Raw genomic sequence first — 54448 nt, 5'->3', positions numbered from 1 at the left:
GCCGCGCTCAGCCTCGCCGCGCTGCTTTACGTCATCTTCGCGACGGGCATGGGCCTTGTCATCTCCAGCTTCATCTCGAGTCAGATCGCCGCCATTTTCGCGACCTCGCTCCTGACGCTGCTGCCAGCCGTGCAATTCTCCGGTCTGGTCGACCCGGTGTCATCGCTCGAAGGCTTGGGCGCCTTTATCGGGAACGTCTATCCCGCCAGCTATTTCGTAACGGTCTCGCGCGGTGTCTTTTCCAAAGCGCTCGGTTTCGATGCGCTTGGGCCCGACCTTCTGGCCATGGCCCTTTCCGTGCCCGTGATTTTCGGCCTCGGCGTCGCGCTTCTGAAGAAACAGGCGAGGTAGGCAATGCGTGCGATGAACGTCCTGCATCTGGGAATCAAGGAGCTTCGTGGACTGGTCCGCGATCCGATGCTGATGGTCCTCATCGTCTACGCGTTCACACTGGCGATCTATACCGGCGCAAAGTCGATGCCGGAGAACCTGAACAAAGCGCCGATCTCCATCGTCGACGAGGATCGCTCGCCGCTGTCCCAGCAAATCACCGATGCGTTCTATCCCCCCTATTTCATGCCGCCCACGCTGATCACGCCGACGCAGATGGATGCGCGGATGGATGCGGGGACCGACACTTTCGCGCTCTCGATCCCGCCGGATTTCGAGGCGAACGTTCTGGCCGGACGTTCCCCCGCGCTGCAGCTCAATGTGGACGCGACGCGCATGAGTCAGGCCTTTACCGGCACGGGCTATGTCCAGCAGATCGTGACCTCCGAGGTGAATTCATTCCTTGCGCGGCATCGTGACGAGACGAGTTTGCCGGTCGGGCTCGATCTGCGCGCACGCTTCAATCCGGGGCTGAACCCGACCTGGTTCGGGGCGCTCTCGAACATCATCACGATGGTGACGATGCTTGGCATTGTCCTGACCGGAGCCGCGCTGATCCGGGAACGCGAACACGGCACCGTCGAGCATCTTCTGGTGATGCCGGTTTCGTCGCTCGAGATCATGCTCGCCAAAGTCTGGTCGATGGGGCTGGTTGTCGTCGTGGCCGCCGCCGCTTCGCTCTTGGTTGTCGTCGAGGGATTGCTGCAAGTGCCGGTCGCGGGGTCGCTTTCGTTATTTCTGCTGGGCACGGCGCTCGATCTCTTCGCGGTCACGTCCCTCGGGATCATGCTCGCGACGCTTGCGGGGTCGATGCCGCAATTCGGTTTGCTCCTCGTGATGGTCCTGCTCCCGCTGCAAGTCCTCTCCGGCACCGTGACGCCGCGCGAGAGCATGCCCTGGTTCATCCAGGATCTGATGCTTCTGGCCCCGAACACACATTTCGCCATGTTCGCGGAAGCCGTGCTGTTCCGGGGCGCCGGTCTGGCGATCGTCTGGCCGCAACTCGTCGCATTGGCGGTGCTTGGCTGCGGGTTGTTCATGATCGCTCACGCCCGGTTTCGCGCGTTCCTGAGGTAGCGCGGTGCCGCCGGTCCCGCGTGGCTCCGAAGATCGCGCCCGACGCCGGAGGCGTGGCGACGGTTTCGGAGAGCCCGGGATTTGAAGCGCACACGGCTGCCCAGAGGCCGGAATGCGAACGTTGTCAGGCCTCTTGGAAAGAGGCGGCCCGGAGGTGCTATTGAAAGTGACAATCGACGCTGCGCCGCGACCTCGCAATCGCAGTGATTGAACGGTCAAGGCCAAGCCGAGGGCTGTCGAATGAACGGTTCGACTAGACCGGGCAACCGCTGCGTGGTGGACGCTGAGTTTTTCGACCGACCGGGTGCTCTGACGAGAGAGAAGGTCAGAGCGAAGCCCCCCGCCGCTCCTCGTCTATCCCGCGTCGTGCTCGGGTCCGGGCTCTGGGACGTGGGGTAGCGTCACGATCGTGTGGTGGCCGTCGGCCTGCATCTCGAAACGGATCTCTGCGCCCGTCGGCATGAGAGCGTCGTTTGCGATTGCGAGGCCGAGGCCCGAACCTCTCGGGTCGACATTGTTGCCTTTGACGAATTTCTCGTGGGCGACGCGAGCGATTGACGGGGGCAGGCCCGGACCCGCATCGCGAATGTCGATCCGGATCCCCGATGCGGTTCTGCCGACACGCACGAGCACCTCCGAGCCGAGCGGACTCGCCTGAATGGCATTCTCGATCAGATTGCGCAGAGCAATGGTGATCAGGAAGGGATCGTCCCGTATCGCGGCGGGTCGCTCCCCTGTATCGAGGGCGAGGCCGATATTTCGGCGATCCGCGACATCCGCGAGATCGCCAAGCACCTGCGCGAGCGTCGTTTCCAGATCAATCGGAGCGACACGCCTCTCGCGGCTCTCGACCTGCGCGAGATCGAGCAGCTGGTGCACCATCCTGTCGGTGCGATCCACCGATGTCGAGATCGCCTGAAGGGCGTGATCGCGCACGGCGCTGTCCTCCGCGCGCCGCGCGATATGCGCCTGCGTCTTGAGACCCGCGAGCGGTGTCTTCATTTCATGCGCGGCAAAGGCGATGAAATCCCGCTCACGCGCGCGGGCTGCGGCGAGCCGGGCCAGAAGATCGTCGAGCGCGGCCGCAACGGGGCGGATCTCCTGCGGATGGGTCGTCGTCGCGGGCAAAGCGCTCAGATCATCGCTGCGCCGTGCCTCGAGTTCACGCGCGAGACGGGCGAGCGGCGACAGCCCCGTGCTGATGGCCAGCCAGATCAACCCCCACATCACCGGGAGGATCGCCAGCCCCGGCCACAGAAATCCCGAGATCACGTCATGCACGAGCCGGTCACGCACGGCGAGACTGTCTCCGACCGTGACCTGCCCGCCCAGCACGGGATCGACGATCGTATAGACGCGCAGCGCCTTGCCGTCCTGGGTGATATCGCGAAACCCGGTCGCATTCGCGGGCACGAGCTGCGCGCGCGGCGCCCCGTCCGAGCGCCCGACCAGCCCGTTCGTGAAGGACCAGATCTGGCAGAATTGCTGATGCTCGTAATCTGCGCTGTCGGGCAGGGAGATCCGCGCCGGGTCGTCGCGGTTGAGCGCGATCTGGTTTCTCGACACCAGCGACGAGACCATCCGCGCGGCCTCGACCAGCCGCGCGTCGAGCACCCGCGTCAGTTCGGCGCGCGTCGAATGTTCGATCCAGAGCACAGCCGAGAGCCAGACGGCCAGCGTGGCCCCGGTCAGGATCAGGAAGAGGCGGAGGCGGAGCGAGATGGCGAGCTCTCCTGAGGGCGCAGGCGGTAGCCGATACCGCGCAGGGTTTCGATGAAGTCGCGGCCGAGCTTGGCGCGCAGGTGGTGAATATGGACCTCGACGGCGTTGCTTTCGACCTCCTCGTCCCAGCCGTAAAGCCGGTCCTCGAGATCGGATTTCGCCAGCACCCGCCCCGGCCGTTCGGCCAGCGCCTGCAGCACGGCGAATTCGCGGCGCGAGAGTTTCAGCGGACGACCGTCGAAGCTGGCGAGACGCGCAGCGGGTTCCAGCTCCAGCCCGTCATGGACGATCCGGCCCGAGGCGCGCCCCTCCGCCCGGCGCGTCAGAGCCCTGAGCCGCGCGGCCAGTTCGTCGAGATCGAAGGGCTTGCCGAGGTAATCATCCGCCCCGGCATCAAGCCCCGCCACCCGGTCCCCGACCTGATCGCGCGCAGTCAGCAAAAGAACCGGCACCGCCGCCCGGCCCGCCCGCAATTCGCGCAGCAAATCGAGCCCCGATCCATCGGGCAGCATCAGATCGAGCACAAGGGCCGCGTAGTCGTTCGCAGCCAGCGCCGCGCGCGCATCCTCCAGACAGCCCACCACATCCGCGGTGAACCCGGCCATGCCGAGCCCGGCCCGAAGGCCGTCGGCCAGAATGCCGTCATCTTCGACAACGAGTATGCGCATCTTTTCTCCTTTTGCGCCCTTGGACCGCGCCAACCTTAAGGCTGACTTAAGATTCGCCGGGGATCCGGCCAACATGATCGCACGACCTTCCCTCCTCCCGCCATGCCGCGCCCTCTGGGGCCTCCTCCTCGCGCTCACCTTGCTGCCTGGCCTCGCCGCGGCGCAAGGGTTCGAGCTGCTCAAGCCCTCGGGCGCGGCGCCCCTCTCCCCCGAACAGGCCTTTCAGGTCGAAACGCACTGGCAAGGCGACGGGACGCTCGCGGTCTCGATCGACATCGCGAAAGGCTATTACCTTTATCGCGACCACCTGACCGTCAGTGCCGAGGACGGCGCGCCGCCGGTGATCGCGACCGAGCCCGGCGAGATGAAGGACGATCCGAATTTCGGCACCGTCGAGGTCTGGCACGACCGGACCGAGGCGACGGTCTCCGGCATCACCGGCGCCTTTACCCTGCATTGGCAGGGCTGCGAGGAGAAGGGCCTTTGCTACCCGCCGCAGAGCCGGGAGATCGCGCCGCCGCCCGGTGCCGAGAATCCCTCGGTCTCCGCCGCCTCTTCGCAAGGCTTTGGGGCGCCCGATTATGCGCAGGCGGCGAATGCGGCCCCCGCAGCGGTTGAGAACGCATCGGATCAGGGCTTGCGCCTCTCCTCCGATGACGGGCTTGTCGCGGGGATCGCGGCGAAGGGTGGCTGGGCCCTTGTGGTGGCAAGCTTCTTCGGGTTTGGCCTGCTACTGGCCTTCACCCCGTGCGTTCTCCCGATGGTGCCGATCGTCGCCGGGATGCTCGGCGCGCAGGGCAAGGGGCTGACGCCCGCCCGCGGTCTGGCGCTCACCGGAACCTATGTGCTTGCGATGGCGCTCGCCTTCGGACTGCTGGGCGTGGTCGCGGCATGGTCGGGGCAGAACCTGCAATTCCTGATGCAGGCGCCGGCGACGGTGATCGCCCTCGCGGCCCTGTTCGGCGTGCTGGCCCTGTCCTCCTTCGGGCTGTTCGAACTGCGGCTGCCTCAGGGACTGACCACGCGGATCGGGGCGCTGAAGGGCCCGCGCGGCACGCTGGCGGGGGCGGCCCTTCTGGGTTTCACCTCGACATTGATCGTCGGGCCCTGCGTGACCGCGCCGCTGGCGGGCGCTTTCCTCTATATCGCGCAGACGGGCGATGCGGGGCTTGGTGCAGCGGCGCTGTTTGCGCTGGGGCTTGGCCAAGGTGTGCCGCTTCTGGCTGTGGGTCTCTTCGGTTCCGCCATCCTGCCGCGCATGGGGGCGTGGATGACCGGGATCAACCGCGCCTTCGGCTTTGTCTTTCTCGCCGTGGCGATCTGGCTTCTGGGCCGGGTGATCGCGGGTCCGGTGGTGCTGGCGCTCTGGGCGCTGCTGCTGATCGGGGCGGGTGTGGCGCTTGGCGGGCGAGATCGGTTCGAGGCCGACAGCCCGGGCCTGCGCCGCCTTGGCGGGGCGCTTGGCCTCGCGGCGCTTCTGGCTGGCGCGCTTCTGGCGGTCGGGGCCGCGAGCGGGGCCTCCGATGCGCTGCGCCCCCTCGCCCGGCTGAGCATCGGCGCGTCGCCCGCCCCCGCCCAAGGCGCGATACTCACCGAAGCCGATTTTGCCCATGTCGAGACCCCCGAGGCGCTCCGCGCGGCCCTCGATGCCGCGAAAGGCGCGCCGGTGATGCTGATTACCACCGCCGAATGGTGCACCGAATGCGCCACCATCGCGCGCGAGGTCATCCCCGACCCGCAAGTTCAAGCCGCCCTGCGCCGCGTCACCCCGATCGCGGTGGATGTCACGAAAACCGGTACGCCGCAGCAGGCGCTGCTCAAATCGCTCGGTGTGATCGGGCCGCCGACGCTGATCTTCCTGACGCCCGATCACAAGGAGGCCCCCGGCACCCGGCTGGTCGGGGACGTAAGCCCTGCAACCCTCTCCGCATCGCTCGAGGAGATCGCGCAATGACGCTCGCCCGCTTCGCCCTGCCCGCCCTGATCGCAATGGCCGCCTGCGCGCCCCAGCCGCCGGCCGAGCCACCACCCGCTGCGACCGAGCCGCAACTCAGCCCGCGCGTGCAGGCGATCTACGGCGCGATGGAGGATGACGGGCGGGTCATCCCGGCGGTGAACCCGAAATTTCTCAGCGACGAGAAAGCCCGGCAGGAGGTCGATTACTGGACCGACGAGCCGCCCGGCACCATCGTCGTCGACCCTTGGGCGCGCAGGCTCTACCTCGTGCAGAAGAACGACCGTGCGCTGCGCTACACCGTCGCCGTAGGCGAGGACGGGCGCGGTTTCGCGGGCGAGGCGCATATCCCCTACCAACGCGACTGGCCGAAATGGACGCCGACGCAAAGCATGATCAAGGAGGATCCCGCGCTCTACGGGCCGGTGAAGGACGGGCTCGACGGCGGGCTCGACAATCCGCTGGGCGCGCGTGCGCTCTATCTGCATCAGGGCAACAAGGACACGCTCTATCGCATCCACGGAACGATGGACGATTCCAGCATCGGCAAGGCGACGTCGGCAGGCTGCATCCGGCTGTTCAACCAGGACATCATCGACCTCGCCGAGAGGGTGCGCTCGGGCACGCAAGTCGTGGTGCTGACCCGCGCGGAAAGCGGCAAGGGCACGGTGCCACCGGGCCAGCCGCTGCCGCCCATCGCCTACAACCCCGAGGATTTCCCCCAAACCGATCCCACAGGAGACCAGACATGATCGACCGCAGACATTTCCTTACACTCGCCGGTGCCAGCTCGGCGCTCTTCATCCTGCCCCGTGCGGGACAGGCGGCCGACATCTCGCCGCAGGCGGTGTTCAACGACCCCGACGCCCCGGCGCTCGGCAACCCGCAGGGCGATGTCACCCTTGTCGAATATTTCGACTACCAGTGCCCGTTCTGCAAATCGAACCATCCGGTCGTCGAGCAGGTGATGAAGGAAGACGGCGACCTGCGCGTGGTGATGAAGGATTGGCCGATCTTCGGCGCGCCCTCGGTCTATGCCTCGCAACTGGCGCTTGGCGCGCAGGGTCTGGGCAAATACGAGGTCGCGCTCGAGGCGCTTATGGCGACGAAGGGCAAGCTCACGAACGCGCAGATCGACAGCACGCTCGCCGCGGCGGGGGTCGATCCGAAAGAGGCCGAGGCGAGCTACAAGGCCGACCGCAAGGCGATCGACGGATTGCTCATCCGCAATTCCCAGCAAGCCATCGCGATCGGGCTGCAAGGCACGCCCGCCTATATCATCGGGCGCGACGTCTATCCCGGTGCCGTCGATGCCGACACGTTGCGCCGCGCGATCAAGGCGGCTCGCGAGAGCTGAGACGCGGATCGTCTGTTTTCGGCGACAGGCCGCCAGCCTAGGGCGTGACCGATGGATCGGGCAGCGAGCGAGGCTGAGTGACACACGAGATCAGGTCGGGGATGTTCTCCGGCCTGATCTTCGCCTCTTCTGCGCCGAAGTGCCTTCACCCCCGCGCGCCCTGCCCGCGTGCATAGACGTCGTCATAGCGGATGATGTCATCCTCGCCGAGATAGGCGCCGGTCTGCACCTCGATCAGCGTCAGCGGCACCTTGCCGGGGTTCTCCATGCGGTGAACGGCCCCGAGCGGGATATACACCGACTGGTTCTCGGTCACGAGTTTCACCTCGTCATCCACGGTGACCTGTGCCGTCCCCGCGACGACAATCCAGTGTTCGGCACGGTGGTGGTGGCTTTGCAGGCTCAGCGCGGCACCGGGGTGGACATGAATGCGTTTGACCTGGAAACGCTGGCCGACCACAAGGCTCTCATACCAGCCCCAGGGGCGGAAATCGCGGGGCAGGGTCTCGGCTTGCGCGGCGCCTTTGGCCTTCAGCTCGGCGACGGCTTTCTTGACATCCTGTGCGCGGGACTTGTGGGCCACCAGCACCGCATCGGGCATCGCGACCGCGATGATGTCTTCAAGACCGATACCCACGAGCTGCTGCGCCTCGCTGGTCGATTGCAGCAGCGACTCCTTGCAGTCGATGGCGGTGGCCGCGCCGGCGGTGACAATGCCGTTTTCATCGGGTTTCTGCTCGCGCCAGACCGCCTGCCAGTCGCCAAGGTCCGACCACGCCCCGCCATAGGGCACGACGGAGAGATTGTCGGCACGTTCCATCACCGCATAGTCGATCGAGATATCCTCGAGCCCCTTCCAGGGCGCGGGCGCAAGACGGGTGAAGCCCAGATCCCGCACCGCTCCGGCCACCGCGCCCCGAACCTGCGCAAGCGTGTCGGGCGCGTATCTGGCGAATGCCTTCAGGATCGTCGTGGTCGAGAACAGGAAGATCCCGGCATTCCACAGGTGCATCCCGTCTTGCAGCAGCGCCTCGGCCTTTGCCAGATCGGGCTTTTCGACGAAGGATTTGAGCGGCTGGGGCGTGGCGGAAAACTCCGCGTCGGGGGCTTCGCTCAGTTCGAGCCAGCCATAGCCGGTTTCGGGGCGATCGGGGCGGATACCGAAGGTGACGAGCTGGCCCGCCTCGGCCGCAGGTGCGGCGGCTTTGACGGCGGCGCGGAAGGCCCCGGCGTCGGAAATGACATGATCGGAGGGCGCGACCAGCATCAGCGCGCCGGGTTTGCGCGCCTCCAGCACCAGAGCGCCGGCACAGATCGCCGCGGCGGTATTCCGGGCGCAAGGCTCGATCAGGATATCGGCGGGCGCGATCTGGAGGGCAGCCAGCTGTTCGATCACCACGAAGCGGAAATCCGCGCCGGTGATCACCGAGGGTGCGGCGAAGCCATGGCCCGAGAGCCGCTTGGCCGAGGCCTGGAACAGGCTTTCCTCGCCCATCAGGCGCACGAATTGCTTGGGGTAGGACTTGCGCGAAAGCGGCCAAAGACGTGTGCCCGACCCTCCGCACAGAAGAACGGGGTGGATGGTGGCGTCAAGTGTATCCTGCGACATAGGTTTCACTCTTTCTAAGAATTTCAGGAAATACGGGCTCCGGTGGCCCTGCGCGACCACCGGAGCCCGTCGGTTCATCTTCGCAGCACGCTCCTCGCAATGAGGGCTGCGCTGACAAGCGCTGCGAGAAGCTGGCAGCCGAGCTTGATGCCGACATAGCCGGCAAGGCTCGGATCGGGGGTCATGGCCATCGTGGCCAGTTGCAGGGCGGCGATGCCCACGCACAGCCAGATCCCGCGGTGATCTCCCAGGGCGACGAGCGCCGTCGCGGTGAGGTAGCTGAAGGTGAAGGCAATGGCGGAGAGCGCGGCGAAAGGCAGATGCTGCGCGGCCTCGGCGTAACCCGAGCCGACCAGCAGCGAGATCATCCTCTCGGGGGCCAGGGTGCAGGCGCTCACCACGGCGATGCTCACGGCAGCGAAGAGCACGGCGACCGGGGCGAGCGCCGCCCCTAGCGCCTGTCCTTCACGCCGTGCACGTGTGAGGTCGGGCAGCAGCACGGCGGCAAGGGAGAGACAGGCGAAGAACTGGATGCGCTGGAACAGCGACAGCGCGGCGATGAACCCGCCCTCCTGCGTCGGGAGGGTCGAGCGGGCGATGAAGATGTCGCCGTCGAGAACGAAAACCTGCGCCAGTTGCAAAAGAGCGAAGGGCGCGGCGCCAAGTCCGATCGCGAAGACCAGGCCGGGCTCGGTGGGGCTGGCGCGGCGGCGCGGAACCTCGGCAAGCAGGACCATCCAGCCTGCGATGATCGAAAGCGTGATGGCGCCGATCACGCCGGGCAGTCCCAGGCCGACCTTCCAGGCGACAAGCGCGAAGACCAGGCGCACCGCCATTTCGAGATTGGCGGACAGGACAATCCGGCCGGTCTTGAGCCCGCCGAAGCTGACGCCGCGAAGCAGGCTCAGCGATGCGCCGAAGGGCATCGCGGCAAGCAGCAGGATGGGAGAGAGGCTGGCCGGGCCGAGCACCGCCCAAAGCGCGATCCCGATGGGCAGACAGAGCGCCGCGAGTATCGCAAGCAGGCCGGTGTCGAGCCGCGCCAGCGCCGCAAGAAGCGAGCTGCGCTCGGTCACCGGACGGGCCGAGACGAGGTGGCTCACCGCCATCTGCGCCGCGCCGAACAGCGACAGCGCCGAGAGTTTCAGCGTCAGCAGGAAGGCGAGGCTTCCGAACAGCTCGGGTCCCATCAGCCGACTGAAGATCATGTTGAAGCCGAGGTTGCCGACATTCACCAGCATCGAGGAGGCAAAGATCGCGACGGCGGGCGTGACGAGAAGGAGGCGAAGCGAGTCGCTATTTCGGACGAGGCTTATCATGGCGGATCAGTTGGCAGGGGCGCAGACGGTCGCGGTGACCGGAGCGGCGGTTGGTTTGGGAGAGAAGTTCAGACCGAGGCGGGCGCGGCCGAGCAGCTTGAGCATTTCCATGCCGCTGCGCAGGATCGCGTTGCCCGAGACCTTCGAGCCGGGCACCTCGTCCCATTCCACCAGCGGCTGCTCGAAGAAGGCGTGGCGGCTCTCGATCGCGGCGAAACGTTCCTTGAGGCGCAAGAACAGCTCCACGTCGAACAGCCAGCCCGCGTTGAAGGGCTCCGACAGCGCGAGGCAGAGCGAGGGCGTGTTGCGCAGCATCTTCGCGCCGCATTGCGAGTCGCCGATCGGCAGGCTCAGCACCTGGCGGGCGAGCGTGGCGCAGATCGCCGAGACGATCCGGCGCGAGAAACGGCGCTCGACCCGGCGGCCCAGCATCCGCAGGCGCGCGCCATAGACGACCTGCACGTCCTGATCGCGGTCGATCACGCGCAGGAAATCCGGGATCGCGTCGAGCGGGGTTGCGAGATCCGCGTCCCAGTAGCCGACATGGCTCACGCCGCGGCCGCAGGCATGCAGCAGGCCCTGGCGCACCGCCTCGGCCTTGCCCGAATTCCGGCTCAGGCGCAGCACGGTCACGCGCTGCGGATACTCGGCGCGCAGAGCCTCGAGGCGGGCCTCGGTGGCGTCGGTGCTGCCATCGTTGACGAAGACGAAATCGACGCCGTTATGGCGCGCGATGAACTGCGCGAAGGCATCGTGATTGAAGCGCTCGGCCTCGTTGTAGCAGGGCACGACGATCAGCGCGCGCGGGCGGGACATACGGAGGCGGCGGGGCTCGCCATGTCCGCCTGAGGCGATGGGATGCGAGAGAATGGCGTTCATGGCAGCACCTTTGGATTGCGTTTAACCATGTCTCGCAAAAGGCTGCGCAAGAGTCTCAGTCGCGCAAGAATAACGATTTATCTCAAAAGGATAGGTGACCTATCCGAGTATGGCGGGCGCGCCCGAAATGACGTGTGGCCCACCTTTTCAGGCAGGCCACACGACGACGATCCTGTTGGGGGAAAGGGGGTGTGGGGTAAGGTCAGCTGCTGACCTTCAGGATCGCCCGTCTCTGGTGTCGGTTCATGCGCAGCATGGCGGCGTGGAAGCGGGCCACGCGCGAGAGCGACATGCCCTGCGTGGCGGCGCGATTGCTGCGTGCGAGTTTCTGCGCCTCTTCGGGACGGCCAAGGATGTCGCGCATCGCGAAGGCCATTTCGACCGATTTGCCGGGGGCGTAATTCGCGCCCTTCAGGCCCTCGTGTTCGCACAGGTCCACGAAATCTCCGATCCGGGGGAAGACCGGGATGGTCTCGTAGGTGGCCGCCTGGTGCAGAACGCCCGAGCTTCCGGTGGTGGCCGAATAGTCGAAGACGCTCAGACGCGCCTGCGAGAAGAATTCCGGCACGTCCTCTTCGGCGACATAGCCGTGGAAGATCACCGCCGGGTCGTTGCGGCGCTCCTCGGCGAGGCGGGCCATGTAGCCGGGGGTAGCCGGGTGGTCCATGCCGCCGATCACCAGCTCGTAGCCGCGGAATTCGGGAAGAGCGCGCAGCAGGTCGAAGGCGGCGAGCAGGGTTTCGAGCCGCTTGTAGGTGCCGAACTTGCCCATCGTGACGATCCGTTTCGGACGGTCTGCCAGCGCGGGGAGCTGGCGCGCGGTCGTGTCGAAGGTGCCATGCGGAACGTGGTGAATCTCGGCACGGGGGAAGCGCGCCTTGAGCATCTTTTCGTAAGAAGGCAGCGTGACGGTCATGTAATCCGCCGCAGCCAGCGCGCGGGCCACGACAGCGCCCCCGGCGCGCACGATCGCCTGGCGGATCGGCTTGCCTTTCAGCTGGGTATTCTCGAGGTCGATGCCCGCGACGAGGTTATGGGCCAGCACGCCGCTGCGCCATCCCATCAATCGCGCGATGGCCGGGGTGAAGAGGCCAAGCGCCGCGGGCAGTTCGCGATCGCCGAAGCTCGCGACCTGCACATTCCACAGCACGCTGTCCACCTCTTCGCGCCACAGCGCGCGCAGGATCGACGGCCCCGCCTTGACCGAGTTGAACGACCAGACGCGGCGCACGCGGATCTTCGGGCCGAGATCGAGCTCTTCCATGCGGATCGGCAGCTTGTCCGCGATCACCACGACCTCCGCCACGTCCGGGCACTCGGCAAGTTCTTTCGCGAGGTGCAGGCCGTATTCGTTGAGGCTCTGTCGGCCGGGAGGGAATGCGGTGACGAGAGCGATCGTTTGCGGCTTCGGCATGGCGGAGGTCCTTTGCGGGGGTCGTCGGTGATTGTCTGGATGGCGTGTTGTCGCCTTGTCACCTTTCTACCGCAGCGCCCGGCGCGGCGCGCGTGTGCAAGAGCAGACTGGCCCGCGAATTCGGACAGGGGGCCGCTATGCGATCGGATAGGAGGGCTATCCCGATCGTCCCGGGACTCTCCCCTCGCACCCGGGAAATTCCCGCCGATTTTTGCGAGTTTGGGACTGTGTCGCAGATCCCGGAATCACTGCGCGCGGGTGCCGCCTCCCTGCCGGCCCCGCACGTCCGGGAAGTTCTTCGCAGGATCAGACTGAGGTAACTCCCGTGTTCAAGCCAGTGTCGCGGCTTTCGATGCCAGCCCTGTCCCTCCCCCTCGCCCTGGCGGGGGCGCTCGCCTTTGCCGCAGCGCCCGTCAAAGCCGGCGAGTTCACCATCGACTGGGGCGCATTCGACTGGCCCGCCGGGTTCAAGGGGCCGCTCGACCGGACGCTCTATGACCAATACGGCTTCGCGGTGGATGTGCGCGTCGAGGTGAACGGACCTCTGGTGAGCTTCGTCAACGGGTCGGGCCAGACCGTTCAGTCCCCCGATGACGACCTCATCTTCGGCGGCAATATCGAGTCGCTGATCCTTGTCGCGGATGCGCCGCTCAACGGAGGCGCGATCGGTGACAACCGGATCATCAACACCGTTTCGGCAAGCTCGGGCGGTGTCGCGGTGCAGGTCGACAACCTGCGAATCGACGTGCTCGACATCGACGCGACCGACAACAATGCGACCTCGGACCGCTGCGATTTCGTGACCGCCTTTGGCGACAACGGCAACCCGACCCTCACCGCGCTGAGCCCGACGCCTTCGATCGTCGTCGGCCCCGGCCCCGGTTCTGGCCTGACCGGAACGCTGAGCGCGAACCAGGCGCAATGTATCTATAACGAGGGGCCGACCGGCTCCCCGACTTCGCCCAACGACTATACCGGGACGGTGCGCGCGAACTTTCCCAATGGCACCTCCTCGGTGACCTTCTGGTATGATGAGAGTATCCAGAACGTGCGCAATTACCCCGTCTTCCAGAACTATAATCCGGGCGCGCGCGGCATCGGCATGTTCGCCGAAGCCTTCTTCACCGTCGACCAGAGCATCTCGCTGTCGCGCAGCGTCTCGCCGGCTTCGGCGATTGCGGGCGATACGCTGACCTATACCTATATCGTGACCAATACCGGCACCCTGCCCTTCAACACCGGGCAGGATGTCGTGATCGAGGATTCCCAGCTCGGCACCGTCAGCTGTCCCGCGATCACCGCACCCGTGGCTCCGGGCGGCAGCCTGACCTGTAGCGCGGCCTATACCGTCAGCGTGGCAGATGCGCTGGCAGGCAATCTGACCAGCACGGCCACCGCCGGGATCGGCGCCATCGGCAGCGATTTCGTCAATCGCCTGCCGTCGAACAGCGTCACCCTGCCCGTCCCTCTCTCCGAGCCGAATTTCGGCTCGGGCCCGCTGAGCTGCCAGCCGACCACCGTATTCTCGAAGCCGCGCACCCAGATCGCAGGTCCGGGCAGCGCCGCCGCGCCGACGCTCGCCGATATCTTCGTCTTCGACAACGTCACCAGCGACAAGAACGGCAATCCGGTCGATGTGACCTTCCAGCTGACCTCGGTCAACAACGCGACCGAGGTGCAGCTCGATTCGAGCATCCAGGCGCGGATGGTGCCGACCAACAACGGCTATCTGACCTACAAGCTGCGCCTCGTGAAGGACGGCACGGCGACGGTTGCGAACCCGCAAGGCGAGCCGATCGACCAGAGCGGTTTCAACGGCCTGATCGTGATGCAGACCGATGTGGACAGTCTCGGCGCGTCGGATGACAGCTCGGACGTGGTCGGCCCGGTCGAGACGCCCAACAACATCATCTATTTCAACACCGCGCCCCTGGCCTCCTTCCCCGCGCCCGGCACGCCGATCGCGATGGACCCGGCCAAGGTCGGTGATCCGACGAACTGGATCGACGAACCCAACGAGACCGCCTACGACAACTACGCGACCTACGAATTCGACACTTTCGTCGAGGCGAGCTTCATCCACGGTTATACCGGAACTTCGACGAACAGCGGCCTGCGCGGCTCGCAGGTCCTGCTCTGCGCGATTGCCGACACCTCGGCCACCGTGATCGCGCGCGATGACGATTACACCTCGACCCCGATCAACGCCCTCGCGGGTGGCACGGCGGGCGACGTCTACGGAAACGACACGATCAACGGCTTGCTCGCCACGGCAGTGACCGCCGACCTGACCGTCCTGGCCGAAGCCCAGCCGCTCAACGCGGGCGACCCCGTCCCCTACCTCGTGACGAGCGGTCTCGACGAGGGGCGCGTGGTCGTGCCCTCCAGCGTGCCGGCAGGTATCTACACCATCGATTACGAGCTGTGCGATACGGTCACCCCCGCGGATTGCGATCGCGCACGCGTCACCATCGCGGTCTATGATGGCGACGGTCTCGATTTCGGCGACGCGCCGGTGAACTACCTGATCGCCTCGCATGCGGTGTCAGCCACGCAGAGCATCTATCTCGGGACCGTCCCGCCGGATGCGGAACTTGTCGCGCAATCCGACAGCACCGCCACTGCCGACGACCTTCTGGGCGTGGATGACGAGGACGCGGTGACCTTCCCGGCGCTGACCCAGGGCATGATCACGACGATCGACGTGCTGGTCACGGGCGATGCCTTCCTGCAGGGCTGGATCGACTTCAACGGCGATGGCGTGTTCGAGGAGACCCTCGGCGAACGCATCGCGACCGATCTGCGCGACGATGGCACGGGCTCGGACGCGGTCGCGGGCGATGGCGTGATCCAGATCACGGTCACCGTCCCGAGCGACGCGACGACCTCGGCCACCTTCGCGCGCTTCCGCTACAGTTCGCAGCAGGGCTTGCTGCCCGTCTCGCTCGCACCCGACGGCGAGGTCGAGGATTACACGCTCCTGATCGCGGCGGCCGACCTTGTGGACCGGGGCGACGCGCCCGCCTCCTATGGCGATCCGCGTCACATTGTCGTGCCGGATATCTATCTGGGTCTGGGCTTGCCCGACACCGAGGTCGTGCAGCAAAACAGCGTCAGCGCCGATGCCGACGACCTTGCGGGGATCGACGACGAAGACGCGATCGCCGCCTTCCCCAACCTCGTTGGCGGGACCACGACGCAGCTGACCGTCGTCACCCACGAGACATTGAGCATCCAGTATGACCTCGGCCTTCCGGTGACGAGCGGGATCACCAATCTCCAGCTCTGGGTCGATTTCAACCGCAACGGCGTGTTCGACGCGAGCGAACAGGTAGCGATCGACTACCGCGATGGCGGGACGGGCGATCTCGACGGGGTGTTCAACAACCAGATCACCCTCGACATCCCGGTGCCCGCCAATGCGGTTTCGGGGCAGAGCTATGCCCGCCTGCGCTGGTCCACCAGCTCTGCGCTCACCTCCGACCCGTTCGACGGGCTCAACCTCGACGGCGAGGTCGAGGATTACCTGGTGACGATCACCAATCCGAACGGCCCGTTCGCCTGTACCGACACGTTCTACATGGTCGCGACCGAGACCGCGCAGAACCTGCCCGCGCTGAGCGAGCTGATGGTGACGGAATCGGGGGGCGTCTACACCCTCTCGCAGACCCTGCTTCCGCCCGATTACACCGGCAACTATCTGGTGACCGGCTGGGGCTTTAACGAGCTCGACGGCTATATCTACGGCGTCCGGCAAAGCCCGCGCACGCTGATGCGGATCACCGCCTCGGGCGCGGTGCAGGAGGTCGCGGACATCTCGGGTCTGACGATCGAATCGCCCGATACCTCGTCGGATATCCTGCCCAATGGCGTGATGGTCTACATGTCGGGCACCAATTTCGGCCACTATCAGCTTCTGGACATCTCGGACCCGCTGAACCCCGTGGCGCTTGGTATCCTCGATACCGGGCAGAGCACGCTTTACGGACGCGATATCGCCTATAACCCGCGTGACGGCCTGCTGTATTTCATCGACTCGAACCGCAATATCTACGCGATCGACCCACTTGGCGGTACGCCCGGCGCGACCACGATCACGGCTGTCGGCAACGTGCCGCTGCCTGCGGGGATCTTCGCGATGGACCCGGATTCGGTCTGGTTCGACGGTTCGGGCTTCCTCTATCTCTTCGACAACCAGACCCGCCAGGTCTTCGCGGTCGAGGTCGGCACCGAGGGCAATCGCCCCGCCAGCTTCAGCTTCATCGAGGTCGAGGGAACGGTGGCCGATCTGACCTATCAGGGCAATGACGGGGCCTCGTGCCGCGCCCCCGGTCCCTTTACCTCGACCGTCTTCGTCGAGGGGTCGATCTCGGGCCGTCTCTATGTCGACGCCAATCTCAACAGCGCCTATGACGCGGGCGAGACGGCGGTCGGTGCGATCACGGTGACGCTTTACGACGACAACGGCACGCCGGCCGATCCCGCCGACGATATCCAGGTCGCAACGACCGAGAGCGCGGCGGATGGCACCTACAGTTTCGCCACCGTCGATGCGACCAAGACCTACCGGATCGAGGTGGACGCCGCCGATACCGATACGCCCGCGGGCTATCTGGTCGCCACGACGAACCCGCTGACGGGTGTGGTGGTGACGCAAGGGGCGGACACCTCCGATCAGAATTTCGGCTATGCTGAGGGGGCGCAAAGCGCGGACCTGTCGGTGTCGCTCGCGATCACCGATCCCTCGGGCACGCCGCTGACCGAGGCCGCCGCCGGTGCCACGATCGAGATCCGCGTGAGCGTGACAAATGACGGCCCGTCGGGCGCGACCGGGGTGCAGGTCCGCGATCTGCTGCCCGATGGCTACAGCTATGTGTCGGACGATGCAGCCGCGCTTGGCGACAGCTACGACCCCTCGACCGGGATCTGGGACATTGGCGCGGTCGCGAGCGGCGAGACGGTCACGCTGGCGATCACCGTCACGATGAACGCGACGGGCGAGCACACGAACGCCGCCGAGATCGTCGCCGCCGACCAGCCCGACCCGGACAGCGATCCGGCGGTGGGTGCGCTGACCGATGATCTCGCGGACGGGATCGCCGATGATGACGAGGCCTTCGCCACCATCGCGCTGAGCGGTGCGGGGGGGGTGCTCTCGGGCACGGTGTTCCTCGATAACGGCGCGGGCGGCGTGGCCTATGACGGCGTGCCCGACGCGGGCGAGCCGGGTTCGGCTGCGGCGAAGGTCGAGGTCTTCGACGCGGGCGGCGTGCTGATCGACACGCCCGAGATCGCCGCCGATGGCACCTGGTCGCTGGTCCTGCCCGATGGCTATGCGGGCGAAGTGACCGTTCAGGTCACCGCAGGCGAAGGCCATCAGGTGATCTCCGAAACCCCCACGGCCCTTCCCGGCAAGATCGACACCGATCCGCGCGACGGCGCCTTCACCTTCACCGTGGCGGCGGGCACCGATTACGCCGGTCTCGATGTGGGTCTGCTGCGCGAGGCGCGGCTGAGCGAGAGCCAGTCGGGCGCGATCTCGGCGGGTCAGGTGGTGATGCTCTATCACCGCTATACCGCCGACGGTTCGGGTCTCGTGGATTTCTCGGTGACGACGATCAGCGAGACCCCGACGAACGGCTATTCGGTGGGTCTGTTCCAGGATCTGGGCTGCGACGGCTCGACCGATGTCGCGATCACCGGGCCTCTGCCGACCGCCGCTGATACCGAGATCTGCCTCGTGGCGCGCGTCTCGGCCAGCTCGGCCCTTGGTCCGAATGCGAGCTATGTCTTCCAGCTCGACGCGGCCACCAGCTACGGCGCGACGGGGGTTAGCGAGATCGACAGCAACACCGACCGGCTCGTTTCCTCGGGCCAGGTGGCCGAGCTGAAGCTCTCGAAGACCGTGCGCAACGTGACCAAGGGCGGGGCCGAAGGCCTGCGCAACGGCGGCGCGCCGGGCGATATCCTCGAATACCGCATCGCGGTCGAGAACCCGACGGCCCTCCCCGCGAGCGAGGTCAAGATCTACGACCGCACGCCGCCCTACACCACGCTTGCGGGCGCGGTCCCCTCCCCGATCGCGGTGGGCGGGATGAGCTGCACCCTGGCCGAGCCGGCGGCGAACGCGGCCGGCTACGCGGGCAACCTGCGGTGGGACTGCACCGGGCTGATGCTTCCGGGCGCGTCCGGCGCGGTGAGCTTCGAGGTGCGGATCACGCCCTGAGCGTGATACGCGCCCCGGCCTCGGGTCGGGGCGGCAGCTGACGACGAGACGGGCGGGGCGCGCAGGCGCCCTGCCCTTTTTCCTATCACGGGTCTCGGGAAGCTTGGCCCTCTCCCTTTGCGGGCGCCCGGCGACAGGCAGGCGTCGGCAGGATGACAGGGGATGGCGTCACCGCACGCGGATCACGTCTGGCACATGGGCCCGAGGGCTGGCTGGCGGTGCAGGGTGAGACAGGGGCAAGGCCGCGCCTCACCCCCGGGCGCTCATTCGGCGAGGAGTTCTTCGTAAAGCGCGGGCAGCGGGGCATAGAGCGCGGCCAGCTCGCCGCGCAGCGCGAATGCGGCGTCGTCCTGCCCGGTGTCGCAGGCGCTCTGGATCTCGCGGCATTTCTGGCTGAGCGCAGTGGCGCCCATCATCCCGCTCGTCCCGGCCAGCGCATGGGCGCGGGCACGCAGATCGTCGCGCTCCGTCGCCGAAGCGATCCCCTCGATCTCGCTCTGCGCCGTCTTCAGAAAGCTGGCGACCTGCGCGCGCGTCTTCTCGAGGCCCAGAAGATCCAGCAATTCGCTGATCTGATCGGCCGAAATCGCATCGTTTGTATCGTCGTCCTCGGCCGCGCCGTCTTCGACGTCCTCGGCGGTCGGGGCGCTGGCGGAGTCGCCGTGTGTCCGGGGGGCGACCTCGCGCAAGGCCTCGGCCAGCGTCTTGCGCCGCACCGGCTTCTCGACGAAGCCCTCCATCCCCGCGTCGAAAAACTCGGCGCGTTCCTCGGGCATCGCATGGGCGGTGACCGCGATGACCGGCGTCAGCCGGTTCGGCCCCTCGCCCTCACGGATCGCGCGGGTCGCCTGAATGCCGTTGATCTCGGGCATCGAAATATCCATCAGGATCGCGTCGAAGGGGGCCTGCGCCGCCATCTCGATCGCTTTGCGGCCGCCCGACGCGACGCTGACCCTGTGGCCCATCTGTTCGAGCATCGCGCTCAGCAGGTCACGGTTGAGCAGGTTGTCGTCGACCACCAGCAGATCCATCCCCCGTTGATCCGTCGCCTCCGGGAGCGCTCGTTGCGTCGACGGATCGGCCTCGGTCGTTCCACGGACCGGGATGCGAACGGTGAATGTGGTGCCCTTGCCAAGCTCGGAGTCGCAGGTGATCGTGCCGTGAAGCCGCGCCACCATCCGTTTGACGATGCCCAGTCCAAGCCCGGTCCCGCCGGTGCGGCGTTCATAGCGGCTGTCGAGAGAGACGAAATCCTCGAAGATCCGTTCGCGATCTCCCTCGGAGATGCCCGTGCCGGTGTCGATCACCTGCAAGCGCAGCATCCGGTCGCCCGGGTGCGAGGCGGGCAACTCGCTGGGGGCGAATTGCGCGCGCAAGGTGACGTCTCCGCCGGGAGAGAACTTGATCGCATTGCTGAGAAGGTTCGCAATGATCTGCTGCAATGCCCGCGGATCGGTCAGCACCAGATCGTCGCTGAGGTCGTTCTGGTCGAGGTGGATTCTCACCTGGGCGCTGTCCGCGAAGGGCTGCATCGCGCCGACCATCGTTGCCGTCATCGCCGCGAGATCGACCGGCGCGATCAGCAGACCTTCCTCGCTCTCGGAGCGTTCGATGGCGAGCACGTCGTTGATATGGCCCATCAGCACGTCGCCCGAGGACATCGCCGCCGCGAGATACTTGCGCTGGTCGGGGGTGAGCTCCGACCCGTCGAGCAATTCCAGCGCCGCGATCACCCCGTTGAGCGGGGTCCGCATCTCGTGGCTCATCATCGCGAAGAAGCGCGATTTCTCGCGATAGGCGGAAAGCGCCTCGTCGCGCATCCGCAGCAGTTCCTCTTCCTTCTCCTTCCGTTCGGTGATGTCGCGGAAATAGGCCACGAACAGATTGCGCTCCTGGGTGCGGACCAGCGAGGCCACGATTTCCGCGGGAAATTCGTGGCCGTTCGCGTCGAGCATCGGAAATTCGACGGGTCCCTTGTCGGCGATGCTGCTGACGCCCGTGGTCCGGAATTTCTCGAGATAGCTTTCGAAGAGTGCGCGGAACCGATGCGGTACCAGCGTGTCGGGCATCGAGGAGCCAAGCAGCTCCTCGCGGGGGCGGGCGAAGATTTTCTCGGCCGAGCCGTTGAGATCAACGATCGTCCCGAAATCGTCGATCATCAGCACCGCATCGAGCGAGGCGCGCAGCATGGTGTCGAGCCGTGCCTCGTTCTCGGTCGCGCGCTGCGTCGCGATCCGCAGCGACCGGGACCTCTTGGACAATACGTAGATCGCGCTGAGCAGGAAGAAGGCGACGAGGATCACGACGTAGATCAGCGTCTTGATATAGAGGCTGACCTGAGCGCGTTGCGTCTCGGAGCGTTGCGCATGGATCGCGATCGAGGCGATGGCCACCTCGCGCGGGACGTTGCTCATCTCGTCGAGCGAGTTCGCCAAGGGAACCAGCGCCGCGCGCAGTTCCTCGTCGCTTCCGTCGATCGCGGGAAAGTAGCTCTCGAGCATCTTCAGCAGTCGCGAGATGCCGTCGATCTCGTCATTGGCGTTGATGTGCATCGTCTCGGCCAGCTTCACGCGGCTGTAGAACACATCGAACCGGGCCCGCAGCGGTGCGAGATCGTTGGTCTCACCGAAAATGACGCGGTGAAGGGCGTCGTTGAGTTTGAGGTATTCAACCTCAAGTTGCGAATAAGCCCATCCGCGCTGGTCTTGTCGCGCGGTCTGAATCTCGTCGAGCTTGTTCCAGATGGAGAGGGCGAGGATCCCGCCGACTCCCAATGCGATGACAAGGGACAGAAGCCAGCCCCGATAAAGCCAAGTGTTCTTCATCGACCTTCCGAAGCCATCACGCATACTCTCCCGTAGCCGAGAGTTACTCGAAAGTCACCCGGTCAAGTTGCCAGATGGCGCGGCTGTAATAGGTTTCCGCCTTGTAGTCCGGCTTGTCGTCGAACGGGTAGATCACCCAAAGCGGACCCTTGTCGCGGCGCGACATTTCGTTGCCGTTCATCGCATAGGCAATGATGGGGCCGCCCTCGACAGCGTCCGAAACCGGGATCTTGACCGTGTAATCGTTGATCGCGGTGGCGCTGATAGTGCCTTCGGTCACGCCGAAAGCCGCGGCGAAATCGGCGAGCGAGACGCCGGTGAACTCGACCGGGCCGCCCTCGGTCCATTGCGTCGAGGTGGTGAAGCTGGTCGCCGGCATGGCCTTGAGCTCATCCATCGTCATCGCGGTCTGCTCGCCATTGTGGCTGACGGTCAGCACGGCGGTCTCGGCCTGCGCCCCACCCGCGACGAAAGCGGCGATCGACAAGGCTGCGGCGAATAGATGTTTGCTGAACATTTCGTACCCTCGGAGTTGCGACATAAATCCAGGCTACAACGTGAATTCTCGCCAGGCCGTTTTCCAGCGCGCAGAAGAACAGCTGTGCTATACTTCCGTATATAAGAGGAGGCATTCGCCTAAGGCGTGTAAAAGGTTTTGCCAAGCCCACCGCCTCCTGCGAAGAAGACATGCCGCAAGATCAGGCCCAGCTATGCGGTGGGATGTATTGTTAACGGAAGGGTTGCCGAATGCCTTTACGGATATTGATTGCAGACGACCACGACCTCGTGCGTGAAACCATCGCGATGTTCCTCGATGCCGATGGAAATGCCGAGACGCACTCGGCCAAGGACCTTCCCGAGGCGATCGACAAGATCGAGACGGCCGGTCCGTTCGACCTGGTGCTGCTCGATTTCACCATGCCCGGCATGAAGGGGCTCGAGGGTCTCGAGAAGGCGCTGGCCGCGAATGGCGGACAGCCCGTCGGCCTGATCTCGGGCACCGCGACGCGACTGATCGCGGAACAGGCGCTCGAGGCGGGGGCCGCGGGCTTCCTGCCCAAGACCCTTCCGGCGAAATCGCTGGTGAATGCGGTGCGCTTCATGGCCGCCGGCGAGATCTACGCGCCCGTCAGTTTCATGTCCGGCAAGGACGACCCAGAAGAGACCGATTTCGAGCGCGATCTGTCCGAGCGCGAAAAGCAGGTTCTGCGGGGTCTGATGGCCGCGAAGTCGAACAAGGAAATCGCCCGCGATCTCGACCTGCAAGAGGTCACGATCAAGCTGCATGTGAAGACGCTCTGCCGCAAGCTCGATGCGAAGAACCGCACCGATGCGGCAATGATCGCGCGCGACGCGGGATTCGTCTGACCCTTTAGAAACTCTCTCCGATCACCATGGCGCATCTGCGAAAGCAGGTGCGCTTTTTCTTTGTTTCCGAGGGGCTTGGCGCGATCGGTGCAAGCCCGCTATCCGGCCCGGCAGTCGCGCCTATCCCGAAGGATAGCGCCCTCTCCTCTCTGCCTTTCGATTAGACCTCCGCGCCAATGCACGCGGCGCTTTCCCTCGCAATGATGAGCTCATCACCGCCCGCTTGGTGCAAGCGAGCTGATGCGCAACCGCCGGTCCTCCGGCCCCCTGAGGGAAATCACATGCCCCGTCCCCTGACCCTTTTCATCGTCCCGGCGCTGGCCGGTCTCAGCCTGAGCCTTTCGGCCGCCCCCGTCGCTGCGGACGCGCTTGAAAGCAAGCTCTCCTATCTCGTCGTGACCCAGGATGCGGAGGGCCAGGAAGCCCTCGTCGAACGCGCCGAAGTCGAGCCCGGCGAGGTCATTCAATACACCCTGTCGCACGAGAACATGACGGCAGACGAGATGCAGGGCCTCGTGATCGCGGCGCCTGTTCCCGAGGGCGTGTCCCTCGCCCCGGGCGGCCAGACCACCTCGGTCCCCGCCACCTTCGAGATCCAAGCGGAACTCGATCCCGAGCTGGAAGGGCTGGAATGGTCCACCCTCCCGGCGATGCGCAAGGTCGTCGATGCAGACGGGAGCTTGCGTGAAGAAGAGCTGCCGATCGAGGAGGTCCGCGCCGTGCGCTGGTCTCTGAACGAAGCGCTCGAAGCGGGCGAGATCGCCCTCAACACCTACCGCGTTCGCGTCAACTGATCCGCGCTCCCCGGATCGCCTCCTCAACCTTACAGAAATGGTAAAAGACAGTGTCCTATCAATCTAAATTCCTCCGCACGGCGAGTGTCGCAGCCATCGGTATCGTGCTCGGCACCTCCGCCCACGCCCTCAGCCCCGAAGCGGGCGCCGTGATCGGCAACCAGGCGGTTGCCACCTATCAGAACGGCGCGGGCGACACGATCACCGTGACCTCGAACACGGTCGAGACCCTCGTCCAGCAGGTCGCCGGCGTCACCCTGACCTCGGACAACACCGAGACCATCGCGCCCGGCGGCAAGGCCTTCCTGCCCCACGTCATCACCAATGACGGCAACGGCCCGGACAGCTTCACCCTGACCGCGATCGAGACCGACACCGGCACGCTCGACACGACCAACCTCGTGTTCTACCCCGACGCCAACATGGACGGCGTGGCCGACAGCTCGACCCCGATCACCTCGACCCCGGTTCTTGCCAATGGCGAGCAGTTCGGTGTCGTGATCGAAGCGACCGTTGCCTCGACCGCGACCGGCTCGGACTCGATCACCGTGACCGCGACCTCCTCGCTCGACGGCTCCGTGACCTCGGTGAACACCGACACGCTGACGATCTCGACCGATGCGATCGTCGAACTCGTCAAGAACATGACCGTCGATCCGGGCGTGAACGGGATCGTGGATGCGGGCGACGAAGTCACCATCACCCTGACCTATAACTCGTCCGGCCTGACGGCGGCGAACAACTACTCGGTTCAGGATATCCTCGACGGCGACCTGACCTTTGTTCCGGGCTCGGCCGTGTGGTCGGATGCCTCGGGCGCGCTCGATGACAACAACACGCCCACCGCGATCGACGCGACCAACGGCGTGGGCGAGACCATCGCCTGGGATTACGACGACGCGCAGACCGTCGGCTTCACGATCTCCTCGGTGGGTTCGGGCCGCTCGGGCAGCGTGACCTTCAAGGCCGTGATCGGCGCCACCGCGAATGCGGGCATCATCCAGAACGCGGCGACCCAGAGCGTCGACGGCGTGGCCTTCCCGCCCTCGAACACCGCGCAGATCACCGTGGACGAGCAATATGCCGTGGCGATCGCCGACACCGCGATCAATCCCGACCTGACGCCCAACACCGGCACGGTCTCCTCGACCGATGACGACGCGGCCAACAACGATGTCGTCACCGAAAGCACCGATGTCTATCAGGGCGGCGTGATCAAGCACGAGTTCGTTCTGACCAACAACTCGAACGCGACCGACAGCCTCACCCTCTCGGTGAACAATGTCGACTACCCGGCCGGGACCACCTTCCGCTTCGTGGGCGCCGACGGCGTGACCCCGATCGTCGGCCCGATCGGTCCGATGGCGATCGGCGAAAGCCGCACCGTGACCCTCATCGCGCAGCTGCCGACCGATGTCGCACCGACCGCGACGACGGATTACACCGCGACCGTGACCACGACCTCGCAGGCTTCGGGCATCTCGGACAGCTCGACCGCCGAATTCAACGGCGCGGTCCTGGCCTCCGCGGTCGACCTCGAGAACGCGGTTCTCGGCTCGGAAGGCGATGGCGCGAACCCGACCAACGCGGGCGCTCCGTGGGTGACCACCGCGACCGATCCGGGCCAGCCGGTGACCTACGAGATGGTGGTGCAGAACAACGGCCCGGTCTCGGACACCTACACGCTCTCGCTCGGCACGCCGCTCCCGGCTGGCTGGACGGTGGAGTTCCAACTCGCTGACGGCACGGTCGTCTCGAACACCGGCACGATCCCCGCGGGCAGCTCGGAGAGCATCTTCGTGGTCGTGACCCCGCCGGAGGACGAGCTTCCTGGTGACACGCTGATCGACATCAACGTCGCCTCGGCCGTCTCGGGTCAGTCCGACAGCATCACCAACCAGGTGACCGTGAACGAGATCTACAACGTTCAGATCATCGACGATCAGACGGTTCAGGCCTCGCCCGGCGGTGTCGTGGATATCCTGCACACCGTGACCAACACCGGTAACGTGACGATCACCGATGGTGCGATCACCGAAAGCGGCCTGTCGGGCTTCTCGGGCGCGATCTTCTACGACGCCAACAACGACGGGGTGCTCGATGCGACCGACCCGGTTGTGGCTGACTTCGCGGATATCGCCGGCGGCCTCGCACCGGGTGACAGCCTCTCGCTGATCTACCGCGTGCAGACCCCTTCGACCTCCACGGTCGGCGTCTCGGAAATCGGCACGATCACAATCTCGAACACGCTGAACCTGACGCAGGCGGATGTGGACGGCTCGGACAACGCCACCTCGGACACGATCCAGATCATCTCGGGTGACGTCACGCTGACCAAGTACCAGTACATCGACGCCAATTGCGACGGCTCGGTTGGGACCTTCACCAAGACCCGTCTGGATGTCGAACCCGGTCAGTGCATCCGCTACCTGGTCGAGGCCGAGAACACCGGCTCGGCACCTGCCCAGAACGTGGTGATCAACGATGCGGCCCCGGCCTACACCTCGATCACCAACTGCGGCGGCGCCTGTGCGGAGGCTCTCGTGCCCGGCACCTCCACCGCCACGATCTCGGCCACGAACCTGAGCTCGTCGCACGGAACGGTGCTGCCCGGCTCCAAGGCCTCGGTCGAGTTCACCGTCCAGGTCGACAACTGACCTCCCCCCGCGCTCCCGCCTGGACCTGTCCGGCGGGGGCGCACCCTCCCCTTCCCTGTTCCTCTTATTCGACGGAAAAACCAGATGCGCGGTTGCCCTTCGATCTTCCCGTTTCGCTCTCTGAGGGTTGTCGCCCTTCTGGGATTTGCGATTTCTCCCTTTCTCTCCTCGTCTTCGCATGGCGCGAGCGTCCCTGCCGAGACGCTGATCCGCAACCAGGCCGAAGCGACCTATTTCGACCCTTCGCTCGGTATCGAGGCCACGGTCTACTCCAACACGGTCGAGGCGATCGTCGGCGCGGTGCCCGCGCTCTCGCTGACCGGCCTGTCCGAGCTGATCCTGTCCCGTGGTGCGATCGGCCAGTATTACTTCGACCTCGAGAATACCGGGAACACCCCGATCGAGGCGCTGCTTGCGATCGCCGACACCGAGAACGCCGCGCTGATCCAGAACGCCCGCCTCGTGCGCGATCTCGATGGCAACGGCCGCATCGACCCGACCGATCCGGTGGTCTCCGTGTCCGACGCGCTGGCGCTGGAGCCGGGCGACCGCGCGGGCTTCATCTACGAATTCCGCATCTCCTCGGCCGCGCAGGCCGGTGCGACGCTCGCTTCGGTTCTGAGCGCGACCGGCATCGCGGGCGACGAGACGCTCTCGATCTCGGCCCAGGGCGTGACGCGCCTCACCGAGGCCTCCCTGGAGATCGAGAAAGAACAGGCCGTGGCCGCCGGCGAGACCGCCGACCGCCTGACCTACACCCTGCGCCTGCGCAACAATTCCGACGCGCCCGTGGCGGCCTATGACGAGATCGACGGCCAGCCGCTGCGCATCGACGGCGTCCAGCGCGCGGGCGTCCTGCTGCGCGACGAGATCCCGCTCAACACGGTCTTCGCGGCCCCTGTGACGGGCGGCGGCATGGAGGCGCTGTATCACATCGCGGGCGACGAGCCCCATGACTACGTCACCGCCCTGCCCCGCGATCTCTCGACCATCGACGCGGTCGCCTTCTTCTTTGCCGGCGACTACGCCCCGGGCAAGTCGAGCGATCCCGCCTTCGAGGTGAGCCTGAACACCGCGCTCGGCGACGTGACGGTGGAAAACACCGCGCGCGTCTCGGTGAGCCCCGATCTGTCGGTTGCCTCGAACGAGACCGTGCACCAGCGCGACACCGACGCCGAGGCCTCGCTGCGCTTCGTCGACCCTGTGACCGGCGACGACATGACCTCGGGCGAGCCGGGCAAGGATACGCGACTGGCGCTTTTTGCGGGGGCCTGCAACAGCACCGCCGCGATCGACAAGATCGAGATCACGCTCGTCTCGCGCCGCACGGGCGACTCCGAAACCGTGACCGCGACCGAGACCGGCGCCAATACCGGCATCTTCACCACCGCCGACGTGGTGCTGGCCGAGATGGTGGCCGTGCGCGCGGGCGACGGTGTGATGGCGACCACCAAGGGCGACGAGATCCTGGCATTCGCCGATTGCGGCGCGGGCCGGATCAGCGACACGCTTCCCGTGGTGCCGGGCAACTTCCTGTTCAACTCGGTCACGAACGCGCCGATCGAAGGCGTGGCCGTGACCCTGATCGACGCCGAGACCGGCGCGCTCAAGGGCATGACCGTGACCGATCGGCAAGGTTTCTTCGCCCTCCCGCCGGTTTCGGAAGGCGCCTATGCCTATCGTCTGGTGGGGGCCGATGGCTGGACCTACCCGTCCGTGCGCGCCGATTTCCCGGGCTATGGGCGGCTGGTCACCGAGGCCGGTTTCGGCGAGAGCTTCGCCCATGAGGGCGGCACGCCCGCGCCCTCCGACATCCCGGCCGATCCCTACTATGCCGTGCCGCTCTCGCTCGCCAAGCAGGCCGAGCGCGACCAGGTCGGCACCGGCGAGATCCTCACCTACACGCTGACGCTCACGAACAACATGTATCAGGCGATCATGTACACGCGCCTGCTCGACGACCTGCCCAGGGGCGTGACCTATGTCGAGGGCTCGGCCCGCTATGACGGCGAAGAGATCGCCGATCCGCAGCGCGACGCTACGGGCGATCTGACCTTCGATCTGGGCACGCTCGAGCCTCTGGACACGACCGTTCTGACCTATGCGGTGCGCTTCTCGGCCGCCGCGCGCGAGGGCCGCAACGTGAACACCGCACTCTTCTCTGGCTATCAGGCGGGCACCGGCACGCTGCGCAGCTCGGAGGCCGCACGCGCCGTGGTCGAGCTGAGCAACGCAGGCGGCGTCTTCGCCCGCGAAGGCACCGTGATCGGCTCGGTCTTTCTCGATTGCGACGGCAACGGCATTCGCGGCGACGCGACCGAGCCCGGCGTGCCCGGCGTGCGGATCGTGACCGACCAGGGCCTGAGCGTCGTGACCGATATCGACGGCAAATACTCGCTCTTCGGCCTGTCGCCGGTGAACCATGCCTTCCTCGTGCAGCCCGAGACCCTGCCCGTGGGCACCGAGGTCAAGATCACCCGCACCAACGATCTGGGTGCCGGTGGCTCGCGCCTGATCCCGCTGCGCAAGGGCGAGATGCGCGCCGAGCATTTCGCGCTCGAAGCCTGCTCGCCCGAGGCGCTGGCCGAAGTGGAGGCCCGCCGCGCCTGGTTCGAGGAGAACGCCGCGACCGAGGCCTTGACCGCCGCTGACCTGCCGCTGGTGGGCCGCCGTGCGCCGACCCGTTCGGCCCGCACCGAGGCCGGGATCGCGACCAAGACCCAGCTTTCGCCCGAGAAACTCGCCCGCGAGGCCGAGGCCCGCGACGAGGCCCAACTGGTCCAGAAAGCCCGCGAGATCCAGCGCCGTGCGCCGCTCGCGCAACTGCTGCGCGGCCTCGACAACAAGGCCGGTTTCATCGAGCTGGAGGAAGGCACCACGCTGACCCGCAGCACCACGAATATCCGCGTGAAGGCGAACATGGCGCTGACCCTCGCGCTGCTGGTCAATGGCCGCGAGATCGAGGCCAGCCGCATCGGCGAGCGCGCCTCGCTGGAATCGCGCGATATCCAGGCGCTGGAATTCGTGGCGGTGGACCTGCGCGGTGGCGACAACATCCTGACCCTGATCGGCCGCGACCCCTTCGGCATCGAGCGCGAGCGCGTGGAGATGACCGTGACCGCACCGGGCGCCCCCGCCCGCATCGAGATCGTCGCCCCTGAAACCGCAAGCGCCGACCCCACGACCCCCTTCCCCGTCGTGCTGCGCCTGCTGGACGCACGCGGGCGCGCGGTTCCGGCCTCGGCCGTGGTCACGCTCGATGCGCGCCGCGCGATCTGGGACGTCACCGACATCCGCCCCGACACCCCCGGCATCCAGGCCTTCATCGACAATGGCGAAGCCACGTTCAACGTGATCGCGCCGCAGGTCTCGGGCCCCGACCGCCTGAGTGTGCGCGCAAGCTTCGACGCCGCCAGCGTCTCGGTGGATTTCACCCCCAACCTCGATGAGCGCATCATGATCGGCGTGATCGAGGGCGCGGTGAACCTCGGGGGCTCGGGCAAGGGCGAATTCATCGCCGCCGACAAGATCTCGGGCTTCGAGGACACGACGACCGGCCTGCGCGGCTCGCTCTACCTCAAGGGCGCGATCAAGGGCGATGCGCTTCTGACCCTGCGCTACAATTCCGACCGCGACACCGAAGCGCGCCTGTTCCGCGACATCCGCGGCGACGAATACTACCCCGTCTACGGCGACCGCTCCGAGCGTGGCTACGACGCGCAATCGGCCTCGAACCTCTACGTGAAGGTCGAGAAGGGCCGCTCCTATGTCCTTTACGGCGATATCGACATCGCCCCGGAAAGCCCCGCCTTCAAACTGGGCGCGACCAACCGTGTCGTGACCGGCGGCAAGGCCTACTGGGCGAACGAGCGCACCTCGGTTTCGGTCTTCGCGGCCAATGTGAAAGCCGAGCAGCGGATCGTGGAAATCGCCGGTCGCGGCGTGTCGGGCCCCTACACGATCGACCTGAAGGGGTACGTGGACGGCTCCGAACGCGTCGAGATCCTCGTGCGCGACGAAGATGGCGGCGACGTGATCTCGGCCGAGCCGATGCGCCGTGGCACCGACTACCTGCTGAACTTCTTCAGCAACACGATCACCTTCGACACGCCGGTCCACCAGTTCGACGAATTCGGCAACCCGGTCTCGATCCGCGTGACCTACGAGGTCGAGGCCGAGAATGCCGAGCGTTACTGGCTCTATGGCGGCGAGGTGAACCACGCGCTGACCGAGCGCACCAAGATCGGCGCGCGCATTGTCAATGCCGATGCGAAGAAAGGCACCGATGCCCGGATGCGCCTCGCTGCGGCCTATGTCACGCATGAGGCGAAGAACGGCGGCCGCTGGGAAGCCGAGATCGCGCGCTCCGAGGATCAGGACGGCGAGACCGGCAAGGCCGCGCGCGTCGCCTATGAGCGCAAGACCGAGACCAGCCGCTTCCAGGCCGAGGCGATCTATACCGACAAGAGCTTCAAGGCTCCGGGCGCGATCGCGGCCGCTGGCCGGACCCAGCTGCGCGCCTCCTATTCCGAGACGCTCAGCGCCGACAGCGCGATCTCGGTTGCGGGCGAAGCGATCTACGACCGCACCAACAAGACCTCGCTGCACCGTCTCGAAGTGCTCTACGACTACCAGGTCTCGCCCCAGCTCGGCCTCGAGATCGGCGCGGAATACGAGCGCCGCAAGGCGGGCGGCGAGACCGACGAGACCACCTCGGTCCTGCTGGGCGCCGACTGGAGCCCGAAGCATCGCGAGAACACCAATATCGCGGCGCGCCTGCGCTACCCGGTCAGCGGCGAAGGGGACCCGACCCTGACGCTGTCGATGGTGTCCGAGCCCAAGCCCGGCTGGCGTGCCTACAAGAAATCCGAGATGACATTCGGCGACGGCATCGTCACCACGCGCGACTCTCTGGGCTTCGACTACCGCCTGAACGAATGGCTCCACGGCACGTTCGATCTGTCGCGCAACGCAGGCGATCCGGCGACCACCTACACGCAGGGTCTCAACGGCGTGTGGAAGCGGGACGACCTCACCACCTTCACCGCCTCGATCGAGCATTCGCGCGAGCTGGAGACCTCCAAGGCCAAGCTGACCTCGGTCGCGCTCGGTGCGAAATGGGAGGCCGAGGACCAGAGCTGGGTCGGTGACGCGGATCTCGACGCCACGTTCGAACCCGAGGGCGCGACCTATTACGCAAGCCTCGGTCTGGCGGGCAAGATCAACGACGACCTCACCGTTCTGGGCCGCACCCGCGTGGCGCTCGACAAGCGCGACGGTCAGGACCACCGCCGCATCCGCACCCGCGTCGGCCTCGCCTATCGCCCGATGGAGAATCCGCGCCTTGAAGTGCTGGCCTGGTACGAGAACCGCATCGAGAAGCGCGACAGCGAAAGCCGCACCCATATGTGGTCTGTCGATGCAAGCTACGAGGCGAGCGCGGACCTGCGCCTGAACGGCAAATATGCCGGTCAGCACCAGAGCTATCGCAACGCCGGGTCGGTCTCGGCAGATGCTCTGACGCAGCTGGTGCAGGGTGGTCTCAACTACGAATTCGGCGGCGACCGCTTCCAGATCGGCCTGAATGCGAGCCACCTGTGGGACGACACCGGCAGCACCTCGAGCGGCTTCGGCGCCGAGATCGGTTTCGTGCCGACGAAGGGCACGCTGATCGCGCTTGGCTACAACCGCATGCAGGGCCGTGTCGCGAACCAGTCCCAATTGCATCAGGACGGGTTCTACCTGCGCTTCACCCTCCTTCTGGACAATTCCCTCTGGGATCGTCTCGACGGTTTTCTCGGCAACTGAGCGACACTGGTGCCGGGAAAAAGGCCGCCTCCCCTCTGCGCATCCGGGGGGGCGGCCACTTTCTTCTCGAACATGGGCCCCGCAAGGGGGAAGGCACGGCGCTTAAGGGTGGCGGCCTATCCTTTAGAGCACCGCGTTCGACCTCTGCATGTGCCCGATTCGCATGGCTTTTCCCGAATAATGGTCGGTGTTCTCATGTCGCTTATGGAGACCCAGGATGCCATTACGAGCCACCATTATCGCAGGCCTTTCCAGCCTATGCCTTTCAAGCTGCTTCGAGCCCGCCCGCGCAGGCGGACTGAGCGTTGCCCATGACGAATTCCGGTTCATTCCCGATTTCGGGATCGAAGCGACCTCGGTGACGAAGGTGCACCTCGTCGTCCCCCCCTCCCCCACCCCTTCCCCGGAAGCGCCGCGCCGCGCGCCGCCGGTGTTCGGGGAAACCGCGACCGATCGGCTCAAATCGCTGATCGCGCAGGTCGAGGCCGGGCGCGGCGGCTATGACGCGATCGTCTATTCGGCGCGCGTCAAGCCGGGCAAGCGCCCCAGCCAGATGACCATTTCCGAAATCTACGCCTGGATCGCGGCCACGCCCAATCAGGGCCACGCCATCGGCCGCTACCAGATCATTCCGCAGACCTTGCGCCGGCTCGTCAGCCTCTCTGGCCTGCCACTGAGTGCGCGCTTCGATGAGACCACGCAGGATTTCCTCGCGGATCTGCTGCTTGAGGATGCGGGCTATGGCGCCTTTCTCGACGGCGAAATCGAGCGCGCCGAGTTCATGAACAACCTCGCCCGGATCTGGGCGGGCCTTCCGACCATCTCGGGCAGATCCTACTATCACGGCATCGCGGGCAACCGCGCCGTGATCGACTGGCGGAACTTCGAGACCGCCATGGATCGGATCTTCTCGACCAAGGAGCGCTCTGTGGCGCGATCGGAGGTGCTGAACTTCTGACACACCCCAAACTCCGTTCTCTGATAAAGATTCCTCAACTGGACGCGCCCTCACCCGGCGCGTCTTTTTTGTCTTGGGGGGAGGAGAATCGCAGGGCGCCTGTCGTAGTGACCCAAGGGGCGGCGACACAAGATTTTGATCCGGCGGCGGATCTTGGGCGCGATTAGTGTCTAATCTTGCGTGTAATCCCTATATCTTGTGAAAAAAGACTTGCCAGACTCAGGTGATTCCGTCCAAGTATTTACGCTAAGAGCAGTCTAAGACGCAAAAAAGCGTAACATACGGCACAAAGCAACGGGCGAGCCCCATTTTCTTTATCCCCTGCCGTTCGCAACGCAAAGCGCGCGACTGCCCGACCGGGACAGAGGCAAGGGCATGGCAATGGCGAAAGACCGTATCGACCTTCTGGTAGGCGACCATGCCGCGCGCCTGTCCGAGCGCCTTCAGGCCCATCGCGAACAGCTTTTCCCGCCAGATGCCCGCAAGGAGCTGCGCAAGTTCACCTCCGGCGAGGTGGCCGACCTTCTGGGCGTGAAAGACGCCTATCTGCGCAAGCTCCACCTCGAGGGGCGCGGGCCCGAGCCCGAGATCCGCGCGGGCGGGCGGCGTTACTATTCGCCTCAGGACATCCAGGCGCTGCGAGAGATGCTGGAAAAGGGCGCGAAGACGCCGGGCACCTACCTCCCCGGACGGCGCGAGGGCGATCATCTGCAGGTCATCACGGTGATCAACTTCAAGGGCGGCTCGGGCAAGACGACGACCTCGGCGCATCTGGCGCAGAAACTCGCGCTCGACGGCTACAAGGTGCTGGCGATCGACCTCGACCCGCAGGCCTCGTTCTCGGCCCTGCACGGCTACCAGCCCGAGTTCGACCTGCTCGACGGCGGCACGCTTTACGACGCGATCCGCTATGACGATCCGCTGCCGATCCGCGACATCATCCAGAAGACCTATTTCACCAATCTCGACATCATCCCCGGCAATCTCGACCTGATGGAATTCGAGCATGACACCCCGCGTGTGCTGGCCGCGCGTTCGGGGCAGATGTTCTTTACCCGCGTGGGCGAGAAACTTGCGGAAATCGAGTCCGATTACGACGTCGTCGTGATGGATTGTCCGCCGCAACTCGGGTTCCTGACCATGTCCGCCCTCTCCGCCGCAACGGCCGTTCTGGTGACCGTGCATCCGCAGATGCTCGACGTGATGTCGATGTGCCAGTTCCTGCTGATGACCTCGAACCTCCTTGGCGTGGTGGCCGAGGCGGGCGGCGACATGAATTACGACTGGATGCGCTACGTCATCACCCGCTACGAGCCGGGCGACGGGCCGCAAAACCAGATGGTGAGCTTCATGCGCTCGATGTTCGGCGATCATGTGCTCAACCACCCGGTGCTGAAATCCACCGCGATCTCGGATGCGGGGATCACCAAGCAGACGCTCTACGAGGTGGAGAAGGGACAATTCAACCGCGCCACCTACGAGCGGGCCGTCGAAAGCCTGAACGCCGTGAACGGAGAGATCGAAACCCTGATCCAGCAAGCATGGGGACGCGAGAATGGCACGTAAGGATTTGCTCAAGAACCTGATGGACGCGGCCCCCAGCGATGCGCCGCGCGCCGCGATGCCGCCGCGATCGGCCAAGGGTGCGATCGGCGCGGTCAGCCAGTCCATCGCCGAGCTGCGCGACCGGGCGCTGATCGAGGTGCCGGTGGACCTGATCGACGACGCCGGTCTCAAGGACCGGCTGGACGAAGACGACGGCATTGCCGAGCTGGCAGCCTCGATCCGCGACTACGGCCAGCAGGTGCCGGTCCTTCTGCGTCACTCGCCCAATACCGAGGGACGCTACGAGATTGTCTATGGCCGCCGTCGCGTCGCCGCGATGAAGACCCTGGGCCGGCCGGTAAAGGCGATGGTGCGCGAGCTGAACACCCGTGACCTGATCGTCACGCAGGGCCAGGAAAACGCCGCGCGCAAGGACCTGTCCTTCATCGAGAAGGCCAATTTCGCCGCGCAGATGGTGGCGCAGGGCTTCGATCGCAAGGTGGTCTGCGACGCGCTGCATATCGACAAGACCGTGATCTCGCGGATGCTTTCGGTCGTCGAGGCGCTGCCCGAGGGGCTGATCCCGGCCATCGGCGCGGCCCCTTCGGTCGGGCGTGACCGCTGGCTGGCGCTGGCCGAGCGCGCCAAGGGCCGCGACGGGGCGGAGCTGCGCGCGATGGTGCAGGGCGCGACCTCGGACGCGCGCTTTGCCGCCGTCTTCGCAGGGACCGCGCCGAAGAAACCGGCCAAGGCGACGACCGCCTCCCCTGCCCCGCTGCGGGGTGCGGACGGTGCGGCGCTCGGCGAGGCCAAGCCCTCCGCCAAGGGCGCACAGATCAAGCTGACCGACCCGGAATTTTCCGGCTGGCTGGTCGAGAATATCGAGGAGATTCACCGCCTTTTCCTGAAAAAGCGCGGCGAGTGACAGTGAGCGAGCAACAACAAGGAGGCAGACCCAAAAAGCGAAAAGACCCCCCAAGATAAAATCCCGAGAGGCCCTTCGAACTAGCAATTCCGAAAATGCCGCCTCGGTTGACAGATGTCAACAACGTCTTGTGGACGAATAGAATCGCTTTGTCTGAAAATTGAGGATGCAACACATTTCAACGACGCCCTTTGGGCGGCGAGCGGTGGATGCTGGCCTGTTGGCCCATCGCCAGATGGCGGAAATCTCCGTCGGTGAGGCAAGTGTCGACAAATACGCGGTGCTGAGCGCGCTGACGCAGGCGCGCGCTGCCTTTCGGGTCAGTGACCGGGATCTGGCGGTCCTCTCGGCGCTCGTGAGCTTTCACCAAGAGCGCGAGCTGGCGGGCGACGACCTGATCGTCTTCCCCTCGAACGCCGCACTTTCGGCGCGCACGCATGGCATGGCCGAAAGCACCCTGCGCCGCCATCTGCGCGCGCTCGTGACCGCCGGGCTGGTGCTGCGCCATGACAGCCCCAACGGCAAGCGCTACGCCGCCCGCGACCGTGCGGGCCAGATCCGGGTGGCTTTCGGCTTCGATCTGCGCCCGCTCGTGCTGCGCGCGGCCGAGATCTTCGCGGCAGCTCAGGCTGCGGAAGAGGCCGCCGAGGCGCTGCGCCGCCTTCGCGAGCGTGCGGTGCTGTTCCTGCGCGATGCCCGCAAGCTCATCGAATTCGCCCAGGAGAGCAGCAAACCGGGTCTCGACGCGCTCGACGATCGTGCCCGCCTCCTGGCACGCAGCCTGCGCCGCAAGCTCGACCACGCGGAAATCGCCGAGATCGAGGACGCTGCGCGGCTTCTGCTGGATGAGGCAAACGCCCTGTATTCCCACGATAAAACAAAAGAAATGAGCGGCAATGACGTCATTTCCGAGCGGCACATACAAGATTCAACCCGATTTAAAAATGAATCTGAACCTTCCAATGAAATGGAAGAGGGCGACGCCGTTGTGCCCTGCCCCGCCCCGTCACGCCCGGCCGATAGCGCGATCCCGCTGGGACTTGTGCTGAGGGCCGCCCCGGATATCCGGGACTACGCCCGAGACGGGATCTCCGACTGGTATCAGCTTGTCGCGACAGCGTCTTTGGTGCGCGGAATGCTCGGAATCAGCGAGGATGGCTGGCAGGAGGCCTGCCGGATCATGGGTGACGTGCCCGCGGCGATTACCGTGGCCTGCATCTTGCAGCGCGCCGAGCAGATCGGCAAGCCGGGGGGCTATCTGCGGGCCCTGTCGGCGAAGGCCGCCGAGGGCGGGTTCTCTCCGGGGCCGATGGTGATGGCGCTGCTGCGATCCGAGAATGCGCGTGCGCTCTGAGACCGCTCCTATCCTTTCGCATAGGGGGCGATACCGATGGGCGCGGGCGCTACGCATCAGAGGATCACGACTTGGCGCGCGGGCTGCGGCAATATCCGGGGGCGCAGAACTTTGATTTCAGTCCGAAAGGATCCCCCCGTTGACGGATGTCGCCCGTGCCTCCGGGGGCCTCGCTCCCGTCGTGGGCCCGCGTCTTCATCTGAGCGAACCGGCCCGAGGGGCGCCGGACAGCGATGGTTTGCGCCTTCTCATGCTCGCGCTGGCCGTGGTCTGCCTGTTCCATGGCGGATTGCTGCCCTTCACCCATGGCAATACCTACGACGCCTTCATTCACATGTTCTTCGGCGACAGCTATCACCGGAGCTGGTTCGATGTGTGGGAGCCGCGCTGGTATACCGGCTTTGCCACGACCTCCTACCCGCCGGGCACGCATATGGCGATCGGGGCGCTGCAATATGTGATGCCACTGCGCGCGGCCTTCGTGGTGACGATGCTCGCGGGGCTTATCCTGCTGACGATCGGGGTCTATCGCTTCGCGCTGATCTGGGTCGAGCCGCGCGCGGCGGGCTATGCGGCGATTTCGCTGGCGCTCTCGTCGTCGATCTCGGAAACGGTGCATCTCTTCGGGCAGTTGCCGACGATCTTTTCGCTCGGCGTGTTTCTCAACGGGTTGCCCTCGGTCTATGGCTGGATTGTCGGCGGGCGGTGGCGTGATTTCCTGACGGCAGTGCTTTTCGCCTGCGCGACCACGGCCGCCCATCATGTGACGACGCTTTTCGGCTCGGTCCTGTTCATCCTGCCGCTCGCCCCACTGGCCTTGCGCGTCGTTGCCGAGCTGAATGCCGAAAAGACCCGAAAACAGCGGTTACAGAGCCTGTTTTGGGCCTTCACGCGCGGGATTTTCCTTGCCGTTTTCATGATCGGCTCAATTGTGATCACAGTTCTGCCCTACTGGATCTGGTCGATCAACGATCCGATCACGCAGGTCCCGATTCCGCATGGCAGCCGCGAGAATTTCCTCGAAAAACCGCAGCTCGGGTTGATCTTCTTCGTGCTGCCCTGGGGGATCGCCCTCTTCGCCCTGCCCTATGTCTTCGTCACCAGCCTGCGGACCCGGATGTTCCCGCTTGGTCTCGCGGTGTTTCTCGGTTTCGTGCTGGGCACCGGGGGCACGACCCCCCTGCCCCGCGCGATGCTGCGCGGCGCTTTCGACATCCTGACCCTCGACCGGTTCACCTTCTGGGCGACGATCCTGATCCTGCCCTTCCTGGGGCGGATGTTCGAAAGCCTTCTCCACGGGCGCGCGGGCGATGTGCTTCGCAAGGCGCTCGGCCGTGGCGGGCACCGTGCGCTGGTCGGGAGCGGGTTTTTCGGGATGGTCGGCGTCAGTGTTTTCGTCGCGATCCTGCCCACCCTCCAGCCGATGCAGCCGAGATTCGTGGACCCCGCGCCGATCGTGCAGTTCCTCGAAGAGGACGAGCATGACCGCTGGCGCTATCTGACGCTCGGTCTGGGCGATCAGTTCGCCTATCTCTCGGCTCGTACCGAAGCGCAGTCGGTCGACGGCAACTATCATTCCGCCCGCCGCCTGCCCGATCTGACGCGGTTTTCCGTCGAACGGCTGGAAAACGCGAAATTCAGCGGCGTGCCCGGGCTTGGCTCGTTGCGGCAATTCCTGATCAACGCGGACGCCTACCACCTGAAATACATCTTCTCGAATGACGCGTTCTACGATCCGCTGCTGTTCTTCACCGGCTGGGATCGGTTGCAAAAGCTGCCCAACGGGATCGCGGTCTGGGAAAAACCCGATGTATCGCCCCTGCCCCTCGTCACCCCGCGTCGCGAGATTCCGGTCTGGCAGATGGTGATGTGGGGGGCGCTGCCGCCCTTTGTGCTGGTTCTCGCCCTTGGGCACCTGTCACTGTCGACGCTGCGCTACGGGTTCGGCATGCGGCGCGGGTTTCTGCGCCCGGCGGTGATGGTGACGGGCCCTGTCGGCTCGGTGCGTCTGCTGCGCCGGCTTATGCTGGGCGCGCTTGTGCTCATGCTGGGGCTTTCGAGCTGGGGCGCGGTGTCGATCTGGCGCGCAACACACCGCCCGCTGAGCGTGGAGGAGCAGATCGAGGCCTATTTCTCCGATCTCGACATGCGCCGCTTCCGCGCGGCCTATGAGCGCTTCGACCCTGTCACCCGCCCGGAATTCGACCAGGCGATGTTCACCTGGCGCTGGCAAGGCGGGCTGATCGCGTCTTACGGCAAGTTGCAGGAGGTGGCGCTGGAGGAAATCGGCGGGACCGAGGTGACACGTCGTTGGCGGGTTCGGCTCACATGGTTGACAGCTGTCAACCTGCGCGAGGAGCTGCGCGAGGTCTCGACGGTGCTGCGCGACGGGATCTGGTATCTCGAAGCGCCCGAGCTGCGCCCGACCCAGACGCCAGAGCGACTGCAACGGCGCGCCGATATCGACTGGAACCTCGTCGGGCGGCGTCAGGCGCGGCTCGAGGCGGATCTGCACCGTGACCGGTTGGACCGGCCGCGGATCTTCCTGCACGGGACGCGGCTGGTCGAGAAAGACGGGCGCTTCAGCCTTGTCGGCGCGCTGACCAATGGCGATGCGGACCCGGCGAAGGTGACGGTTCTGGGCGATCTGCGGGCCGAGGGGCAGGGCAGGGCGCTGGCGCATATGGCGGCGGGTATGGCCGACGGACAGCGCCTTTTGCCCGCCGAGACCGCCGGATTCCGCATCGAGTTCGAGGGGGTTCTCTCGCTTCAGGATGCGACGGGCGAATTCGATCCGACCCGTTTCATTCCGCCGGAACTCGCCGCGCGCCCCGACGGCGCCACGATCGAGGCCCGCGCGCTGGTCGCTGGGCTGGGGCTCTACCGGGCGGTGGGGCTCAACGGGCTGCGCATCTCGACCGAGGGCGGGCGGCTGCATCTGAGCGGGCAGGCGGTCAATACCGGCACCGAGGTCGCGACGATCACGCGCGTCGTGGCGCTGCTCTACGACGAGGCGGGCCAGCCGGTCTGGACCGAGGCGGGTTTCGTCGATCGCAACATTCTGCCGGGGCAGGGGCAGGGCTTTGCGCTTGATCTGCCCGCGCGCGACGAGATCGAGGTGATCGCGGATCTGGGGTCGGACGACATGGTGGTGAACGGCGCCTCGCAGCAAAGCGATACCGGGCTGCCCGATGCCGCGACGGGTGCGATCCCGCTTGTGGGCGTGCCGGGCTATTCGGCGCTGCGACTGCATGTGTCGAGCATGGTCCATGAGCCGTTGTTCTGAGGAGATAGGGATGCGTTTTTCGGTTCTGATCCTGCTGGCCGCGCTTGGTCTTGGACCCGCACAGGCCGAGGAATTTATCTCCGACGGGTTCGGGCTGGTGCCGCGCTCTGCGAGCGGAGAGGAGCGCGCGCAGTGGGCGGGTCTGCAAAGCATTGAAAACAAAGAAAAATTTTTGACATCTCTGCGCATGCCGGAGGCGGTCGAGACGGTGATGGTCTTTGTCGGACCGAAAAGCCTCGTCGCCGGGCAGGACGAGGGGCACGCGGTCTCCGTTGCCGTCGACCGGCACGGCAATCTGGCGGCGGACGGTCTGGCGGTCAAGTTCCGGCTGGGCGACGAGACCCGCGCCGGCAATCCCACCCGCAACGGCATCGGGGATCTGATCTTCGCGCCGACCACCAGATCGGGCACCTATGCGTCGGGGGCGGAAGTTGACAGCTGTCAATCTCCGCGCACGCTGTTTCGGGTGACCGCCGATCTGCGATCCGTCGCGCTGGAAATCGCCCCGCAGCCGCAGGTCGAGCCCGAGCAGATCCTGCCGCTCGTGACCGAACCTCTGCGCGATCGCTATGGAAACCCGGTCGAGGACGGCACCGCGCTGACGCTGCTTGTCGAGCATCCCACCGAGGCGCCGGAAGGGCAGGGGGGCGAGGTGCTCGACGTCTCCGTGCTGAGTGCGCGCAGCGTCGGCGGCGTGGGACATGCCGAGATCCTGACCCGCGACATGCCGCCCGAGGCGCAGGCGCAGATGGTGCTGGCCACCAGCCGCTCGGCCCCGCGCGGGCTCGATATCGCGCAGGTGCGCCTCGCCCATGCGCCCGAGCTGCGGCTCTGGGCGCGCGAGGATGCGCCCGAGTTGCGTCTGCGGGTCGGGCCGCTGGTCACGGATGCGGGGCATCTTCTTTATGAGGGCGCCGAAATCGCGCTGCACATTACCGCGCCGGACGGGCGGGAAGTTTCGCTGACCGGCTGGGCGCGCGACGGCTATCTCTGGCTCGACGTGCCGATGGGGGCGCGGGACGCGCCCTATCGCGTCGCGATCGAGAGCGCCTTCGGCGACAGCGAGACCACCCTCAGCCCCGGCCCCGCGCCGCGCGACACCCGCAAGGAGTTGGTGCAATGAAGCAGACCGTGCTCGCCATCATTATCGGATTTCTCGTGCTCGGCGTCGGGATGATGCTGGCCGCCGCGGCCTATGACCGGATGCAGGCGCGTCAGACGCGTTATCTCTACATTGCCGACGCGCTGACCCCGCAACCCGAAAGGGCGGATCTGGTGCGCTGGCAGCCCGCAGAGGTTGCGCTGGACCGCCCCGTGACGCCCGGGGACGAGACCCGGATCGGGCAGGCGCTGGCCGAGGCCTGGCAGGCGGTCGCGCTGGCGCAGGCCACCGGAGAGACCGGGCTGCTTTCAGTGCGGCTGTCGGGCGTGGCGGAGGGGCGCGCGGCGCTGGCCGCGCGGCAGGCGCAGGAGAACGACACGCGGATGGTGGTGCTCAGCCAGAGCGCACGGCCGGTCTTCTTCCATCGCGACGGCTCGCTGTTTCAGGCCGAGGTCGAGATGGAGGTGGCCCGCTACGCGCTTGCGGACGGGGGGCTTGCGCATCTTTCGGTGACCCGCGATCGCGGCGTCGCGACGCTGATGAACGAATCGAACGGGTGGCGGCTGTTCTCCTACGAGCGCCGCGAGGCGGAGCGTATGGCGGGGCAGGGGGCCGGCTGGTCGGGAGAGATCCGCGGCGTGAACTACTATCCCGCGCAAACGCCGTGGCGCGCCTTCTGGCCCGGTTTCGATGCCGAGGTGATCGCGCTCGATTTCGGCCGGTTGCGCGATCTGGGAGCGACGAGCGTGCGGGTCTTCCTGCCGCGCGACGTCTTTGCCGCGGCCGACGGGGCAGGGGAGGCGCTTGGCGATCTCGAAAGCCTTCTGGCGCTCGCGCGGGCGCATCACCTGAGCGTGGTGCCGACGCTGTTCGACATGCGCGGGGGATATGGGGCCGCGAGCTGGGCCGAAGACGTGCTGGTGCTCGAGCGTGTCCTGCCGGTGCTGCGCGCTTCGGGGGCGATTGCGTTCGTCGATCTCAAGAACGAACCCGATCTGGATTTCGCCGCCCATGGAGAGGGCGAGGTCGAGGCCTGGCTTGGCGCGATGGTCCAGATCGCGCGACGGATCGCGCCGGAGCTGCCGCTCACCGTCGGCTGGTCGCGCGTCGAGGAGGGCGAGCGTCTGGCCGGGCAGCTCGACGTGGTGAGCTATCACGATTACGCGCCGCTCGACGGGGCGAAGGCGCGTCTGGCGGCGCTTCAGGCGCGTCTGGGCGACAAGCCCGTCGTGATTACCGAGATCGGCACCAGCTCTTACGCGATGGGGTTTGGCTGGCCGGGATCGGAGCGCAAGCAGGCGCAGGCCCTGACCGCGCGTCTGGCGGCGCTGCAAGACAGTGCCGGGGTGATGGTCTGGACGCTTTACGACTTTCCCGCCGTCGATGCGCTGGCGGTGGGAACGAAGCCCTGGGTCAAGCGCCAGCAATCGGCCTTCGGGCTGCTGCGTGCCGATGGCCGCGAGAAACCTGCCGCCGTGCAGCTGCGCGCGGCGTTCCTGCGCTCTCCGAAAGGATAGGGACATGCGCGGAAGGTCGGGGCGACTGTCCGGCTGCACGAAGGACCGGGCAGGGCAGGGGGCCTAGACAGGGAAGGAGCCGACCGCAGGCCCGAAGTGAGAGATGCGCAGATCTCGCGCCGGGGCCTTCGCGGGGCGGCCTGTCGACCCTCGCGAAAGGAATACGGTCATGTCGCCCCGTAATCTCGTCCACCGCGCGCGCCTTTTCCTGCGCGTCCTCATTCTCTCGCTGCTCGCGCTTGGCGCGGCGCCGCCTGCCTTCGCCTTCGCAGAGGGCAGCCGCTGGCATGGCGCCACGGGCGGGATCGTGCGTTTTCCCAACGATGCGCAGCCGCAGGAGGCGGGCAACCTGTTCGCTGAAGCCTGGGTGAAACTGGGCTATCGGATCTACAAGACGGACAAGCTCGATCTGTCGCTTTTCGCATTGGGCAATCACGTGATGGACAGTGCGGGCCAGCCCTGGAACAACTCCAACAAGCTCGGCCTCGGGCTGAGCCTGTCTTGGCAGGTGAGCGATGCGCTCAACGTCACCTTCAGCGCGCGCCACGACTGGTATCGCGAGCGCGGCACGGGCGAGAAACGGAACGGCCCGCGCTACGCGATTGATTTCTACTATTACCGCTATTGGGCCGCCGCGCCTGACAAGTTCATGTTCGGCCTCAGCCAGAGCGGCACCGTGTTCAAGAGCTATGGCACGCTCGCCTATCCCGGCTCGCTGGTCGAGAAGGATCGCAACCTGGTGCTGACGCTCGGCGCGGAGCTGTCGCGCGATCTGGTGATCCCGGACAGCAAATGGATCGTCTCGCCCTTCGTGGACATCGACTTTTCCTGGGACAGCGACCGCAACGAATATAACAACAAGCTGATCCCCGGGGTGGGCGTGAAGCTGCGCTATCCGCTCAAACATGGCGAGATCTTCGCGGGCGCGCGCCTCGCGGCGGATTACCGCCCGGTTTCGGGGACCACCTCGGTCAAGCCGGGGCTGTTTCTGGGCTGGTACAAAGGGTTCTGAGCGCAAGCGCCGCTGGCATGAAAGGCCACATCCGAGCCGCTCAGTCTGCCCGCCCTTGAAATGTCCGGCAATCTGCCGTACATATGGCGGGCAGGACGCGACAAGGCGCGCCCTTTCCGGAGGCACCGATGGTGGCATTTGAAAACAGCACGCGCAATTTCGACGAGCCCAAGAGCGCTCGTCTGGAGGCGCGCACCCAGCCTTCGGTGAAAGAGGCGATCAGCCGCGCCGCCGCGCTCAACGGCGTCGAGCTGAGTTCCTTCGTCGTCAGCGCGGCCTATCGCGCGGCGCAGGAAACGATCGAGGCGCATCGCCTGACCGTGCTCGACAGTGCGGCGGATCGCGCGGCGTTCTTCGATGCGCTCGAACATCCCCCCATGCCGAACAAACGGTTGCGCGAGGCCTTCGCGCTGCGTGAAACGCTGATCTCGAATGCCGACTGATCCCTCGGCGGGCGCGCGTTTCACCATTGAGCCGTTCGATCCGAAAACGCAGGATCGGGCGGCGTTTGGCTGCGGCGTGGGGCAGATCGACAACTACCTGAAGCTGACCGCCAAGAAGGGCGCTAAGGCGGATATGGTGCGGATCTGGGTGGTGCTTGACGACGCGCGCCGGATCCTCGGTTTCTACGCGATCAACATGCATTCGGTGATGGCCGCAGAGATGCCCGCGTCGCTCGCAAGAAAGGCGCTCGGACATGGAGTGCTGCCTGCGGCCTTCATCTCGATGATCGGGGTGGATCTGTCGATGCAGGGTCAGGGGCTTGGCAGCGCGCTGCTGGCCGACGCGCTGAGCCGGATCGGTCGGGTCTCCGAAGAGATCGGAACCTGCGCGGTGCTGCTCGACGTGTTCGATTGCGGCGATGCGGGGCAGGTGGCGCGCCGCAAGCGATATTACGAATCCTTCGGCTTCATCGCCTTGCCCGACCAGCCGCTGCGCCTGTTCATGCCGATCCAGACGGTCAGGGCGCTTTCGGGGTAACCGCGAGCGGCATCCTTGTTTCGTGTAACAAATATTATGTAAAAATTAACCTGTATCTCGAAACCGTATCCGGGCCGGACGCCCCGCGACCGGTTTCAACTGCGGTTTCAGCGAAAACGGCGCAGAAGGCTGAACTGGAAGGACTGGCCTTTGCCCGAGGGCGTTCGATGCAGATGGTGGCGATGCGCCACGGGCGCGAAGTTTTCTCCAAGAAGCGCGGCGAGCTTGCCTGGACTGTATCGCGCGACCGGAAGGCCGCTGCACGTCTCGGGCCCATCCGGCGCAAAGGTGGCGATGATCGCATGGCCGCCGATCTTCACTCCACGCGTCAGGCTTTCCAGGTAGGTGGCCCGGTCCGCCGCGTTGACGAGGAAGTGGAACACCGCCCTGTCGTGCCACAGGTCAAACTGGCGATCCGGGGTCCAGGAGGTGATGTCCGCCGTAACCCAGGTCACGGTTTCACCGGCCTCTCCCAGCCGGTCCCGGGCGACATCCAGCGCGACCTTCGACAGATCGAGGACCGTCACGTCATGAAGCCCCCTCCCGAGCAGCGCGCCCGCAAGGCGGGACGTCCCGCCGCCGATGTCGATGACCGATGAATTCGCGGTTACGCCGGCCATCTCGATCAGCTCGAGCGAGACCCGCGGATCATCCTGATGCCAGCTCAACTGGGCGTCGGACTTCTCGCCGTAGACGGTGTCCCAATGCGTCTTTCTGTCGACCGTCATTTCGCCGCGCTCTCCCAACTCATTGTGGCGAAAGATCCTCCGCAAGACTGCTTCGCCGTCCACCCTCGACCGGAAGCGCAACCCAACGAGGGGAACGCGCCAGACGCTTCAATGCCGGGCCTTTGAGAGGCCCGATAAGGCTGTCGTGACGAGACTGTAACGTGCTCACATTCGAGATGTGAAATCCTTTCTGCACGCCCCTTTTGTCCCGCCGACTTCCGCGAACGGGTGGCTTGGAACCGGTGGCATCGTTGCGACGCCCCTCCCCATCGCGCGAGCCGAAATTGGCCGAAGCGGCATCAGAGGGGCGCTTCTCGCAGCACCGTGACGGCAACGGTCAGTCGAAGCGGTCGCGCAGGCGGTAGTATTCGATTGCGACGGTGCCGTAGAGCGCGTGCAGGGCATGAAACGGGAGCGTCTTGATCGTCTTGGCAACGGGAATCGGCATTGCGGCGCCTTGCGTCAGATAGGCGGCAAACGCCTTGCCGAGTGCCGTCGACAAAGCCACCCCACGTCCGTTGAACCCGGTCGCGAGCAACATCCCCGGTTCCGGTTCACAGATCCGGATCCGATGATCGGCGGTCATGCCGACGCGCCCGAACCAGCGATGCTCGATTTCGATATCTCGGCCCAGAACCGGCCCGAAGAACGCGCGCATTTCGGCCTCGATGCGGCGAAAATGCGTGGCGCGGGTCGGATCCGCGAACTGCCCGCGGCCGCCAAGCATCAGCCGGTTGCCGGGTCCGATCCGGAAGTAGGTGCCGACGCGTCGCGCTTCCGAGACCACCGCGCCATTGGGCAGGATCTGCGCGAGCAGCGCGGCGGGCAGCGGCCTTGTCGCGACCTGGAAGCTGTTGGCCGGCACCGTTGCGCGGGCAAGATCACGATTGAGGGTGGGCGGCGTGTAGACATTGGTTGCCAGCAAAACCCGCTCGGCGCGCACGGCGGGCCCCGAAGCGAGTTCGGCTCGCCAGCCTGTCCCTTCGCGCAGAAGCGAGGCAACGGGCGAGCCGCCGAAAATCCGTGCTCCGGCCGCCGTCGCGACCCGTGCCAGCTCCCGGGCGTATTTCAGCGGATGGAGCTTGCCCGCACGCCGGTCGATCCAGCCTCCCGCGAAACTCCGCGAGCCGATCTCGCGCGCCATGTCTTCGGCTTCGAGCCATTGCACCGGAGCGCCGCGCGCGGCCCATTGCGCCATCCGCTCGCGCAAACCCGCCAGATGCACCGGCTTGGTCCCGGCCTGAATCCAGCCGTCGCGGACCGCGTCGCAATCGAGCCCGAGCCGCGCGACCAGATCGAAAACCACATCGGCGGTCGACCCGGCGAATTCGGTCGCTTGCGGTCCCCAGAGCCGGTCCAGCGCATCGGGATCGTCCTTCAGTCCCGGGATCACCTGCCCGCCATTGCGGCCCGAGGCGCCCGAACCGGGCTGCCCGGCCTCGAGCACCACCACATCGACCCCGGCCTCGGCCAGATGCAGCGCTGCGGACAGGCCCTGGAACCCGGCGCCGATCACGAGGACATCGGCCTTGAGACTTTCCGTCAGGCGTGGAAAGGCCGAGGCGTCCGGTGCGGTCGCGGCCCAGAGGGATTGAAAGCTCATGATCGGCTCCGCTTACAGCAAATGACTGACGCGACGCAGGAATTCCTGCGTCCGTTCGCTTTTCGGGCGCGCGAGAACCTCTTCGGCGGTGCCCTGCTCGGCGATCCTGCCGCTGTCGAGGAAGAAGACCCTGTCGGCCACTTCGCGCGCGAACTGAATTTCGTGGGTCACGATCAGCATGGTCATATGCGCGTCCGCCAGATCGCGCAGCACATTCAACACCTCGCCGACCATCTCCGGATCGAGCGCCGATGTCGGTTCGTCGAGCAGGATTGCCTCGGGTCGCATCGCAAGGGCGCGGGCGATCGCGACGCGCTGCTGTTGACCGCCGGAGAGCGCGGAGGGATAGAAATCCATCTTGTCGGCCAGACCGACACTTCGCAGATGCTCCTCGGCCCGGGCGCGCACCTCCTTGCGATCCTCTCGCAGCACCTGCGCTGGCCCCTCCATGACGTTTTCGAGGGCGGTCATATGAGGAAACAGGTTGAAACGCTGGAACACCATCGCGACACGGGTGCGGATGTCGTGGATGCTCGCGGCATGGGCGTCGACCTTGCGATCATCGATGAAGATGCCGCCCGCCTGGTAATCCTCCAGACCGTTCACGCAGCGCAACAGGGTGGACTTGCCCGAGCCGGACGCCCCGATCAGGCAGACGACCTGCCCCTTCTCGACCTCGGCGTCGATCCCCTTGAGCACCTCGTGACGCCCGTAGGACTTGTGGACATTCTCGAAGCGGATCATCGCGATTTCCCCATTTTCAGCTCGACCTGGCGCATCACGATGTTGAGCGGGATGGTGAGGCAGAGATAGAGCGCAGCGACCATCGTGAAGACGGTCATGTTGTCGAAGGTCGAGGAGGCAAGCATCTTGCCCTGCATCGTGAGCTCGGCGACCGAGATCACCGAGACCTGCGAGCTGTCCTTGAGCAGCATCACCATGTTGTTGCCATAGGGAGGCAAGGCGATCCGCACCGCCTGTGGCAGAATGATCCGGCGCATCATCTTGCCATGGCGCATGCCGATGGACTTCGCCGCCTCGACCTGCCCGCGATCGACGGCTTCAATGCCGCCCCGGAAGGTTTCGCCGATGTAGCACGAATAGGTCAGCGCGAGACCGATCACCCCGGCCTGAAAGGCGCTCAGATCGATGCCGATCTCGGGCATCACGAAATAGATGTAGAACAACACGACGAGGATCGGGATCCCGCGCAGGAATTCGACGATGAACCGTGCGGGGCGCTCCAGCCAGACATTGCGCGAAGTGCGCAGCATGGCCCAGACAAGGCCCAGTGCCGTCGCAAGGATAAGGGCGAGCAGCGACACCGCGACGGTGCGCCACAGGCCGGTGATCAGCAGCGGCAGATAGTCCTGCATCCGCTCGGTGAGGGGCGCCATGATGGCCTCCTGTAGAAAGGCAGGGGCCCGACGCCGCCGCGCCGGGCCCGGGATCGGATCAGAGGCCGTATTTCGCGAAGATCTCGGTCAGCTCGCCGCTGTCCTTCATGGCCGCGATCGAGGCATTGACCTTGGCCAGCAGCTCCGGATTTTCCTTGGATACCGCAAGCGCCACATTGCCGATCCCCATCGGGGTGTAGCCATCGACCAGATGCACGCCGAGCGCGGGGGTCTGGGCGACTTGATAGGCGATGATCGGCTTGTCGCCGAAACCGGCCTTGATCCGGCCAAGCTTCACGTCGCGCATGATGTCGACGAGGCTGTCGTAGAGTTTCACCTCCTTGAAGATCCCCTTCGCCTGCAGCTTGTCGGCAAAGGTCGTGCCGATCTGCGCGCCGACGACTTCGCCGGCCAGATCGTCGATCTGATAGGCGGTGTCGTCATCGGCGGCCACGAACATCGCATCGCCATAGCTGTAAACCGTGTCCGAGAAATCGACGACTTCCTTGCGCTTGTCCGTGGCGAACATGCCCGCCGAGATCAGGTCGATCTTGCCGGTGTCGAGCGCGGGGATCAGTGCCGAGAACTGGGTGACCGCGAATTTCGGTGTGTCTCCGATATCCTCGGCGATCGCCGCCGCAAGATCCACCATCGCGCCGGTGGGCTGCTGCGTTGCGGTGTCGACGAAGGTGAAGGGGACGCCGGTGGTGGTCACGCCGACGGTCAAATCGCCGGCATGGGCGCCAAACGCACTCAGGGTGAGAGTGCTGACGAGGGTGAGCATTCGAAGTTTCATCGGAATTTTCCCTGTTGTGAGCGCATCTTCGGGCGCATTTGAATAGGCTTCACTATAATGAAGAACATTGCATTCTCAAGCGACAACCTTCACAATCTTCATATTGGTGAAGAATGACGCGAAATCGTAGATTTTTCTTATCCACAAGCTGAACGTTTCATATAAAGAAGTTCCGATCGACGTTGCCTTCCCTAGTGAAAGAAGAGCCGCCCATGCCCCTCGCCCCGACCGAAGCAAGATTGCAGCCCGACCCGCTCGGCGGTCTCGATGATGTGTCGCTTGGCGATGCGGTGCGCCGCGCGCGCCGGGATCGCCGGCTGTCCCTGCAGACCGTCGCGGACGGGGTCGGGATCTCGACGGGGCTGCTGAGCCAGATCGAGCGTGGAATTTCCTCCCCCTCGGTGCGCAATCTGCGCGCGATCTGCGAGGTGATAGGCATCCCCTTCATGTCGCTCTTCGAAGCGGATCCGGCGGCCGATCGCGAAAACGGCCTGATCGTGCGATCGGGGCATCGACGTACGGTGGATTTCGGCGACCGGGGCATGGTGAAATCCTTCCTGACGGCCCATGACGAGGGCAGCTTGCAGGTCATGGAAATCGTGATGGAGCCCGGTGGCGGATCGGGCGATGAATCCTACAGCCACGAAGGCGAAGAATGCGGTGTCGTGCTTTGCGGCGAGGCGGAGCTTTTCGTCGATGAGAACAGCTATCGGCTTCGCGAAGGCGATTCATTCCAGTTCGAAAGCAAGCGGCCGCACCGGTTCCGCAATGTCGGCCCGGACATCTGCAAGATCATGTGGGTGACCACGCCTCCCGTCTGGTGACCCGCCGACCAAACCGGCCCTTCGCCGCCATTTGCGAGACTTCGTTCGATGCGGCGCGGCTTACGCCAAAGCTGCCATGCTTGGGGGCGAAAGGGCGGTGTCAGCGTCGGATGCGCGAGCGGGTCATGCCGTCTCACCGGCGGCAATGCCTCTCAGGATCGAGACGACTCGTCGCTTGAAGGCCTCCCGGTCGGGCATTTCGAGGGCTTCGAAATCAAGCACCTGGAGGGTGATCCCCAACCCGGCGAGCAACGCCCCCGAAAGCACGATGCTGTCCTGCCCGCCGGAATCCATGCGCTTGCGCAGGGGTTCGAGAAACTCGGTGGTGGCGACACCCCGCAAAGCCTCGATCGCGTCGGGGTCGCCAACCGAATGCAACAGGATGCTGAGCCCCGTGCCAAGCTCTCCGGGGGACGCTTCGCTGCGCGCCAGAAAGATTTCAGCCATCGTTTCGGCCAGATCGTCGCATTCCAGAAGCACGGCGATATCGGAGCGGATCGCGGACCGGAATGCCTCGGTGAAAAGACCGAGCTTCGAGCCGAAGCTGCGGTGGGCATAGGCCACATCGACACCGGCGCGCGCCGCGATTTCGCGCAGGCCGACGCTGGCATAGGATTTGCGCGAAAAAATCTCGCAGGCTGCTGCCAGAATGCGCTGTCGGGACAACAGTTTGGGCGATTCGGACGGATGTTGCTCGGGTTTTGCCATGGGGCTCCTTGAATGCGTTTACCGATACGATTAGTCAACAGGTGTTGACAGGGGCGAGGCCGTGAAAATGCACGCCCTCTTGCAGATGAAGGAGCCGCGTTATGGCCCGGTTGAGCACGAAATGGGGAATGGCCGGTCTCGTTGCGGTGCTTGTCGTCGCCGCCATCGGTTACTGGAGGCTGCAGGGCGCCTCTTCGGTGCCGGCAGGTTTTGCCGAAGCCAACGGCCGGATCGAGGCCGTCAGCATCGACGTGGCGTCGAAGACCGCCGGGCAGATCAGCAAGATCCTGGTGCGTGAGGGCGAGTTTGTCCGCGTCGGTCAGCCGCTGGCCGAGCTCGACAGTCGCGAGATCAAGGTCGCCCTGGTGCAGGCCGAGGCCGAGCGCAAGCGCGCGCTGTTGTCGGTCGATACCGCAAAGAACCGGGTCCAGCAGGCCGAGGCCGAGCAACGGGCGGCTGCGGCGGGCGTCGATGAAGCGAAAGCGGCCAATGATGCGGCCCAGAAGCAATATGAACGCACCAGCAAGCTGGCCGAGACCAGCACCGCCTCGCAGGCGACGCTGGACGCCGTTCGTGCGCAGGCGCTGAGCGCCCGGGCTGCCATCGCGGTGGCCGAAGCCAAGAGCGCCGCGGCAGAGGCGGCGATCAACACCGCCAAGGCCGGGGTGGTCGACGCGCAGGCCGCGGTCGAGGTCGCCGATGCCGCCATCGCTTCGATCAATGTTCGGCTCTCCGATACCACGCTGGTGGCGCCGCGCGACGGGCGTGTGCAATACATCATCGCCCGCGAGGGTGAGATCGTCGGCGCTGGCGGGCGGGTGCTCAACCTCGCCGATATCGGCGATGTCTACATGACGATCTTCCTGCCGACGCGCGAGGCCGGGCGCATCGCGCTTGGAACCCCGGCCCGTATCGTGCTGGACGCCGCCCCCGACATGACGGTGCCGGCGCAGGTCACCTACGTTGCCGATGTCGCCCAGTTCACCCCCAAAACGGTCGAAACGCAGGTCGAGCGCGAGAAGCTGATGTTCCGCGTCAAGGTCTCGATCGAGCCCGACTTGCTGAAGAAATACAGCGATTACGTGAAGACGGGCTTGCCGGGGGTCGCCTATGTCCGGCTCGACTCCGAGGCGGCCTGGCCCGCGGCGCTTGACGCCCATCTGGTGAAATGACCGACCCGGTCGTCCCTCCGGTCGCCCGGCTGGCGGGCGTCAGCCACCACTTTCGCCGCGACGTGGCACTCGAAGCGGTGAGCCTCGACATTCCCGCAGGCAGCATGGCCGGGCTGATCGGCCCCGACGGGGTCGGTAAGTCGACGCTGCTTTCGCTGATCGCCGGGGCGCGCCGAATCCAGGAGGGGCGGGTCGAGGTGCTGGACGGCGACATGGACGATTCCGGCCACCGCCGTCAGATCGGGCCGCGCGTCGCCTACATGCCGCAGGGACTGGGCCGCAACCTCTACGCCACGCTCTCGGTGCGCGAGAATGTCGATTTCTTCGGTCGTCTCTTCGGACAGGATGCCGACGAGCGCCGCCGCCGCATCGACGAGTTGCTCACCGCCACCGGGCTTGCTCCGTTCGCCGGGCGCCCGGCGGGGAAGCTCTCGGGCGGGATGAAGCAGAAACTGGGGCTGTGTTGCGCCCTGATCCACGATCCAGACCTGTTGATCCTCGACGAGCCGACCACCGGCGTCGACCCGCTCTCGCGGCGCCAGTTCTGGGAACTGGTCGAGCGGCTGCGGGTCACGCGCCCGGGGATGAGCGTCATCGTCGCCACCGCATATATGGAGGAAGCCGCGCGCTTCGACTGGCTTTGCGCGATGAACGCTGGCCGCGTGCTGGCGACCGGAAGCCCGGCGCAGCTTCTCGAAGAGACCGGGGCCGAGACCCTGGACGCCGCCTTCATCGCGCTCTTGCCCGAAGCAGAGCGCGCCCGTCATCATGCCGTGGAAATTCCGCCCCGGCCGGAGGATGGCGACGGGCCCGCGATCGAGGCCGAACATCTGACGATGCGCTTTGGCGATTTCACCGCCGTCCGGGATGTCAGCTTCCAGATCGAGAGGGGCGAGATCTTCGGGTTCCTCGGCTCGAACGGGTGCGGGAAAACCACGACGATGAAGATGCTGACGGGCCTTTTGCGCCCATCGGAGGGCAGCTCTCGGCTGTTCAACGAGGCGATGGAGGGCGGCCACGCGGCCCTGCGCCAGCGCATCGGATACATGAGCCAGGCCTTTTCGCTCTATGGTGAGCTGACGGTGCGGCAGAACCTCGAACTGCACGCGCGACTGTTCCGCCTGCCCGCCGGGGAGATCCCCGGGCGCGTTGCCGAGATGACCCGGCGTTTCGATCTCACGGAGGATCTCGACGCGTTGCCTGCCGCGCTGCCGCTTGGTCTGCGCCAGAGACTGTCGCTGGCCGTAGCCATGATCCACAAGCCGGACATCCTGATTCTCGACGAGCCGACCTCGGGCGTCGATCCGGTCGCCCGTGACCGGTTCTGGGAAATCCTCGTCGAGCTGTCGCGCGGCGACGGCGTGACGATTTTCATCTCGACCCATTTCATGAACGAGGCCGAGCGTTGCGACAGGATCTCGCTGATGCATGCGGGTCAGGTGCTGATCAGCGACACGCCCGCGCAGATCATCGCGCGCTCCGGCGAGGCGGATCTCGAAGGCGCTTTCATTCATTACCTCGAGGCGGCGACCCGTGACGATGAGGCGACTTCTCAAACCCCTGCGGCCGAAATGCCCGAGGAGGTGCCGCAACGCCCCTCGGACCGTCCCACATCGCGTTTCTTCAGCCCACGGCGCCTGTTGAGCTATACGCTCCGTGAGACATTGGAACTGATGCGCGACCCGATCCGGGCGACGCTGGCGATGTTGGGTTCGGCCCTTCTGATGCTGGTCGTCGGCTATGGCATCACCATGGATGTCGAGCACCTTCGGTTCGCCGCTCTCGATCACGATCAGACGCCGGTCAGCCGCGATTATATCGCGCAGATCGCGGGCTCGCGCTATTTCGACGAACAGCCGCCTCTGACCAGCTATGCCGATCTTGACCGGCAAATGGAGGCGGGAAAAATCAGCCTTGCGATCGAAATCCCGCCTGGTTTCGCCGCCGATCTGGCACGTGGGCGCGAGGTCTCGATCGGCGCTTGGATCGACGGGGCGATGCCCACCCGGGCGGAAACCGTCTCGGGCTATGTCCAGGGCATTCACGCCTGGTGGATCACCCAGAATCTGCGGCAGCTTTACGGGGATGCGGCGGTGACGGGCGATTTCACGATCGAGACCCGTTACCGTTACAATCCCGACGTCGAAAGCCTTCCCGCGATGGTGCCCGCGGTCATCCCGATCCTCTTGCTGATGATCCCGGCAATGCTGGCCGCGCTCAGTGTCGTGCGCGAAAAGGAGCTTGGCTCGATCGTCAATCTCTACGTCACCCCGGTCACGCGGACCGAGTTTCTTCTCGGCAAGCAACTCCCCTATATCGCGCTCGGGATGTTGAACTTCGGCTTGCTGGTTCTCTTCGCGATCTTCATTTTCGGCGTGCCGATAAGCGGTAGCTTCGCCGCGCTCAGCCTCGCCGCGCTGCTTTACGTCATCTTCGCGACGGGCATGGGCCTTGTCATCTCCAGCTTCATCTC

At 65.6% G+C, this 54448-nt stretch carries 36 protein-coding genes and 1 pseudogene; 23 read left to right on the top strand and 14 right to left on the bottom strand.

What is annotated here, in order from left to right:
- Both BMG00_RS17685 and BMG00_RS17330 read left to right on the top strand, forming a co-directional pair.
- A pseudogene (locus tag BMG00_RS17685) lies at window positions 1–351 on the top strand (ABC transporter permease); the annotation flags it as partial.
- A 3-nt stretch (window positions 352–354) separates the two neighbouring features.
- Complete coding sequence (locus tag BMG00_RS17330) at window positions 355–1467, top strand: ABC transporter permease (protein ID WP_078575348.1); 1113 nt, start codon at window positions 355–357, stop codon at window positions 1465–1467.
- A gap of 354 nt (window positions 1468–1821) precedes the next feature.
- Here BMG00_RS17330 and BMG00_RS17325 read toward each other — a convergent pair whose 3' ends face one another.
- Both BMG00_RS17325 and BMG00_RS17320 read right to left on the bottom strand, forming a co-directional pair.
- Window positions 1822–3144 (bottom strand): sensor histidine kinase, encoded by a 1323-nt coding sequence (locus BMG00_RS17325; protein WP_281251079.1) that lies wholly within the window; start codon window positions 3142–3144, stop codon window positions 1822–1824.
- Between the two features lie 17 nt (window positions 3145–3161).
- On the bottom strand, window positions 3162–3857 hold the full coding sequence (locus BMG00_RS17320) for a response regulator (protein WP_078575346.1): 696 nt from the start codon (window positions 3855–3857) through the stop codon (window positions 3162–3164).
- A gap of 139 nt (window positions 3858–3996) precedes the next feature.
- Between BMG00_RS17320 and dsbD the strand changes: the two genes are divergently transcribed.
- Genes dsbD through BMG00_RS17305 form a run of 3 tightly spaced genes read left to right on the top strand, consistent with a single transcriptional unit; the run spans window position 3997 to window position 7168 of the window.
- Window positions 3997–5811, top strand: coding sequence for a protein-disulfide reductase DsbD (gene dsbD, locus BMG00_RS17315; protein WP_245795081.1), 1815 nt, complete (start codon window positions 3997–3999; stop codon window positions 5809–5811).
- Window positions 5808–6563 carry a L,D-transpeptidase gene (locus BMG00_RS17310; RefSeq protein WP_078575344.1) on the top strand — a complete coding sequence of 252 codons (756 nt, stop codon included), beginning with the start codon at window positions 5808–5810 and terminating at the stop codon, window positions 6561–6563. Before dsbD ends, BMG00_RS17310 begins: the two co-directional genes overlap by 4 nt.
- Window positions 6560–7168 carry a DsbA family protein gene (locus tag BMG00_RS17305; protein WP_078575343.1) on the top strand — a complete coding sequence of 203 codons (609 nt, stop codon included), beginning with the start codon at window positions 6560–6562 and terminating at the stop codon, window positions 7166–7168. The genes BMG00_RS17310 and BMG00_RS17305 overlap by 4 nt, the downstream gene beginning before the upstream one ends.
- Window positions 7169–7313: 145 nt before the next feature.
- Here BMG00_RS17305 and BMG00_RS17300 read toward each other — a convergent pair whose 3' ends face one another.
- The 4 genes from BMG00_RS17300 to BMG00_RS17285 all read right to left on the bottom strand — a co-directional run bounded on the left by BMG00_RS17300 (window position 7314) and on the right by BMG00_RS17285 (window position 12389).
- Window positions 7314–8777 carry a mannose-1-phosphate guanylyltransferase/mannose-6-phosphate isomerase gene (locus tag BMG00_RS17300; protein WP_078575341.1) on the bottom strand — a complete coding sequence of 488 codons (1464 nt, stop codon included), beginning with the start codon at window positions 8775–8777 and terminating at the stop codon, window positions 7314–7316.
- Between the two features lie 74 nt (window positions 8778–8851).
- Window positions 8852–10096, bottom strand: coding sequence for an MATE family efflux transporter (locus tag BMG00_RS17295; RefSeq protein WP_078575339.1), 1245 nt, complete (start codon window positions 10094–10096; stop codon window positions 8852–8854).
- 6 nt (window positions 10097–10102) lie between these two features.
- Window positions 10103–10975: a glycosyltransferase gene (locus BMG00_RS17290; protein ID WP_078575338.1), complete on the bottom strand. Its 873-nt coding sequence runs from the start codon at window positions 10973–10975 to the stop codon at window positions 10103–10105.
- 202 nt (window positions 10976–11177) lie between these two features.
- A complete protein-coding gene (locus BMG00_RS17285) occupies window positions 11178–12389 on the bottom strand; it encodes a glycosyltransferase (RefSeq protein ID WP_078575337.1) in 1212 nt (403 codons plus the stop codon).
- Window positions 12390–12714: 325 nt separating this feature from the next.
- Here BMG00_RS17285 and BMG00_RS17280 point away from each other — a divergent pair, with 325 nt between their 5' ends.
- Entirely contained in the window at window positions 12715–18615 is a 5901-nt protein-coding gene (locus tag BMG00_RS17280; protein ID WP_245795080.1) for a GEVED domain-containing protein, read from the top strand.
- A gap of 263 nt (window positions 18616–18878) precedes the next feature.
- Here the strand turns inward: BMG00_RS17280 and BMG00_RS17275 are convergent, their stop codons facing one another.
- Entirely contained in the window at window positions 18879–21440 is a 2562-nt protein-coding gene (locus BMG00_RS17275) for a hybrid sensor histidine kinase/response regulator (RefSeq protein ID WP_158521762.1), read from the bottom strand.
- 43 nt (window positions 21441–21483) lie between these two features.
- A complete protein-coding gene (locus BMG00_RS17270) occupies window positions 21484–21957 on the bottom strand; it encodes a putative pterin-binding protein (RefSeq protein WP_078575335.1) in 474 nt (157 codons plus the stop codon).
- Window positions 21958–22187: 230 nt separating this feature from the next.
- Here BMG00_RS17270 and BMG00_RS17265 point away from each other — a divergent pair, with 230 nt between their 5' ends.
- From BMG00_RS17265 to BMG00_RS17200, 14 genes are all read left to right on the top strand, one after another.
- Window positions 22188–22808 carry a response regulator transcription factor gene (locus BMG00_RS17265; protein WP_078575334.1) on the top strand — a complete coding sequence of 207 codons (621 nt, stop codon included), beginning with the start codon at window positions 22188–22190 and terminating at the stop codon, window positions 22806–22808.
- A gap of 281 nt (window positions 22809–23089) precedes the next feature.
- On the top strand, window positions 23090–23602 hold the full coding sequence (locus BMG00_RS17260; RefSeq protein WP_078575333.1) for a DUF11 domain-containing protein: 513 nt from the start codon (window positions 23090–23092) through the stop codon (window positions 23600–23602).
- A gap of 50 nt (window positions 23603–23652) precedes the next feature.
- Complete coding sequence (locus BMG00_RS17255; protein ID WP_078575332.1) at window positions 23653–26259, top strand: beta strand repeat-containing protein; 2607 nt, start codon at window positions 23653–23655, stop codon at window positions 26257–26259.
- Between the two features lie 84 nt (window positions 26260–26343).
- Window positions 26344–32067: a DUF11 domain-containing protein gene (locus tag BMG00_RS17250; protein WP_078575331.1), complete on the top strand. Its 5724-nt coding sequence runs from the start codon at window positions 26344–26346 to the stop codon at window positions 32065–32067.
- Between the two features lie 217 nt (window positions 32068–32284).
- Complete coding sequence (locus BMG00_RS17245) at window positions 32285–33025, top strand: lysozyme family protein (RefSeq protein ID WP_146642694.1); 741 nt, start codon at window positions 32285–32287, stop codon at window positions 33023–33025.
- 375 nt (window positions 33026–33400) lie between these two features.
- On the top strand, window positions 33401–34591 hold the full coding sequence (gene repA / locus BMG00_RS17240; RefSeq protein WP_078575327.1) for a plasmid partitioning protein RepA: 1191 nt from the start codon (window positions 33401–33403) through the stop codon (window positions 34589–34591).
- Entirely contained in the window at window positions 34581–35495 is a 915-nt protein-coding gene (repB, locus tag BMG00_RS17235) for a plasmid partitioning protein RepB (protein WP_078575326.1), read from the top strand. Before repA ends, repB begins: the two co-directional genes overlap by 11 nt.
- Before the next feature lie 166 nt (window positions 35496–35661).
- On the top strand, window positions 35662–36849 hold the full coding sequence (gene repC, locus BMG00_RS17230; protein WP_078575324.1) for a plasmid replication protein RepC: 1188 nt from the start codon (window positions 35662–35664) through the stop codon (window positions 36847–36849).
- Window positions 36850–37087: 238 nt separating this feature from the next.
- Window positions 37088–40135 carry a hypothetical protein gene (locus tag BMG00_RS17225; RefSeq protein WP_146642692.1) on the top strand — a complete coding sequence of 1016 codons (3048 nt, stop codon included), beginning with the start codon at window positions 37088–37090 and terminating at the stop codon, window positions 40133–40135.
- 10 nt (window positions 40136–40145) lie between these two features.
- Window positions 40146–41258 carry a hypothetical protein gene (locus tag BMG00_RS17220; RefSeq protein WP_078575320.1) on the top strand — a complete coding sequence of 371 codons (1113 nt, stop codon included), beginning with the start codon at window positions 40146–40148 and terminating at the stop codon, window positions 41256–41258.
- Window positions 41255–42754, top strand: a complete 1500-nt coding sequence (locus BMG00_RS17215) for a glycoside hydrolase 5 family protein (protein ID WP_078575318.1) — start codon at window positions 41255–41257, stop codon at window positions 42752–42754. The genes BMG00_RS17220 and BMG00_RS17215 overlap by 4 nt, the downstream gene beginning before the upstream one ends.
- A gap of 169 nt (window positions 42755–42923) precedes the next feature.
- Window positions 42924–43766, top strand: coding sequence for a hypothetical protein (locus tag BMG00_RS17210; RefSeq protein ID WP_078575317.1), 843 nt, complete (start codon window positions 42924–42926; stop codon window positions 43764–43766).
- A gap of 128 nt (window positions 43767–43894) precedes the next feature.
- A complete protein-coding gene (locus tag BMG00_RS17205) occupies window positions 43895–44209 on the top strand; it encodes a type II toxin-antitoxin system TacA family antitoxin (RefSeq protein WP_078575315.1) in 315 nt (104 codons plus the stop codon).
- On the top strand, window positions 44199–44747 hold the full coding sequence (locus tag BMG00_RS17200) for a GNAT family N-acetyltransferase (RefSeq protein WP_078575314.1): 549 nt from the start codon (window positions 44199–44201) through the stop codon (window positions 44745–44747). The genes BMG00_RS17205 and BMG00_RS17200 overlap by 11 nt, the downstream gene beginning before the upstream one ends.
- 107 nt (window positions 44748–44854) lie before the next feature.
- On the opposite strand, the gene BMG00_RS17195 is transcribed toward BMG00_RS17200, so the two are convergent.
- The 5 genes from BMG00_RS17195 to BMG00_RS17175 form a co-directional block, all read right to left on the bottom strand.
- Window positions 44855–45475, bottom strand: coding sequence for a class I SAM-dependent methyltransferase (locus BMG00_RS17195; protein WP_078575313.1), 621 nt, complete (start codon window positions 45473–45475; stop codon window positions 44855–44857).
- 337 nt (window positions 45476–45812) lie between these two features.
- The gene (locus BMG00_RS17190) at window positions 45813–47078 is read right to left on the bottom strand and encodes an NAD(P)/FAD-dependent oxidoreductase (RefSeq protein ID WP_078575312.1); all 1266 of its coding nucleotides are present in this window, start codon (window positions 47076–47078) and stop codon (window positions 45813–45815) included.
- 12 nt (window positions 47079–47090) lie between these two features.
- A complete protein-coding gene (locus BMG00_RS17185; protein ID WP_078575311.1) occupies window positions 47091–47822 on the bottom strand; it encodes an amino acid ABC transporter ATP-binding protein in 732 nt (243 codons plus the stop codon).
- Window positions 47819–48475, bottom strand: coding sequence for an amino acid ABC transporter permease (locus BMG00_RS17180; RefSeq protein WP_078575310.1), 657 nt, complete (start codon window positions 48473–48475; stop codon window positions 47819–47821). The genes BMG00_RS17185 and BMG00_RS17180 overlap by 4 nt, the downstream gene beginning before the upstream one ends.
- Window positions 48476–48533: 58 nt before the next feature.
- Entirely contained in the window at window positions 48534–49271 is a 738-nt protein-coding gene (locus BMG00_RS17175; RefSeq protein WP_078575308.1) for a substrate-binding periplasmic protein, read from the bottom strand.
- A gap of 212 nt (window positions 49272–49483) precedes the next feature.
- On the opposite strand from BMG00_RS17175, the gene BMG00_RS17170 reads away from it, so the two are divergent.
- Complete coding sequence (locus tag BMG00_RS17170) at window positions 49484–50095, top strand: helix-turn-helix domain-containing protein (protein ID WP_078575307.1); 612 nt, start codon at window positions 49484–49486, stop codon at window positions 50093–50095.
- 123 nt (window positions 50096–50218) lie between these two features.
- Here the strand turns inward: BMG00_RS17170 and BMG00_RS17165 are convergent, their stop codons facing one another.
- Window positions 50219–50803 (bottom strand): TetR/AcrR family transcriptional regulator, encoded by a 585-nt coding sequence (locus BMG00_RS17165; protein WP_078575305.1) that lies wholly within the window; start codon window positions 50801–50803, stop codon window positions 50219–50221.
- A 101-nt stretch (window positions 50804–50904) separates the two neighbouring features.
- Between BMG00_RS17165 and BMG00_RS17160 the strand changes: the two genes are divergently transcribed.
- Both BMG00_RS17160 and rbbA read left to right on the top strand, forming a co-directional pair.
- Window positions 50905–51975 (top strand): HlyD family secretion protein, encoded by a 1071-nt coding sequence (locus BMG00_RS17160; RefSeq protein WP_093470197.1) that lies wholly within the window; start codon window positions 50905–50907, stop codon window positions 51973–51975.
- On the top strand, window positions 51972–54448 hold a 2477-nt coding region (gene rbbA / locus BMG00_RS17155; protein WP_078575303.1), incomplete at its 3' end, for a ribosome-associated ATPase/putative transporter RbbA. The genes BMG00_RS17160 and rbbA, both read left to right, overlap by 4 nt.

It is taken from the genome of Thioclava marina (assembly GCF_002020135.1).
GTDB classification, from domain to species: Bacteria; Pseudomonadota; Alphaproteobacteria; order Rhodobacterales; family Rhodobacteraceae; genus Thioclava; species Thioclava marina.
The sequence above is the reverse complement of the archived record's forward strand: the minus strand, read 5'-3'. Positions and strand labels throughout refer to the sequence as shown.

Bases quoted from the DNA above. Each gene is read 5' to 3' on its own strand.
- BMG00_RS17200 (WP_078575314.1), top strand. From the start codon at position 44,199: ATGCCGACTGATCCCTCGGCGGGCGCGCGTTTCACCATTGAGCCGTTC.
- BMG00_RS17245 (WP_146642694.1), top strand. From the start codon at position 32,285: ATGCCATTACGAGCCACCATTATCGCAGGCCTTTCCAGCCTATGCCTT.
- BMG00_RS17165 (WP_078575305.1), bottom strand. From the start codon at position 50,803: ATGGCAAAACCCGAGCAACATCCGTCCGAATCGCCCAAACTGTTGTCC.
- repC (WP_078575324.1), top strand. From the start codon at position 35,662: ATGCAACACATTTCAACGACGCCCTTTGGGCGGCGAGCGGTGGATGCT.
- BMG00_RS17160 (WP_093470197.1), top strand. From the start codon at position 50,905: ATGGCCCGGTTGAGCACGAAATGGGGAATGGCCGGTCTCGTTGCGGTG.
- BMG00_RS17295 (WP_078575339.1), bottom strand. From the start codon at position 10,096: ATGATAAGCCTCGTCCGAAATAGCGACTCGCTTCGCCTCCTTCTCGTC.
- BMG00_RS17330 (WP_078575348.1), top strand. From the start codon at position 355: ATGCGTGCGATGAACGTCCTGCATCTGGGAATCAAGGAGCTTCGTGGA.
- BMG00_RS17300 (WP_078575341.1), bottom strand. From the start codon at position 8,777: ATGTCGCAGGATACACTTGACGCCACCATCCACCCCGTTCTTCTGTGC.
- BMG00_RS17210 (WP_078575317.1), top strand. From the start codon at position 42,924: ATGTCGCCCCGTAATCTCGTCCACCGCGCGCGCCTTTTCCTGCGCGTC.
- BMG00_RS17195 (WP_078575313.1), bottom strand. From the start codon at position 45,475: ATGACGGTCGACAGAAAGACGCATTGGGACACCGTCTACGGCGAGAAG.
- BMG00_RS17170 (WP_078575307.1), top strand. From the start codon at position 49,484: ATGCCCCTCGCCCCGACCGAAGCAAGATTGCAGCCCGACCCGCTCGGC.
- BMG00_RS17290 (WP_078575338.1), bottom strand. From the start codon at position 10,975: ATGAACGCCATTCTCTCGCATCCCATCGCCTCAGGCGGACATGGCGAG.
- BMG00_RS17265 (WP_078575334.1), top strand. From the start codon at position 22,188: ATGCCTTTACGGATATTGATTGCAGACGACCACGACCTCGTGCGTGAA.
- BMG00_RS17190 (WP_078575312.1), bottom strand. From the start codon at position 47,078: ATGAGCTTTCAATCCCTCTGGGCCGCGACCGCACCGGACGCCTCGGCC.
- BMG00_RS17310 (WP_078575344.1), top strand. From the start codon at position 5,808: ATGACGCTCGCCCGCTTCGCCCTGCCCGCCCTGATCGCAATGGCCGCC.
- BMG00_RS17215 (WP_078575318.1), top strand. From the start codon at position 41,255: ATGAAGCAGACCGTGCTCGCCATCATTATCGGATTTCTCGTGCTCGGC.
- BMG00_RS17180 (WP_078575310.1), bottom strand. From the start codon at position 48,475: ATGGCGCCCCTCACCGAGCGGATGCAGGACTATCTGCCGCTGCTGATC.
- BMG00_RS17250 (WP_078575331.1), top strand. From the start codon at position 26,344: ATGCGCGGTTGCCCTTCGATCTTCCCGTTTCGCTCTCTGAGGGTTGTC.
- BMG00_RS17185 (WP_078575311.1), bottom strand. From the start codon at position 47,822: ATGATCCGCTTCGAGAATGTCCACAAGTCCTACGGGCGTCACGAGGTG.
- BMG00_RS17320 (WP_078575346.1), bottom strand. From the start codon at position 3,857: ATGCGCATACTCGTTGTCGAAGATGACGGCATTCTGGCCGACGGCCTT.
- repB (WP_078575326.1), top strand. From the start codon at position 34,581: ATGGCACGTAAGGATTTGCTCAAGAACCTGATGGACGCGGCCCCCAGC.
- BMG00_RS17305 (WP_078575343.1), top strand. From the start codon at position 6,560: ATGATCGACCGCAGACATTTCCTTACACTCGCCGGTGCCAGCTCGGCG.
- BMG00_RS17275 (WP_158521762.1), bottom strand. From the start codon at position 21,440: ATGAAGAACACTTGGCTTTATCGGGGCTGGCTTCTGTCCCTTGTCATC.
- BMG00_RS17205 (WP_078575315.1), top strand. From the start codon at position 43,895: ATGGTGGCATTTGAAAACAGCACGCGCAATTTCGACGAGCCCAAGAGC.
- BMG00_RS17260 (WP_078575333.1), top strand. From the start codon at position 23,090: ATGCCCCGTCCCCTGACCCTTTTCATCGTCCCGGCGCTGGCCGGTCTC.
- BMG00_RS17285 (WP_078575337.1), bottom strand. From the start codon at position 12,389: ATGCCGAAGCCGCAAACGATCGCTCTCGTCACCGCATTCCCTCCCGGC.
- BMG00_RS17270 (WP_078575335.1), bottom strand. From the start codon at position 21,957: ATGTTCAGCAAACATCTATTCGCCGCAGCCTTGTCGATCGCCGCTTTC.
- BMG00_RS17220 (WP_078575320.1), top strand. From the start codon at position 40,146: ATGCGTTTTTCGGTTCTGATCCTGCTGGCCGCGCTTGGTCTTGGACCC.
- BMG00_RS17175 (WP_078575308.1), bottom strand. From the start codon at position 49,271: ATGAAACTTCGAATGCTCACCCTCGTCAGCACTCTCACCCTGAGTGCG.
- repA (WP_078575327.1), top strand. From the start codon at position 33,401: ATGGCAATGGCGAAAGACCGTATCGACCTTCTGGTAGGCGACCATGCC.